The sequence below is a fragment of the Agrobacterium sp. 22-209-1 genome (assembly GCF_053522485.1).
Genome location: NZ_JBNWCH010000001.1, coordinates 285,530 through 343,041, shown reverse-complemented (window position 1 = coordinate 343,041; position 57,512 = coordinate 285,530). Strand labels below are relative to the sequence as shown.

At 60.0% G+C, this 57,512-nt stretch carries 51 protein-coding genes and 2 pseudogenes (1 of these 53 cut by a window edge); 32 read left to right on the top strand and 21 right to left on the bottom strand.

Translation table 11 applies throughout. From position 1 onward, the window contains the following. Positions 1-230: 230 nt before the first annotated feature. The 9 genes and pseudogenes from ACQZ48_RS01520 to ACQZ48_RS01480 all read left to right on the top strand — a co-directional run. Positions 231-622: pseudogene (locus ACQZ48_RS01520) on the top strand (transposase); the annotation flags it as partial. A gap of 157 nt (positions 623-779) precedes the next feature. After that, positions 780-1,733 carry a sugar-binding transcriptional regulator gene (locus ACQZ48_RS01515; RefSeq protein ID WP_448728414.1) on the top strand — a complete coding sequence of 318 codons (954 nt, stop codon included), beginning with the start codon at positions 780-782 and terminating at the stop codon, positions 1,731-1,733. Positions 1,734-1,877: 144 nt separating this feature from the next. After that, positions 1,878-3,191 (top strand): ABC transporter substrate-binding protein, encoded by a 1,314-nt coding sequence (locus ACQZ48_RS01510; protein ID WP_077985039.1) that lies wholly within the window; start codon positions 1,878-1,880, stop codon positions 3,189-3,191. A gap of 173 nt (positions 3,192-3,364) precedes the next feature. Further along, positions 3,365-4,237, top strand: coding sequence for a carbohydrate ABC transporter permease (locus ACQZ48_RS01505; RefSeq protein ID WP_077985038.1), 873 nt, complete (start codon positions 3,365-3,367; stop codon positions 4,235-4,237). 12 nt (positions 4,238-4,249) lie between these two features. Beyond that, a complete protein-coding gene (locus ACQZ48_RS01500) occupies positions 4,250-5,074 on the top strand; it encodes a carbohydrate ABC transporter permease (RefSeq protein WP_003525171.1) in 825 nt (274 codons plus the stop codon). Between the two features lie 12 nt (positions 5,075-5,086). Further along, a complete protein-coding gene (locus ACQZ48_RS01495) occupies positions 5,087-6,085 on the top strand; it encodes an ABC transporter ATP-binding protein (protein ID WP_077985037.1) in 999 nt (332 codons plus the stop codon). Between the two features lie 125 nt (positions 6,086-6,210). Continuing rightward, on the top strand, positions 6,211-7,695 hold the full coding sequence (locus ACQZ48_RS01490; protein ID WP_448728413.1) for a mannitol dehydrogenase family protein: 1,485 nt from the start codon (positions 6,211-6,213) through the stop codon (positions 7,693-7,695). A gap of 7 nt (positions 7,696-7,702) precedes the next feature. After that, a complete protein-coding gene (locus ACQZ48_RS01485; RefSeq protein ID WP_448728583.1) occupies positions 7,703-8,422 on the top strand; it encodes an HAD family hydrolase in 720 nt (239 codons plus the stop codon). 60 nt (positions 8,423-8,482) lie between these two features. Continuing rightward, the gene (locus ACQZ48_RS01480; protein ID WP_173990784.1) at positions 8,483-10,057 is read left to right on the top strand and encodes an FGGY-family carbohydrate kinase; all 1,575 of its coding nucleotides are present in this window, start codon (positions 8,483-8,485) and stop codon (positions 10,055-10,057) included. 212 nt (positions 10,058-10,269) lie between these two features. Here ACQZ48_RS01480 and ACQZ48_RS01475 read toward each other — a convergent pair whose 3' ends face one another. After that, complete coding sequence (locus tag ACQZ48_RS01475; protein ID WP_077985034.1) at positions 10,270-11,103, bottom strand: MurR/RpiR family transcriptional regulator; 834 nt, start codon at positions 11,101-11,103, stop codon at positions 10,270-10,272. A gap of 300 nt (positions 11,104-11,403) precedes the next feature. On the opposite strand from ACQZ48_RS01475, the gene ACQZ48_RS01470 reads away from it, so the two are divergent. Beyond that, complete coding sequence (locus tag ACQZ48_RS01470) at positions 11,404-12,141, top strand: sulfate transporter family protein (protein WP_448728412.1); 738 nt, start codon at positions 11,404-11,406, stop codon at positions 12,139-12,141. Here ACQZ48_RS01470 and nth read toward each other — a convergent pair. Further along, complete coding sequence (gene nth, locus ACQZ48_RS01465; RefSeq protein ID WP_443388642.1) at positions 12,103-12,885, bottom strand: endonuclease III; 783 nt, start codon at positions 12,883-12,885, stop codon at positions 12,103-12,105. The genes ACQZ48_RS01470 and nth overlap by 39 nt on opposite strands. A 37-nt stretch (positions 12,886-12,922) precedes the next feature. Between nth and ACQZ48_RS01460 the strand changes: the two genes are divergently transcribed. Both ACQZ48_RS01460 and ACQZ48_RS01455 read left to right on the top strand, forming a co-directional pair. Then, positions 12,923-13,405, top strand: coding sequence for a DUF2244 domain-containing protein (locus ACQZ48_RS01460; RefSeq protein ID WP_077985032.1), 483 nt, complete (start codon positions 12,923-12,925; stop codon positions 13,403-13,405). A 132-nt stretch (positions 13,406-13,537) separates the two neighbouring features. Further along, complete coding sequence (locus ACQZ48_RS01455) at positions 13,538-14,410, top strand: methylated-DNA--[protein]-cysteine S-methyltransferase (RefSeq protein ID WP_077985031.1); 873 nt, start codon at positions 13,538-13,540, stop codon at positions 14,408-14,410. Between the two features lie 188 nt (positions 14,411-14,598). On the opposite strand, the gene ACQZ48_RS01450 is transcribed toward ACQZ48_RS01455, so the two are convergent. Next, on the bottom strand, positions 14,599-15,603 hold the full coding sequence (locus ACQZ48_RS01450) for a sugar-binding transcriptional regulator (protein ID WP_448728411.1): 1,005 nt from the start codon (positions 15,601-15,603) through the stop codon (positions 14,599-14,601). Between the two features lie 205 nt (positions 15,604-15,808). Here ACQZ48_RS01450 and tal point away from each other — a divergent pair, with 205 nt between their 5' ends. Continuing rightward, positions 15,809-16,774 (top strand): transaldolase, encoded by a 966-nt coding sequence (tal, locus tag ACQZ48_RS01445; protein WP_173990776.1) that lies wholly within the window; start codon positions 15,809-15,811, stop codon positions 16,772-16,774. 106 nt (positions 16,775-16,880) lie between these two features. Here tal and ACQZ48_RS01440 read toward each other — a convergent pair whose 3' ends face one another. Beyond that, positions 16,881-17,654: an IclR family transcriptional regulator gene (locus tag ACQZ48_RS01440; protein ID WP_077985028.1), complete on the bottom strand. Its 774-nt coding sequence runs from the start codon at positions 17,652-17,654 to the stop codon at positions 16,881-16,883. Positions 17,655-17,853: 199 nt separating this feature from the next. Between ACQZ48_RS01440 and ACQZ48_RS01435 the strand changes: the two genes are divergently transcribed. Further along, the gene (locus tag ACQZ48_RS01435; RefSeq protein ID WP_003499083.1) at positions 17,854-18,585 is read left to right on the top strand and encodes an SDR family oxidoreductase; all 732 of its coding nucleotides are present in this window, start codon (positions 17,854-17,856) and stop codon (positions 18,583-18,585) included. A gap of 58 nt (positions 18,586-18,643) precedes the next feature. On the opposite strand, the gene ACQZ48_RS01430 is transcribed toward ACQZ48_RS01435, so the two are convergent. The 5 genes from ACQZ48_RS01430 to ACQZ48_RS01410 all read right to left on the bottom strand — a co-directional run bounded on the left by ACQZ48_RS01430 (position 18,644) and on the right by ACQZ48_RS01410 (position 22,514). Next, positions 18,644-18,817 (bottom strand): DUF1328 domain-containing protein, encoded by a 174-nt coding sequence (locus ACQZ48_RS01430; protein ID WP_003499086.1) that lies wholly within the window; start codon positions 18,815-18,817, stop codon positions 18,644-18,646. Positions 18,818-19,029: 212 nt separating this feature from the next. Next, on the bottom strand, positions 19,030-19,884 hold the full coding sequence (locus tag ACQZ48_RS01425; RefSeq protein ID WP_448728410.1) for a metal ABC transporter permease: 855 nt from the start codon (positions 19,882-19,884) through the stop codon (positions 19,030-19,032). Next, positions 19,881-20,741: a metal ABC transporter permease gene (locus tag ACQZ48_RS01420; protein WP_137411597.1), complete on the bottom strand. Its 861-nt coding sequence runs from the start codon at positions 20,739-20,741 to the stop codon at positions 19,881-19,883. Before ACQZ48_RS01420 ends, ACQZ48_RS01425 begins: the two co-directional genes overlap by 4 nt. Then, positions 20,722-21,627 (bottom strand): manganese/iron ABC transporter ATP-binding protein, encoded by a 906-nt coding sequence (locus tag ACQZ48_RS01415; protein ID WP_165691338.1) that lies wholly within the window; start codon positions 21,625-21,627, stop codon positions 20,722-20,724. The genes ACQZ48_RS01420 and ACQZ48_RS01415 overlap by 20 nt, the downstream gene beginning before the upstream one ends. Further along, entirely contained in the window at positions 21,624-22,514 is an 891-nt protein-coding gene (locus tag ACQZ48_RS01410; protein WP_165691337.1) for a metal ABC transporter substrate-binding protein, read from the bottom strand. Before ACQZ48_RS01410 ends, ACQZ48_RS01415 begins: the two co-directional genes overlap by 4 nt. A gap of 284 nt (positions 22,515-22,798) precedes the next feature. On the opposite strand from ACQZ48_RS01410, the gene ACQZ48_RS01405 reads away from it, so the two are divergent. Next, positions 22,799-23,728 (top strand): hypothetical protein, encoded by a 930-nt coding sequence (locus ACQZ48_RS01405; protein WP_448728409.1) that lies wholly within the window; start codon positions 22,799-22,801, stop codon positions 23,726-23,728. Positions 23,729-23,902: 174 nt separating this feature from the next. On the opposite strand, the gene lysS is transcribed toward ACQZ48_RS01405, so the two are convergent. From lysS to ACQZ48_RS01380, 5 genes are all read right to left on the bottom strand, one after another. After that, a complete protein-coding gene (gene lysS, locus ACQZ48_RS01400) occupies positions 23,903-25,402 on the bottom strand; it encodes a lysine--tRNA ligase (RefSeq protein WP_004445220.1) in 1,500 nt (499 codons plus the stop codon). Between the two features lie 251 nt (positions 25,403-25,653). Further along, entirely contained in the window at positions 25,654-27,111 is a 1,458-nt protein-coding gene (gene gltX, locus ACQZ48_RS01395) for a glutamate--tRNA ligase (RefSeq protein ID WP_269823563.1), read from the bottom strand. Between the two features lie 236 nt (positions 27,112-27,347). Then, positions 27,348-29,120, bottom strand: a complete 1,773-nt coding sequence (locus ACQZ48_RS01390; RefSeq protein ID WP_077985021.1) for an SLC13 family permease — start codon at positions 29,118-29,120, stop codon at positions 27,348-27,350. A 240-nt stretch (positions 29,121-29,360) separates the two neighbouring features. Further along, complete coding sequence (locus tag ACQZ48_RS01385) at positions 29,361-30,119, bottom strand: TerC family protein (RefSeq protein ID WP_077985298.1); 759 nt, start codon at positions 30,117-30,119, stop codon at positions 29,361-29,363. A 163-nt stretch (positions 30,120-30,282) separates the two neighbouring features. After that, positions 30,283-30,969, bottom strand: coding sequence for a TetR/AcrR family transcriptional regulator (locus ACQZ48_RS01380; protein ID WP_137411602.1), 687 nt, complete (start codon positions 30,967-30,969; stop codon positions 30,283-30,285). Between the two features lie 160 nt (positions 30,970-31,129). On the opposite strand from ACQZ48_RS01380, the gene ACQZ48_RS01375 reads away from it, so the two are divergent. The 7 genes and pseudogenes from ACQZ48_RS01375 to ACQZ48_RS01345 all read left to right on the top strand — a co-directional run. Continuing rightward, complete coding sequence (locus ACQZ48_RS01375) at positions 31,130-32,344, top strand: HlyD family secretion protein (protein ID WP_448728408.1); 1,215 nt, start codon at positions 31,130-31,132, stop codon at positions 32,342-32,344. Positions 32,345-32,378: 34 nt separating this feature from the next. Beyond that, complete coding sequence (locus tag ACQZ48_RS01370) at positions 32,379-33,962, top strand: DHA2 family efflux MFS transporter permease subunit (protein ID WP_142911934.1); 1,584 nt, start codon at positions 32,379-32,381, stop codon at positions 33,960-33,962. Positions 33,963-34,206: 244 nt separating this feature from the next. Next, positions 34,207-34,875 carry a pyridoxamine 5'-phosphate oxidase family protein gene (locus ACQZ48_RS01365; protein ID WP_448728407.1) on the top strand — a complete coding sequence of 223 codons (669 nt, stop codon included), beginning with the start codon at positions 34,207-34,209 and terminating at the stop codon, positions 34,873-34,875. 117 nt (positions 34,876-34,992) lie between these two features. Further along, entirely contained in the window at positions 34,993-36,015 is a 1,023-nt protein-coding gene (locus ACQZ48_RS01360) for a LacI family DNA-binding transcriptional regulator (protein WP_448728406.1), read from the top strand. Between the two features lie 47 nt (positions 36,016-36,062). After that, the gene (gene xylB / locus ACQZ48_RS01355) at positions 36,063-37,517 is read left to right on the top strand and encodes a xylulokinase (RefSeq protein ID WP_448728582.1); all 1,455 of its coding nucleotides are present in this window, start codon (positions 36,063-36,065) and stop codon (positions 37,515-37,517) included. Between the two features lie 241 nt (positions 37,518-37,758). Beyond that, entirely contained in the window at positions 37,759-39,069 is a 1,311-nt protein-coding gene (gene xylA, locus ACQZ48_RS01350; RefSeq protein ID WP_448728405.1) for a xylose isomerase, read from the top strand. 38 nt (positions 39,070-39,107) lie between these two features. Then, a pseudogene (locus ACQZ48_RS01345) lies at positions 39,108-39,356 on the top strand (IS5/IS1182 family transposase); the annotation flags it as partial. A gap of 160 nt (positions 39,357-39,516) precedes the next feature. On the opposite strand, the gene ACQZ48_RS01340 reads toward ACQZ48_RS01345, so the two are convergent. Beyond that, entirely contained in the window at positions 39,517-41,805 is a 2,289-nt protein-coding gene (locus ACQZ48_RS01340; protein WP_077985012.1) for an NADP-dependent malic enzyme, read from the bottom strand. Positions 41,806-42,279: 474 nt separating this feature from the next. Between ACQZ48_RS01340 and ACQZ48_RS01335 the strand changes: the two genes are divergently transcribed. The 10 genes from ACQZ48_RS01335 (at position 42,280) to queE (ending at position 52,260) form a co-directional block, all read left to right on the top strand. Beyond that, the gene (locus ACQZ48_RS01335; protein ID WP_142911930.1) at positions 42,280-43,710 is read left to right on the top strand and encodes a mannose-1-phosphate guanylyltransferase/mannose-6-phosphate isomerase; all 1,431 of its coding nucleotides are present in this window, start codon (positions 42,280-42,282) and stop codon (positions 43,708-43,710) included. A 303-nt stretch (positions 43,711-44,013) separates the two neighbouring features. After that, complete coding sequence (locus ACQZ48_RS01330; RefSeq protein ID WP_137411609.1) at positions 44,014-45,246, top strand: ABC transporter substrate-binding protein; 1,233 nt, start codon at positions 44,014-44,016, stop codon at positions 45,244-45,246. A 142-nt stretch (positions 45,247-45,388) separates the two neighbouring features. Further along, positions 45,389-46,291 carry a carbohydrate ABC transporter permease gene (locus tag ACQZ48_RS01325; RefSeq protein ID WP_149147669.1) on the top strand — a complete coding sequence of 301 codons (903 nt, stop codon included), beginning with the start codon at positions 45,389-45,391 and terminating at the stop codon, positions 46,289-46,291. Continuing rightward, positions 46,284-47,225, top strand: a complete 942-nt coding sequence (locus ACQZ48_RS01320) for a carbohydrate ABC transporter permease (RefSeq protein WP_448728404.1) — start codon at positions 46,284-46,286, stop codon at positions 47,223-47,225. The genes ACQZ48_RS01325 and ACQZ48_RS01320 overlap by 8 nt, the downstream gene beginning before the upstream one ends. Before the next feature lie 5 nt (positions 47,226-47,230). Then, on the top strand, positions 47,231-48,319 hold the full coding sequence (locus tag ACQZ48_RS01315; protein WP_077985297.1) for an ABC transporter ATP-binding protein: 1,089 nt from the start codon (positions 47,231-47,233) through the stop codon (positions 48,317-48,319). Positions 48,320-48,375: 56 nt separating this feature from the next. Next, a complete protein-coding gene (locus ACQZ48_RS01310; RefSeq protein ID WP_077985296.1) occupies positions 48,376-49,140 on the top strand; it encodes a sugar phosphate isomerase/epimerase family protein in 765 nt (254 codons plus the stop codon). A gap of 24 nt (positions 49,141-49,164) precedes the next feature. Then, positions 49,165-50,298: a Gfo/Idh/MocA family protein gene (locus tag ACQZ48_RS01305; protein ID WP_077985007.1), complete on the top strand. Its 1,134-nt coding sequence runs from the start codon at positions 49,165-49,167 to the stop codon at positions 50,296-50,298. A gap of 143 nt (positions 50,299-50,441) precedes the next feature. Further along, a complete protein-coding gene (gene queC, locus ACQZ48_RS01300) occupies positions 50,442-51,152 on the top strand; it encodes a 7-cyano-7-deazaguanine synthase QueC (protein ID WP_448728403.1) in 711 nt (236 codons plus the stop codon). Beyond that, entirely contained in the window at positions 51,152-51,508 is a 357-nt protein-coding gene (gene queD, locus ACQZ48_RS01295) for a 6-carboxytetrahydropterin synthase QueD (RefSeq protein WP_077985005.1), read from the top strand. Before queC ends, queD begins: the two co-directional genes overlap by 1 nt. Then, positions 51,505-52,260, top strand: a complete 756-nt coding sequence (gene queE, locus ACQZ48_RS01290) for a 7-carboxy-7-deazaguanine synthase QueE (protein ID WP_137411613.1) — start codon at positions 51,505-51,507, stop codon at positions 52,258-52,260. Before queD ends, queE begins: the two co-directional genes overlap by 4 nt. Positions 52,261-52,408: 148 nt before the next feature. Here queE and ACQZ48_RS01285 read toward each other — a convergent pair whose 3' ends face one another. The 6 genes from ACQZ48_RS01285 to ACQZ48_RS01260 form a co-directional block, all read right to left on the bottom strand. After that, on the bottom strand, positions 52,409-53,458 hold the full coding sequence (locus tag ACQZ48_RS01285; protein ID WP_080795870.1) for a Gfo/Idh/MocA family protein: 1,050 nt from the start codon (positions 53,456-53,458) through the stop codon (positions 52,409-52,411). A 5-nt stretch (positions 53,459-53,463) separates the two neighbouring features. Next, the gene (locus tag ACQZ48_RS01280; protein ID WP_448728402.1) at positions 53,464-54,249 is read right to left on the bottom strand and encodes a ThuA domain-containing protein; all 786 of its coding nucleotides are present in this window, start codon (positions 54,247-54,249) and stop codon (positions 53,464-53,466) included. A gap of 57 nt (positions 54,250-54,306) precedes the next feature. Then, positions 54,307-55,335, bottom strand: a complete 1,029-nt coding sequence (locus ACQZ48_RS01275) for an ABC transporter ATP-binding protein (RefSeq protein WP_142911925.1) — start codon at positions 55,333-55,335, stop codon at positions 54,307-54,309. 10 nt (positions 55,336-55,345) lie between these two features. Beyond that, positions 55,346-56,179, bottom strand: a complete 834-nt coding sequence (locus ACQZ48_RS01270) for a carbohydrate ABC transporter permease (RefSeq protein ID WP_045018509.1) — start codon at positions 56,177-56,179, stop codon at positions 55,346-55,348. Next, positions 56,176-57,150 carry a carbohydrate ABC transporter permease gene (locus ACQZ48_RS01265; protein WP_077985000.1) on the bottom strand — a complete coding sequence of 325 codons (975 nt, stop codon included), beginning with the start codon at positions 57,148-57,150 and terminating at the stop codon, positions 56,176-56,178. The genes ACQZ48_RS01270 and ACQZ48_RS01265 overlap by 4 nt, the downstream gene beginning before the upstream one ends. 64 nt (positions 57,151-57,214) lie before the next feature. Next, a protein-coding gene (locus ACQZ48_RS01260) for an ABC transporter substrate-binding protein (RefSeq protein WP_077984999.1) crosses the window boundary here: on the bottom strand, positions 57,215-57,512 show its final stretch. Its footprint extends 968 nt past the window's final position; the window shows 298 of its 1,266 coding nt (coding positions 969-1,266); its start codon lies beyond the right edge, outside the window; the stop codon is at positions 57,215-57,217.

Below are 57,512 nucleotides of genomic sequence, written 5' to 3'. Positions count from 1 at the left end.
ACTACAGGAGGCGCCCGCCGAGAGCGAGAATTGGCATTGCGTGAAAAATAGTATGAATAAAATCCGGTTCCAATAAATCTTTTAGAGGGAAAAAATATCCTAATAGTTTGGAATTGTAGAACCCTGTTCTTCGTTCGCCTCCCCAGAGGGGCGGGACAGTAAATCCGGCGCAGCATACGGACCGTATCGCCCTTGGAAGCGAGCGATTGCAGCTTTCGCCTTCGCCGCGGCAGTTCGAGAAGCTTCTGTCGCGTCTTCGTGATGAGAAAAGCGCCGGGCGTCGGGCCTATGAGCCGCTGGTGAAGTTCAAGGCGCCGCTTTGCGGTCGCTTTATGGGTTTCCCGAGATGGAACTTGAGGAGGCGTTGGGCGACCGGCTGTCGTTCAAGCATTTCATCGGACTTGCACTGCAAGAGGTCGTTCCCGAGCATTCCAGGCCTTGCCGTTTCCGCAGCCTGCCGATCGTCGAAGGTCTTCTGGAGAAACTGTTTGGTGAACTCGACCGGCAGCTTGACGCTGCCGGCCCGATCCCGCGGCGCGGCGCGATGCTGGATGCGACGATCATCGAGACGACGGCGGCGCAGCCGCCCAGAGGCCGCAACGGCAGCCTCGATGCCGCCGCTGGATATTGCAACGCGCCCGCCGGGGAGAGGAAACGCGCCATACCGGCGTGCAAATCATTTTCAGCTAACTGCACGCTCTCTTCCTCATCTCACGTTTGACAGCCGATGCAAAAAAATGCCAGCAAATGCGCAAGAATAATTCTCAAAGGGCGGCGGCATGGCCAGACGAAACGACGCACATGGACGGCTGGACGATGCGGCCCGCGCCGGCTGGCTTTATTATGTCGCCGGCCGTACGCAGGATGAGATCGCCGCTGCCATGGGCATTTCCCGGCAATCGGCGCAGCGGCTGGTGTCGCTTGCGGTCGCCGAGCGGTTGATCAAGGTCCGGCTCGATCACCCCATCGCCGCCTGTCTCGAAAAAGCCGAACGGCTGAAGGAGAAATTCGACCTCAAATATATTGAGGTGGTGCCAAGCGATCCGGCCGGGGTCTCCTCCACTGTCGGCATTGCCGAGGCCGGGGCGGCGGAAATCGAGCGCTGGCTGAAAAATGCCCATCCCATCGTGCTCGCCATCGGCACCGGCCGTACCTTGAAGGCCGCTGTCGACCAACTGCCGCCGATGGAATGCCCGCAGCACCGTATCGTGTCGCTGACGGGTAATATCGGGCCGGATGGCTCGGCCGCCTATTATAATGTCATCTTCAGCATGGCGGACGCCATCAAGGCCCGGCATTTTCCGATGCCGCTGCCGGTTCTATGTTCTTCTGCGGAAGAGCGCGAATTGCTGCACGACCAGTCCATGGTGCGCTCCACGCTGGCGCTGGGTTCTGCCGCCAATGTCACCTTCGTCGGCGTCGGCGAACTTGGCGAAAACGCACCGCTCTGCGTCGACGGTTTCCTCGGCGTGGATGAGATGAAGGCGCTGATGGCGAGCGGTGCCGTCGGCGAGATTTGCGGCTGGATGTATGATGCCAATGGCCGCATTCTCGAGCACGCCGTCAACGAGCGCGTCGCCTCTGTTCCCATCCCTTCAAGAGAGACCTGCACCGTCATCGGCATGGCGCAGGGCGCACGCAAGAACGCTTCGATTCTGGCGGCGCTGAGGGGCGGTCTGCTGAACGGCCTCATCACCGATGAGACTACCAGCGAATATTTGCTCACTCATTGAGCAAAAATTAAACACATAAAATCAATGGCTTGGTTTTTCCCTGTGCGTCGCAGCATAGGATGTCGCTTGACATTTTTGATTGTGAAGTGAGTAAATGCCCTAGAGCAAAGCGAATGCTCATCATTTTTCTTCTGGGAGGAAGATATGACATTGAAGACCATTTTGCTGGGCGCATGCTCGGCACTCGCCTTTTCGACCCTTGCTTCCGCCGAGACGCTGACCATCGCGACCGTGAACAACGGCGACATGATCCGCATGCAGGGTCTGACCTCGGACTTCACCACCAAGAACCCTGACATTAAGGTCGAATGGGTGACGCTTGAAGAAAACGTCCTGCGCGAGCGTGTGACGACCGATATCGCCACAAACGGCGGTCAATATGACATCATGACTATCGGTAACTACGAAGTGCCGATCTGGGCCAAGCAGGGCTGGCTGCTGCCGCTTGAAAAGCTCGGCGACAAATATGACGTCGACGATCTGCTTCCGGCGATCCGGGGCGGCCTTTCCATGGACGGCAAACTTTACGCCGCGCCCTTCTATGGCGAATCCGCCATGATCATGTATCGCAAGGACCTGTTCGAAAAAGCAGGCCTCAAGATGCCTGAAAATCCGACCTGGGAATTCATCGGCGACGCCGCCCGCAAGATCACCGACCGCAAGGCCGATATCAACGGCATCTGCCTGCGCGGCAAGGCCGGCTGGGGCGAAAACATGGCCTTCATCAGCGCGCTCAACAACTCCTTCGGCGGCCGCTGGTTCGATGAAAACTGGAAACCGCAATTCGACCAGCCGGAATGGAAGAGCTCCCTGCAGTTCTACGTCGACCTGATGAAGGATGCTGGTCCTTCGGGTGCTTCCTCCAACGGCTTCAACGAAAACCTGACGCTGTTCCAGCAGGGCAAATGCGGCATGTGGATCGACGCCACGGTTGCTGCCTCCTTCGTGTCCAACCCGAAGGATTCGACCGTTGCCGACAAGGTCGGTTATGCGTTGTTCCCGACGCATGGCGAACTGAAGAACCACGGCAACTGGCTGTGGTCGTGGAACCTCGCGATCCCGAAGAGCTCGCAGAAGGCGGAAGCGGCCGAGAAGTTCATTTCCTGGGCGACCAGCAAGGAATACACGGAGCTTGTCGCTTCGAAGGAAGGCTGGGCAAACGTGCCTCCGGGTACCCGCACCTCGCTTTACAAGAACGCCGAGTATGAAAAGGCCGCCGCCTTCGCCAAGCCGACGCTTGCCGCGATGGACGCCGCCGACATTACCAAGCCGACTGTAAAGCCCGTGCCTTATACCGGCGGTCAGTTCGTGGCGATCCCTGAATTCCAGGCGCTTGGCACCACGGTCGGCCAGCTGTTCTCGGCGGTTGTTGCCGGCCAGTCTAGCGTCGATGATGCGCTTGCGGGCGCCCAGTCGACTGCGACGCGTGAAATGACCCGCGCCGGCTACATCAAGTAATCCTCCTGAAGATCGCTGTCCGGCGTCAACGCCGGGCAGCGAACCTTGGGGGACGGAAGCCGCGGTCCGTACGGCGGCATTTAAGCCTTTCACATCAAAACAAGAATGAGCCGGTTCTTCCGGATATGCCGGGCGCATGTCGTGACGCCCAGGCCCAAGGGGAGGTGAGTGCAATGGCAACCCGAAACACGAGCGGATTAGCGCGGGTAATGCTTGCGCCGTCGGTGCTGTTGTTGCTGGTGTGGATGATCGTGCCTTTGGCGATGACCCTGTGGTTTTCGTTCCAGAACTACAATCTCCTCAACCCGGCCAATGTCAGCTTCGCCGGTCTTTTCAATTACCAGTATTTCTATACCGACCCGGCCTTCTTCCAGTCGATCTGGAACACGCTGCTGATCGTCGGCGGGGTGCTTTTGATCACGGTGGTTGGCGGCATCGCCATTGCGCTTCTGCTCGACAATGACATTTTCGGTCAGGGCATCGTGCGCATCATGATCATCTCGCCCTTCTTTGTCATGCCGCCGGTGGCAGCATTGGTGTGGAAGAACATGATCATGCATCCCGGCTACGGCGTGCTGGCCGACCTTGCCCGCTTCCTCGGTTTCCAGCCGGTGGACTGGTTCGCGCAGTTTCCGCTGCTTTCCATCGTCATCATCGTCGCCTGGCAATGGCTGCCGTTCGCGACGCTCATTCTCTTGACCGCCCTGCAGTCGCTTGATGGCGAGCAGAAGGAAGCGGCCGAGATGGATGGCGCCAATTTCGTCAACCGTTTCATCTATCTGACCCTACCGCACCTGTCGCGCGCCATCACCGTCGTCATCCTGATCCAGACGATCTTCCTGCTTGGCGTTTACGCGGAAATCCTCGTCACCACCAATGGCGGCCCGGGTTACGCCTCCACCAACCTTGCCTTCCTGATCTATCGCACGGCGCTTCTGGGCTACGACGTCGGCGGCGCTTCGGCCGGCGGCATCATCGCCGTCATCCTCGCCAATATCGTCGCCATCTTCCTGATGCGCGCCGTCGGCAAGAACCTCGACCGGTAAAGGGGAAACATCATGGCCCGCAAGACAACCACTCGCGCAAAGATCGGCTTTTCCATCGCGGCATGGGCCGTGGCGCTTTTGCTGTTCTTCCCGATCCTCTATGCCTTCCTCACATCCATCAAGACTGAGCCGGAGGCGATCGCAGGCTTCAGCCTCATTCCCTCGGGCACGCTTGAGAATTACGTGACGGTGCAAACCCAGCGCGATTACTTCAAGCCGTTCATGAACTCGGTGGTGCTGTCGCTCGGCTCGACGATCATCGCGCTCATCATCGCCATTCCCGCCGCCTGGGCCATGGCGTTCTCGCCGACCAAACGCACCAAGGACATCCTGATGTGGATGCTCTCCACCAAGATGATGCCGGCGGTTGCCGTCTTGGTGCCGATCTACCTCATCTTCCGCAATGCCGGCCTGCTCGATACCCGCATCGGGCTCACCATCATGCTCACCTTCATCAACCTGCCGATCGTCATCTGGATGCTCTATACTTACTTCCGGGAAATCCCCGGCGAAATCCTGGAAGCAGCGCGCATGGATGGCGCTTCGCTCTGGAACGAGATCGTGCATGTGCTGACCCCGATGGCGGTTCCGGGCATTGCCTCGACGCTGCTTCTCAACGTCATCCTTGCCTGGAACGAATCCTTTTGGACGATCCGGCTGACGACCACAAATGCGGCGCCGCTGACGGCCTTCATCGCCTCCTTCTCTTCGCCGCAGGGGCTGTTCTGGGCAAAACTCTCGGCCGCCTCGATGATGGCGATCGCCCCCATTCTCGTCATCGGCTGGTTCTCGCAGAAACAACTCGTGCGTGGCCTGACCTTCGGCGCTGTGAAATAAGGAACGACAAACATGGGCAGCATTTCCCTTCAGACCGTGTCCAAGCTCTTCGGTGAGGCGAAAGTCATCCCGTCGATCGATCTCGATATCCACGACGGTGAATTCGTCGTCTTCGTCGGTCCCTCGGGCTGCGGCAAATCCACGCTTTTGCGCCTCATCGCCGGGCTGGAGGACGTCTCCGGCGGCAAGATCGTCATCGACGGCAAGGACGCCACCGAAAAGGCGCCGGCCGAGCGCGGCCTTGCCATGGTGTTCCAGTCCTATGCGCTTTACCCGCATATGAGTGTGCGCAACAACATCGCCTTCCCGCTGAAGATGGCCAAGCTCGACAAGGCCGTCATCGACAAGAAGGTTGAGGATGCCGCCCGCATCCTCAACCTTACCGACTATCTCGAGCGCCGGCCATCGCAGCTGTCCGGCGGCCAGCGCCAGCGCGTCGCCATCGGCCGCGCCATCGTGCGCGAACCGAAGGCCTTCCTGTTCGACGAGCCGCTCTCCAACCTCGATGCGGCGCTGCGCGGCACCATGCGGCTGGAAATCTCCGAGCTGCACAACACGCTGAAAACGACGATGATCTACGTCACCCACGACCAGGTCGAGGCCATGACCATGGCCGACAAGATCGTTGTCCTCAACCGCGGCAATATCGAACAGGTCGGCTCACCGATGGAGCTTTACCGCTCGCCCGCCAACCTCTTCGTCGCCGGCTTCATCGGCTCGCCGCGCATGAACCTCATTACCGGCGACTATGCCCGCAGCAAGAATGCCACCACCGCCGGGGTGCGGCCGGAACATCTGGCGCTGTCGAAAGAGGCCGGTCTGTGGCAGGGCAAGGTAACCGTCGCCGAACATCTCGGCTCCGATACCTTCCTGCATCTCGACGTCCAAGGCATCGGCCCGATTACCGCCAGAACCGATGGCGAGTTCGAATGCAAACACGGCGATACCGTCTTCATTACCCCCGATGAGACCAAGATTCACAGGTTCGATGACAAGGGCAAGGCGATCTAGGGGAAAGCGACCCTAAAAAGCTTTGCCGCCTGACTGCCTCTTGCAGCTGGCGGTGTTCCGACAGGCCGATTGCCCGGCAAGAGGGCGATCGGCAAGACCAACGTTTCCCCTTCGAGGATCGTGACATGACATGCAAACTCTCCCTCGCAACGCTTGACGAAGCCAGAAAGACGGCGGCGGTTCCGGCCTATTCCCGGGCCGATCTTTCCGCCGGCATCGTGCATTTCGGCGTTGGCAATTTCCATCGCGCCCATCAGGCAGTTTATCTGGATGACCTGTTCAACACGGGTGCGGATCACGACTTCGCCATCATCGGCGCGGGGGTTCTGCCATCTGATGCGGTGATGCGCGAGAAACTCGCCGCGCAGGATTTTCTGACCACGGTGGTGGAGCAGGACAATAACCGCACCGGCGCGCGCGTCACCGGACCGATGATCGACATTCTGACGGTCGGCGACACGAAGGCCATCATCGACACGCTCGCCGACCCGAAAATCCGTATTGTCTCGATGACGATTACCGAGGGTGGTTATTTCATCGATGCTTCCGGTTCCTTCAATCCGCAGCACCCGGCCATTGCCGAGGATGGCCGGCACCCATCTTCACCGAAAACCGTGTTCGGCCTCATCGTCGCCGGGTTGAAGGCGCGGCGGGACAAGGGGCTGCAACCCTTCACCGTCATGTCCTGCGACAACATTCCGCATAATGGTAAGGTCACCAAAAATGCGGTGGTCGGGCTGGCAGCGCTCTCCGACCCGGCCTTTGCCAACTGGATCGGCGAAAACGTCGCTTTCCCCAATTCCATGGTCGACCGCATCACACCAGCCACCGGGGAGCGCGAACGCAATATCGCCCGCGACGATTTCGGCATCGAGGACAATTGGCCTGTCTTCTGCGAGGAGTTCAAGCAATGGGTGATGGAAGACAATTTCCCCGCCGGTCGCCCGGCGCTTGAAAAGGCCGGCGTGCAGTTCGTCAAAGATGTCGCGCCCTATGAGCATATGAAAATCCGCATCCTCAATGGCGGCCACGCGGCAATCGCCTATCCGGCGGCGCTGCTCGACATTCATTTCGTGCATGAGGCGATGGAACATCCGCTAATCCGGGCATTTCTGGCAAAGCTTGAAAATGAAGAGATCATTCCGGTCATTCCACCGGTTCCCGATACGAATCTCGCCGATTATTTCGCGCTGATCGAGCGCCGTTTCCTCAACCCGAAGATCGGCGACACCATTCCGCGTCTGGCGCAGGACGGCTCCAACCGCCAGCCGAAATTCATTCTGCCATCCACCGCCGACCGGCTGGCGTGCGGCGAGGATATTGTCGGCCTTTCGCTGGTTTCGGCGCTGTGGTGCCGTTATTTCCAGGGCACCTCCGACAGCGGCAAGGAAATCGCCTTCAACGATGCCAGCGCCGAGCGCCTTCATGCGGCGGCGATCAAGGCCAAGGACGATCCGATGGCCTTTCTCGTGTTAGACGATATTTTCGGTGAGGTTGCCGAATCGGAGCTTTTCCGTAAACGCTTTGCCCATGCACTGAAGACGCTGTGGCAAGACGGCACGGTGAAGACCTTGAAGCTTTATCTGGATGACAAGCTGGCTGAAGAGTGACCGCGAAATGGAAGACGAGACCGGGCCCCTTTTGATTTTCGACTGCGACGGCGTTCTCGTCGACAGCGAGCCGGTCTCCATTTCGGTCCTTCTCGACATGCTCTCCCATCTCGGCGTGGCGATGGGGGAGGAAGAGGCCTATGAGCGCTTTCTCGGCCGCAGCGTCGCCAGCATGACGGCGACGCTGTTTGAGGATTACGGTGTCGAGACGGACATCGATTTTCTCGACCATATGCGGGCGACGCTATTCGAGCGTTTCCGCACCGAGCTTCGGCCGATTGGCGGCATTGGCGAGACGCTGGACATGCTCCTGCCGCTGCGGCGTTGTGTGGCCTCCTCAAGCCAGCCGGAGCGCATCCGTTATTCGCTGGGGCTGACCGGGCTGATCGACAAATTCGAACCCCATGTCTTCAGCGCCACGATGGTGAAGAATGGCAAGCCGGCGCCCGACCTCTTCCTGCATGCGGCGCGTGAAATGGGCGTAGAGCCGCGTCACTGCATCGTGATTGAGGACAGCCCGGCCGGCATTGCCGCCGCAAAGGCGGCGGGCATGGGCGTTTTTGCCTTTACCGGCGGTTCGCATGCGCGCTTTCCCGCATTCCGTGAAAAGATCACCGGGCTTGGGGCGAATGTGGTGTTTGACGCGATGCCGGATTTGGTTCAACTTGTCGCAAGCTATGTGGGGAAGGGCGGTTTTGACGGCCAAATGGAACGTGATGCGGGCTGAAGCAGATTTTGCCTGCCGCCGTCGCCGGGTCGTTGCGCAAGGGATGGAACTGCAGTCTTGATGCGTCAAAATCTCGTCGCTGTCGATGTCGGCACCGCCAGCGCCCGGGCCGGCATTTTTGATCCGGCGGGCCGGCTGCTTGCCCGATCCACCCATCCGATCCTGATGCAGAGGCCGCAGGAAAACCACGCCGAGCACGATTCCACCGACATATGGAAAGCGGTCTGCATCGTGGTGAGGGCGGCGCTTGCCGAGGCCGGGGTTTCATCGCAAAGCATTGCCGCAATCGGTTTCGACGCCACCTGTTCGCTGGTCATCCGCGATGGGCGGGGCGCGCCGGTCTCGGTTTCTACTACCGGCGAAGACTGCTTCGACACTATCGTCTGGCTCGATCACCGGGCGATTGGCGAAGCCGACCGGCTGACAGCATCCGGCCACCGGGTGCTGGATTTCGCCGGCAATAGCGTCTCGCCGGAAATGCAGATGCCGAAGCTGATGTGGCTGAAGACGCATATGCCGGCAAGCTGGTCGCGCATGTGCTTCGCTTTCGATCTGGCGGATTTTCTGACCTGGAAGGCGACCGGTTCAGCGCAGCGCTCAAATTGCACGCAGACGGCGAAGTGGAATTTCCTGGCGCAGGAAAATCCCGGCTGGCAGGCGGATTATCTTGAACTGGCGGGCCTTGCCGATTTGAGAGAGCGGGCAGGGCTGCCGGAGACCACGGTAATGCCGGGTGATAGCATTGGCCCGCTTTCGCCCGAAGCTGCCGCCGAACTGGGTCTCGATACCGGCTGCCAGGTGGCGGCGGGCATGATCGACGCCTATGCCGGCGCGCTTGGTGCGCTAGGCGGCTGCCTGTCTGCGGATGTGGGACGGCATGTGGCGCTGATCGCCGGTACATCGAGCTGCCTTGTGGCTATGTCGGAGCGGCAGATGCCCGGCCACAGCCTCTGGGGCCCCTATTGGCAGGCGATCCTGCCCGGGCACTGGCTGGTGGAGGGCGGGCAATCGGCCACCGGCGCGCTGCTCGACCATATCGTGCGCATGCATGCGGCAGGCGGTGAGCCGGATACGGCGCTGCATGCCCGCATCGTTGCGCGGGTAAAGGAATTGCGCGCGCTTGAGGGCGAGGCTTTCGCCGAGCGGCTGCACGTCCTGCCGGATTTCCACGGCAACCGCTCGCCGCTTGCCGATCCCCATGCCGTCGGCGTCATCAGCGGACTGACTTTGGATACCTCTTTCGAAAGTCTCTGCCGTCTCTACTGGCGCACGGCCGTCGCCATCGCGCTCGGCGCCCGCCATGTGCTCGACGCCATGGAGCGTTTCGGTTATGCGGTGGAAAGTCTGCACGTTACCGGCGGGCATGTGAAGAACCCGCTGCTGATGGAGCTTTATGCCGATGTGACGGGCAAGCGTATCGTGGTTCCCGCCACCGCCGATGCGGTACTTCTCGGCACGGCGATGACGGCGGCGACGGCTGGCGGGGTGCATGCAAGCCTTGCGGCGGCAGGGGCCGCCATGTATCCGGGCAATGCTGAAATATCAGGTAATCCGGCGCGTGGCCCCCGTTATGAGCGGGATTATCGTCGTTTTCTCGCCATGTACCGGCATCGTCAGGAACTGGAAAGCCTTTGATTTTCTGAAGGCAAATGACAGGCGTTGACGGGTGCCGCGCGTTTCTTCTCCCCGCCAGGGAGATGGTGGCCCGAAGGGTCGGATGAGAGGGAACGCCAGCGATGGAACGCACTCTCGCCCCCTAATCCCGCTGCCGCGGACGTCTCCCCGGCGGGGAAAGGAAACGCGCGGCAACCGCTCGATCCATATGCCGCCGCTGCTGCTAGCCGCAATCAACCACGCAGCGAGCGTTTCAGGACGGTGAGGTTTTTTGCCCTTGCCCTGTTGCTGTCATCGGCGCTGGCGCTGAGCGCACAAAGGGTGAATTCCAGCAGGGAGACCAGTTGCAGCAGGCCCTGGCCGCCATTTTGCGCCTGCGGCATGGCAAGACAGAGATCGGCGCTTTCCGGTCCCCATTCATAAAAGCGTGTGGTGATCAGCAATGTCCTGTAGCCGCTCTTGCGCGCCATTGCCGACAAGCGTTGCAGCGGCGACGGGGCGCCGCCGCAATCCATGATGACGAGCAGCGATCGCGCGGGGTCGAAATCCCACAGGGCGACATAGGCCGCGCTGTCGCTGCCGAGATAATGGATATGGCCCCGGCTCTCCAGAAGCCGCCCGTAGAAATGACGTCCGGCATCGAGACCTTCCGGAGAGGTTGCCAGAAAAACATCGCCGGCCGTGGCGATCTCGTTCATGGCGATCCGCCAGATCGATTGGGTGGTCATGTCGAAGGCCGTCTGGATGGCCTGGATCTGCTGCGACAGAAGCTGTGAAAACGGGCTGGAATGGCGTTCGCCGCTCTCGCCCATGGCCGGCAGCTCCGTGCTGGCCGTTTCTTCGGCATGGCGCAGATCGGCGCGGATATCGCTGAATTGCCGGTATCCCAGCGAGCGCAGGAAACGGCCGACCGTCATCGGACTGAGGCTGAGCTTGGCGGCCAGCGTCTGCGCCGTCTCGAACGGCAATTCGTCCAGATGTTCGATCAGATATTTGGCGATCTTGCGCTCCGAAGGGGTGCCTGCCTTCATGGCACGCGTAAGGTTCAACAGCAGCTTTTCCACCAACGCCTCATTCTTTTATCTTTATTGAACGATGATGCATGCGCGCGCGCAAACGAGCGTGCGAACCGCGACTTGACGGTGGGGGATAGGTCTTCCCGGCCTTGTCCTCCACCGGACCGGAATGCGAAATGTAATAGGTGTATTATTATATTTTAGAGATACCTTTTATTCAAGAGAAATTCCATCTGCGGTTTAGATCCGGGCATTTGGCATCTTTCCGTCCGTCTTGCAGAGCGGATGGGCAGCGCCTATCTCTCGTTTTGGTAAGTGTGTTTCAGCGCCAAAGGCGTCGAGGAGTTCCAGATGATTTTTGATGCGGCGAGGCTTGCCTTCCACAATCTCTTTGCCGCCGAAACCCGGTCGGTATTCTGGAAGGTTCTGGGGCTCACGCTTCTCGTGCTTGCGGCGCTGTGGTTCGCCATCCGCTCGATCTTCATTTATTTCGCCTTGCCGTGGGTGGATGCGTTGATCCCCGGCGTGCCGGACTGGGCGGGCTGGCTGACCTTCGTTTTCGCCATTTTCGCGGGTATCGGGCTGGCGCTGGCGCTCGCGCTGCTCATTTCGCCGGTCACCGCCGTCATTGCCGGCCTGTTTCTCGACGATGTCGCCGAAGTGGTTGAGAAAAAGAACTATCCGAACGATCCGCCGGGCAACGCGATGCCGGTCGGCGAGGCCGTTCTGTCGTCCATCAAGTTCTTCGGTGTCGTTATTGTCGGCAACCTTGTCGCGCTGTTGCTGCTTCTGGTGCCGGGTATCAATCTCATCGCGTTTTTCCTGGTGAACGGCTACCTGCTCGGCCGGGAATTCTTCGAGTTCGCGGCGATGCGTTTCCGCTCGCCCGCCGACGCGAGGTTGTTTCGCTCAAAACACCGCGCCACCGTCTTCATGGCCGGGCTGGTGATAGCGGCCTTTCTGGCGGTACCGTTCCTCAATCTGCTGACGCCGCTTTTTGCCGCCTCGATGATGGTACATCTGCACAAGGCCGTCAGCCGACGCGATCCCTCATTCGCCGCCGGCCGCACCGAACAACTGCGCGGGTAACTCCACCAGCGGTGCTGGAATATCGAAGGTCTTTTCCGGCGACTTGCAGATATCGGCGATCACGCAGCGCTCGCATTCCGGCTTGCGCGCCTTGCAGCAATAACGCCCGTGCAGGATCAGCCAGTGATGGGCATGGAACAGATATTGCTCAGGAATGATGCGGATCAGCCGGTCTTCAACCTCGTCAGGAGTTTTGCCCGGCGCAAGACAGAGCCGGTTGGCGATGCGGAAGACGTGGGTATCCACCGCAAGCGTGGGCACGCCGAAGGCCATCGACATCACCACATTGGCCGTCTTGCGGCCAACGCCCGGCAGGGTCACCAGCTCCTCGCGGGTTTTCGGCACCTCGCCGCCGAAATTGTCGATCAGCATGTGCGACAGGGCGATAACGTTTTTCGCCTTGTTGCGGTAAAGCCCGATGGTCTTGATATGGCTGATCAGTTCTTCCTCGCCGAGCGCCAGCATCTTTTCCGGCGTATCGGCCACCTTGAACAGCGCGCGTGTGGCCCGGTTCACGCCCACATCGGTCGCCTGTGCGGAAAGCGCCACGGCCACCAGCAGGGTGAAGGGATTGGTATGTTCCAGCTCGCCTTTCGGCTCCGGCCGCTGAATGGAAAAACGGCGGAAGATTTCGGTCAGCTCATCCTTTGAATAGACCGTTTTCACTCGCGCCGGCTTGCGGACGGATGCCGGATTTGACTTTTTCGATGTTTGGGTGCTGGATCGTTTTTTGGCGATTGTCATGGACTATCTATAGCCAGCCCGCCCAAAGGAAAGCAACGTGGATACGCTCAACGACCAGCCGATTTTCGCGGCGGAACTCGTTCCGCACCGTTCGCTTGGCAGAAGGGGTTTCCGGCTGCTCCTGCTTTTCTCCGGTCTGGCCTGCCTTGTCTATGGCGGCTTTTTCCTCGCCACCGGGGCATGGCCCGTCGGCCTGTTCTTCGGACTGGATTTTCTGCTGCTTTATGCCGCCTTCCGCGCCAATTACCGGGCCGCGAAGGCGCGGGAAGAGGTCAGCGTTTCGCGTACCAGCCTGTCGATCCGCAAATTTTCGCCGGCTGGGCGTATAGTGGAGCATCGCTTCAATCCCTTCTGGGCGCGCTTCAGGGTCAGGCGGCATGACGAGATCGGCATCGTCTCCATGCATGTGACGGGTGAAGGCCGGGCGACTGATATTGGTTCGTTTCTCAATCCCGATGACCGTGAAAGCTTCGCCAAGGCTTTCGGCGGTGCGTTGGCGACTGTGCGGCGGCGGATGTGAGCGGATAATTCCGCTTACAACTCTTCCTATCGGCTCGAGGCTGGTATCTCGATAGAAACTGAGTACGGCGCAAGAAACGGGTGGAGGCCGACACGCTTTGATGGTTTCCTGTCAAGCGTTAGGAGATTTGCGATGAACGCCAATATTACGTTGAACGAAGACATTACCCCCATCGGATCCGACTACGACACGGTGCGCGGGGTTATCGAGCTTTTGACGCTGGATTATCGCGAGCAGCCCTCCCTCGAAGCCATTGCCGCAGAGCTCGGCCAGTCGCCGACGCAATTGCAGAAGACCTTCACTCGCTGGGCCGGCCTTTCGCCCAAGGCCTTCCTGCAGGCCGTAACGCTCGATCATGCCAAGCGGCTGTTGCGCGAGGAGGATTTGCCGCTCTTGGAAACCTCGATCGAGGTCGGCATGTCGGGGCCGGGACGGCTGCACGATCTGTTCGTCACCCATGAGGCCATGTCGCCCGGCGAATGGAAGGCGAAGGGCGGCGGGCTGACGATCCGTTACGGTTTCCACACCTCGCCCTTCGGCCTTGCGCTGGTCATGGTGACAGATCGTGGCCTTGCCGGTTGCGCCTTTGCCGATCCGGGTGAGGAAAGGGCCTGTTTTGAGGACATGGCCGGCCGCTGGCCGAATGCGGGCTATGTCGAGGATCGCGAAGCGACCGCGCCCTACGCCGCCCGCATCTTCGATCCGTCCATGTGGTCGGCGGACAGGCCGCTGCGCGTCGTGCTGCTCGGCACGGATTTTCAGGTGCGTGTCTGGGAAAGCCTCCTGAAAATCCCGATGGGCCGCGCGGTTACCTATTCGCACATCGCCTGCGATATCGGCCAGCCCACCGCGTCGCGTGCCGTGGGTGCGGCGGTCGGCGCCAACCCGGTGTCCTTCGTCGTTCCCTGCCATCGCGCCGTCGGTAAAAGCGGGGCGCTGACGGGGTATCACTGGGGCCTGACCCGCAAGCGGGCGATGCTCGGCTGGGAAACGGGGAAGGTGTGATTGGGTTGATTATCTTTGCCGATCTGACTTAGATCCCTTTAATCTGGGCGCATATTGCACGGACCCTTCATACGCGACGTCATCCTCGGGCTTGACCCGAGGATCCACGACCAAGCCGCTTGTGGATCCTCGCCTCAAGGGGGAGGATGACGCGGGGTGAATATTGTCCGTGAATGGCCCGACAACACCTAAACCAGCTCCATCAACGCTCGTGCCGCCGCCTCGTCTGTTATCAGCGTATTGCACCCGATACGCTTGATGGTGGCGCGGATCGCGATGGCGCGGTGGGCACCGCCGGAGGCGAGTACGATATGTTTGGCCTTGCGCAGCGTGTCGAGATCGATTGCCATGGCGCGCTGGTTGATCGGGTGATCGACCGAGCGGCCCTCGGCGTCGATGAAATTGAACATGGTGTCGCAGACGCAGCCGGCGTCGATGAGTTCTTGAAGCGTCGCCTTGGAAATGAAACCTTCCGACAAAGAGGTCGAATGCGGACCGATATCGCCGCAGGAGACGATGGCGAGATCGAGCGTTTCGGCGAGATCGTAAAGGGTGGCGAGCCCGCATTTTTCGATCAGCGCCCGTTTGGTCTCGACGGAATCCACCAAAAGCGGCGCGAGGAACATGTAACATTCCGCCCCGAGCGCGCTTGCCAGCCGCCAGGTGTAATCGAGCGGATTGGTCTGGTGCACGGCGACGATACCGCCCAGCAGGGAGACGACCTTGCAGTTTTCCCGCCGCGGCGGGCGAAAGCTGGAGAGCGAGGCGGTCATGGTGCGGCCCCAGCCGACGCCGATGGTGGCGCCGTTCGGCACCGCTTCGGAGAGGAATTGCCCGAGTGCGAGGCCGACGGCCTTGGCGGTGCCTTCCGCGCTTGTCTTGCTGGTGGCAGATGGGCCGGCGGGAGACGGGTCGGGCGAAGGGATGATGACGGCCTCGTCCAGCCCGTAGGCTGCCTCCAGCTGGCCGGCCAGCGCGACGAAATCCTCGATCCCTTCATTGATCCATATCTGCACTTCGGAGCGCTTCATCGCTTCATCGAGCAGGCGGATGACGGTGGAGCGGCTGATACCCAGTTTTTCGGCGACATCCTTTTGCGTCATGCCCTGATTATAATAGAGCCATGCGGCGCGCAGCCGCAGAGACGCCGCTTCCGAATAGGCCGTATGGGTTTCTCTTCTCAGTTTTGCCACGGTTTCCGCCATTCTTTATGTTTGCGGAGTATCGCAGGCGTGAAACTTATGTCAATTGCGATGCGCAAATGTCTTGACTTTCGACCGCGCCGCTTGCGATAGTCGGAGCCGGACAAACCGCGATTTCGGCCTTGGGCGCACCCATGGTGCGGGAACGAAATGACGGCTGAGCAAGTTTACCAGAGATCATGAAGGATCATTCGCCATGACGTCCAAACTCGAACAACTGCGCGCCATCACCACTGTTGTTGCCGATACTGGTGACATCGAGGCTGTAGCGCGCCTGAAGCCGGTGGATTGCACCACCAACCCGACCATCGTTCTCAAAGCGCTTGGCACGCCAGCCTTCGCCGACGCGGTGAAGGAAGCCGTGGCATGGGGCAAGAAGCAGGGCGGCCAGTCCGACGCCGTGGTTGCCGCCGTTGCCGACCGCCTTGCCATTTCGGTGGGCGCGGCCCTTGCCGGCCTCGTTCCGGGCCGCGTTTCGACCGAAGTCGATGCCGACCTTTCCTTTGATACGGAAGCCTCCATCACCAAGGCGCGCCACATCATCGCGGCCTATAAGGAGCGCGGCATCGAGCGTGAACGCATCCTCATCAAGCTCGCCTCCACCTGGGAAGGCATCAAGGCTGCCGAGGTTCTCCAGTCCGAAGGCATCGACTGCAACCTTACCCTGCTGTTCTCGCAGGCACAGGCGATTGCCTGCGCCGAAGCCAAGGTGTTCCTCATCTCGCCCTTCGTCGGCCGTATTCTCGACTGGTACAAGAAGTCCACCGGTGAGACCTACACCGCCGAAACCGATCCGGGCGTCGTTTCGGTGCGCAGCATCTACAATTATTACAAGGCCAATGGCATCAGCACGGTCGTCATGGGCGCATCCTTCCGCAATGTCGGCGAAATCGAGGCGCTGGCCGGTTGCGACCGCCTGACGATCAGCCCGGCGCTGCTGGAAGAGTTGGACAAGGACAGCGGCAAGCTGGAGCGCAAGCTTTCGGCCGACAACATCAAGGCAGAGCCGCTACAGTCGCTTGACGAAAAGGCATTCCGCTGGGCGCTCAACGAAGACGCGATGGCCACCGAGAAGCTCTCGGAAGGCATCCGCCTGTTCGCCAAGGATCTGGTGACGCTGCGCGAAATGGTCCGCAAGGAACTGACGCTGGCTGCGGCCTGATACAAAAAGGGGGAACCATCCACGTTCCCCTGACGTTTAAGAGATATAAATCTCCAGTCACTCAAAGCGCGATCGGGTCCCTGCCGGTCGCGTTTTTTTGTGGGTTTCAGGAGTTTCCATTTCCGGTAGCCACTTCGGAAATCCGTTTTGCCGCCTCGCAGATCAGCGCTTCACAGGCCTCGCGTGTCGGGGCCTTGCCGCCGAGCGGCGTGATATAGGGGCAGGTGATGACGGCGAGCGCCGTCCCGTCCAGCGTCAGCACCGGTGCGGATATATTGCGCACGCCGGCGGTCTGAAGGCTGTCCATGGATTCGAAACCGTTTTTGCGCACCTCCGCCAGCCGCCCGGCGAGATCCGGCGGCACGGTTTCGCCGCTGCCGCGCACCTGTTCGGTTATCATGATCTGGCGCTGCGCCTCGGTCTGGAAGGCCAGAAGCACATGGCCGGAGCCGGTGTGGAACAGGCTCATCTGCGCGCCGACCCGCATGGACATGGCCCAGTAGGTGGCGGATTCCTGCTGGGCGATGACGACGACGCTGCCGCGGTCATAAACGGCCAGATGACAGGCCTGCTCGGCGCTCGCCGAAAAATCACGCATGACGGGTGCGGCGAAAGAGACCAGCCGGCGTATCGGTGCATGGAAATGGGCGAGCCCGAACATCTTCAGCGTAAGCGAGAACCGGTCGCCGTCAAGCCGCTGTACGTAGCCGCGGCGCACCAGCCGGTCCAGCATGCGATAAAGCTCGTTCGGGCTTTTACCGATAGACTTGGCGATCTCGATCTGTGTCAGCCCGCCATCGGTGCGGGCCAGAAGTTCGAGAATGTCTAGACCCTTGTCGAGGGCGGGAGCGCGATATCTTTCGCTGTCTTCGTCGGTCATCTGGCCTCGATGATGGTTCGTGTGTGCGCCCCGCGGGGTACGTTAAAATATGGTTGCCCGATACCCCGCATCCGCGCAAGTTTGCTTGACGCCATATGAATACCGCGTTTACATATGAATTGTCGATCCATATTTGAGATCATTCAAATTCAGCGTTCCAGTCCACGGCGGATGGGCGCGCCTTAGCGGGAGGCTATTCATGGTGCAGGATTTTAACGGCCGGACAGTGGTGATCACCGCCGCCGGTCAGGGTATCGGCCGGGCGACGGCGGAGCGCTTCATATCGCTCGGCGCGCGCGTCATCGCCACCGATATCAACGAGCAGGCGCTTTCCACCCTTAAAGGTGCGGAAACCCGGGTTCTGAACGTGCTTGATGGTGATGGCGTCAAGGATTTCGCCGCGGATATCGGCCATGCGGATGTGCTGTTCAACTGCGCCGGCTTCGTGCATTCCGGCACCATTCTCGATTGTGAAGAAAAAGACTGGGATTTCTCCTTCGATCTCAATGCCAAGGCCATGTACCGCACTTGCCGCGCCTTCCTGCCCGGCATGCTGGAAAAGGGCAAGGGCGCGATCGTCAACATGTCGTCGGTTGCTTCAAGCGTGAAGGGCGTGCCCAACCGTTTCGCCTATACCGCTTCCAAAGCGGCCGTCGTGGGTCTCACCAAGGCCATCGCCGCCGATTTCGTCACCAAGGGCATTCGCTGCAACGCCATTTGCCCCGGCACAGTCGACAGCCCGTCCCTGCATGATCGCCTGCGCGCCACTGGCAATTACGAACAGGCACTGGCCGATTTCATCGCCCGCCAGCCGATGGGCCGCATCGCCACGCCGGAAGAAATCGCCGCACTTGTTACCTATCTCGCTTCCGACGAGGCAGGTTTCACCACCGGCCAGATTCACGTCATCGACGGTGGCTGGACAGGCTGAATCTTTTTAAAGGAGAGAGGAGAGGCGACCGGCGTAAAACCGGGTCGCCTTTTTTCATTCAGACGACCGCGCTTCCGGCCATCAGTGCAAGCACGAGGAAGACCAGGAAGATCACCACGGCGATGAAGAACAGAATGCGGGCCACGCCCGCTGCGGCCGCCGAAATTCCGGTAAAGCCGAATACGCCTGCGATCAAAGAAATCACGAAGAAAATAAGAGCCCACTTCAGCATGGTGCTTCCCCTTTTGCATAATTTTCCCGAGCCTGACGCCCCGCGACTGGCTCAGTAAAATGACGCGCAAAAGGCGAAAATGTTCCACACGCCCGCAAAAATCGTTGTTCTCGAGCATGTCCAGCAAAAGTGCGTTAGCGGTTTTGCGTTCGGACTGCGCAAAAGCAAAGAGAAAGAGCATTTCAGGTGAACCGGCTTTCACCGGAGATGCTCTAGAAGCCTGTCTCTCCCGCAGCATCGATCCGCCGGGCCTTCCAGGTGGTGCGGATGAAGGTGGCAACGAAAGCAAGGCTCATGAACATGACGATGGTGGGAGCTGGCGCACTGTCGATCAGGAAACTTAGCCATATGCCCGAAAGCGATGAGGCGACCGCTACCGTAATCGCCACCAGCAGCATGGCGGAAAAACGCCGGGTCAGCAGGAAGGCGATTGCGCCCGGCGCCACCAGCATGGCGACCGAAAGGATGATGCCCACAGCCTTCAACGCGCCGACCACGGTGAGCGACAGAACCATCAACAGACCATAATGCAGGATACGCACCGGCAGGCCGATGGCTTTGGCGTGCTGCGCATCGAAGGCGTTGACCAACAGGTCCTTGCGCAGGATGCCGAGGAACAGCGTGGCGAAAAGTGCGATCAACCCTGTTTCCAACATGTCTGATGGCGCAATGCCGAGCATGTCGCCGAAGAGGATATGATCGAGATGGACATCGCTCTGCACCTTCACATAAAGCACCAGCCCCAGACCGAACATTCCCGAGAAGACGATGCCGAGCACCGTATCTTCCTTGATGCGGCTGTTTTCCTTGATGAAACCCGTGCCGAGCGCGCAGATCATGCCGGCGATGAAAGCACCGATGGAGAGCGGTATGCCAACGATATAGGCCACCACCACGCCGGGAAGGACGGCATGCGAGACCGCGTCCCCCATCAGCGACCAGCCCTTCAGCACCAGAAAACAGGAGAGCATCGCCATTGGCACGGCGATCATCAATGTGATGATGAAGGCATATTGCATGAAGGGCAGCTGAAACGGCAGGATGGCGAGTTCGAGAGTGTCGCTCATGGCGTTTCCTCCAGTGCCTTGCGGGCCTTGGCGCGGGATGCGAGAAGCCCGTGCTTGGGCGCAAAAACGAAGGCGGCAAGGAAGATCGCCGTCTGCAGCACGACGATGACGCCGCCCGTCGCGCCATCGAGGAAATAGCTGAGATAGGCGCCGACGAAGCTGGTGGCCGCGCCGATGATGAGGCTCATCAGGATCAGCCGCTCGAAACGGTCGGTCAAGAGATAGGCGGTGGCGCCCGGCGTCACCACCATGGCAACGACGAGGAAAGCCCCGACCGTCTGCAGGGCGGCAACCGTCGATGCGGCCAGCAGGGTGAAGAAGATCACCTTCAGCACTTCCGGTTTCAGCCCCACGGTGCGGGCATGGTTCTCATCGAAGAACACCACCATGAAGTCACGCCATTTCAGCGCCAGCACAATGAGGCTGATGCCGCCGATCAGCGCCAGCTGAATGGTGTCTTCCGCCGTGATAGCGAGAATATTGCCGAGCACGATGGTCTGTATATTCACCGAAGTGGGCGAGAGCGAGACCATGAACAGGCCAAGCCCGAAAAACGAGGTGAAGATCAGCCCGATGATCGCGTCTTCCTTCAGTCGCGTCTTCTGGTTCAGGAACAGCATGGAACCGGCTGCAAGCCCGCCGGAAAGAAAGGCGCCGAGCGAAAAGGGCAGGCCGAGCATATAGGCCCCGGCCACACCGGGGACGATGGCATGGGAAAGCGCATCGCCGATCAGCGACCAGCCCTTCAGCATCAGATAGGCGGAGAGAAAGCCGCAGACTCCGCCCACCAGTGCGCTGACCCAGATTGCGTTCAACATATAACCATAAGTGAAAGGCTCAAGAAGGCTGCTTATCATCGACTTTTTCTTTCGGAGCCTCAGGATCGCGCCCGTTCTGGCCGTTCTTGCCATAGATCACGAAGGGCCGCTCGTCATCGGTGATGACCTTCACCCGGCGAGGATCGGCGTCGTCATGCAGGTCGGCCCCGCCAAGCACGAAGTGGCGCAGGCTGCCGCCGAAGGCCTTTTGCAGGTTCTCCTCGTTGAAGGTGTCCGCCGTCTTGCCCGATGCCAGCACCGTGCCCTTGACGAAGACCGCGCGGTCACAGAATTCCGGCACGCTGCCAAGATTATGGGTGGAAACCAGCATGACCCGACCCTCGTCGCGCAGTGCTTTCAGAAGCGCGACGATCTGCTCTTCCGTCGTCACATCGACACCGGTGAACGGCTCATCCAGCAGGATCACCTGACCCTCCTGCGCAAGCGCGCGGGCGAGAAACACCCGCTTCTTCTGCCCGCCGGATAGTTCACCGATCTGGCGCTTGCGATAATCGAGCATGTTGACGCGTTTCAGCGCCTCTTCCACCATCTGGTGGTCTCGTTTCGAGGGGATGCGCAGGAAATTCATGTGGCCATAACGGCCCATCATCACCACGTCCTCCACCAGCACCGGAAAGCTCCAGTCCACCTCCTCGGCCTGTGGCACATAAGCGACAAGGTTTTTTCTGAGCGCTTCCTTCACCGGCAGGTCGAAGATCGAGACGGAACCGGCGGCCAAAGGCACGAAACCCATGATCGCCTTGAAAATCGTGGACTTGCCGGCGCCATTGACGCCGACAAGTGCAGTGATCGTTCCGCGGGGGATGGAAAAGCTGGCATTTCTTAATGCGGTGTGGCCGTTTCGATAGGTCACTGTCGCATTTTGAACCGTCAGGCCGCCGGCTTTTTTACTGCCCATTCTCATGAAGACAGTCCCTTGGCGATGGTTTCGCTGGTGACGCGCAGAAGGTCCAGATAGGTCGGAACCGGGCCGTCCGCCTCGCTCAGCGAGTCCACATAGAGGATGCCGCCATAGGCTGCGCCGGTTTCCTTCGCCACCTGCTGGGCGGGATCGGCGGAAACCGTGCTTTCGCTGAAGATAACGTGGATATTGTGCTCGCGCATGGCGTCGATCACGCCGCGCACCTGCTGCGGTGTGCCCTGGCTGTCGGCATTGACCGGCCACAGGAACAGTTCCTTCAGGCCGAAATCACGGGCGAGATAAGAAAAGGCGCCTTCGCTCGTCACCAGCCAGCGCTTGTTTTCAGGCAGAACGGAAAGCGTGTCGCGAATCGGCTGCACGGTGGCTCTGATCTTGTCCGAATAGGCCTTGGCATTGGCGGCATAGACATCCGCATGGGCAGGGTCGATATCCGTCAGGCCCTTGCGGATATTTTCCACGTAGATCAAGGCGTTATCGGGGGACATCCAGGCGTGCGGATTGGGTTTTCCCTGGTACGCCCCGCCGCTGATGGCCATGGGCTCCACGCCTTCGCTCACCGTCACGCTCGGCACGCCGGAGAGGTTGGCCAGGAACTTTTCGAACCACAATTCCAGATTGAGGCCGTTGCGAAGCACCAGATCAGCCTTGCGGGCTTTGAGAATATCGCGCGGCGTCGGCTGGTAGTTGTGAATTTCAGCGCCCGGCTTGGTGATGCTTTCCACCTCGGCCGCATCGCCCGCCACATTGCGCGCCATGTCGGCGATGATGGTGAAGGTCGTGACGACGGTCGGTTTTTCCTGAGCGAGGGCAGCACCGGGAAGGAAAAGCGAAAAAGCGAAAATGGCGTGGCGGATTTTATGGAAGTTCACGGGGCTCACCAGATTTTGTTGCGATTAATTCGCAATACCATCTGTTATAAAATCACGCTTGTCAACGCTATTGCAAATCATTCGCAAAATAGTGCATTTCGCAAATGTCCGAAATTGGCGCGTTTTTGCCGGTCTTGTGCCTATGGGATTAAACTTTTTTCAATGAGAAAGCGGCACTATCGCAAGGCTCGGACAGCGTGGTCCGGAGCTTGTCCCGCGTGTGTTCCTCATTCTTCGAGCCACGTTTCGGGGTGAGGGCATAAGACGGGGTACTTGATGTCAGGATGTTGCGGGTGAAAGCTGTATTCGGACGAATGCGGTTTTCGCGCAAGCTCGTTATGATTGGAGGCGGGATCCTGCTTTTGGCGGGTGCGACCGGCTCTGCTGCCGTTTTTATCGGCAGCGAGCGGCTGCTCGGCCCATCCTACGTTTCTACCAACGGGCTTTCCTGCGACGCGGTCCAGACGGTCAATATCCGCAAGAACGGTTCCCTATGGGTCCGCAAATTCATTCGCACCCAGGGCGGTGACGGCGCAGAGCGGCTGAAGACGGCGCTTCGTGTCGCAAGGGCGGTTTACGACAAGCAGAAACCCGATCTGGTGCAGGTTTCCGTGCTGGACCAGAACGGTCCGCAACTGCGTTCGGAAATGCGCGGCCGCGCCATTGCCGCGCAGGTGGTCTTCATTCCCGATCCGGCAAAGATTCCCGAAGGCGCGGATGCCCATCGTTATTCCGCCTTTTATTACGATGGCGCGGCGAATGGCAGCGGCCAGTTTTACGGCCTGCGCATCGATCTGCCGCTCGAAGATACCGAGGCGCTGGCGGCAAGCCTCAGCGATTTGGCTGATTGCGCGACGCCCGCCACGGAGCCGGAAGCGGGCGGCCACGAAACCAAGTCCGCCACAGGTCACGGCGAAGACAAGGGTGAGGCCGGCGGGGAACATGGTGCTGCGCCGAAAGAGCCTGGTCATGACGAAACGGCACCCGAACCCCACGGTGAAACTACGTCTCCCGAAGCGCATGGCGAACCGGCTGCCGACGAACTTCTGACCTCGACGCCGGAAGCCAGCGGCGGCAGCGTCTTCAGCCTGTCCTATCTGAAATCACTGATCTTCGGAAAAGGCTCGACGACCGCGCAGGCGGCGGAGGAGAAGGCAGCAGCGAGTGAGAATGTCGCTGCGGAAGAGCCGGGTGTGGGGACCCCGGGGCATTAAAGATAGCGGCCGCGATGGGATGTTGTTTGACATCCAGGCTGTCTCGCTCTCTTGGTCCGTTATACTCGACCGTCATTGTCGGGCCTGTCCCATCGCTGTCCGGTTTAAATTGATCGAAACGGCATAGACTCTCATTTGAAGCAGGCGGCTTTTCGGCCGCCTGGCTTGATCCCCTCAATCCGCCTTGTTGCGGCGGGCAGGGAATAGGATGACGTCGCGGATCGACGGGGCGTTGGTGAGCAGCATGATCAGGCGATCGACACCGATGCCGAGGCCGCCGGCGGGGGGCATGCCCTGGTCGATGGCGTCGAGGAACTCGTCGTCCAGCTGCTTGTCCTTTTCGCCGCGGGCATGGGCCTGCTCCAGCTGTTCCACCATGCGGCGGCGCTGCTCTTCCGGGTCGTTGAGTTCGGAGAAGGCATTGCCCACTTCCCAGGCGTTGCAATAGCTCTCAAAACGCTCGACGAGGCGCGGCTCGCCCGGCACTTCCTTGGCGAAGGGCGAGATGTCCTTCGGGAAATGGGTGACGTGGCTCGGCTGGATCAGCGTGCCTTCCACCTTTTCTTCAAAGATGAAGGCAAGGCATTCGCCCCAGGTCCAGTCCTTCTCGACGGCGAAACCGGCAGCCTTGGCGGCAGCGCGGGCTTCTTCGTCGGTCTTGATGGCGAGGAAGTCGATACCGGTTGCTTCCTTTACCGCATCAGGCATCGGCACGCGCTTGAACGGGCCCTTGAAGGAGATCGTCTGGCCCTGGAATTCCACCTCGGTGGTGCCATGCAGCGAGATCGCGAGCGTCTCGAACAGCCGCTCAACGAGACCCATGATGTCCTCGTAATCAGCGTAAGCCCAGTAGCATTCCATCATGGTGAATTCAGGATTGTGCCGGGTGGAGACGCCTTCATTGCGGAAGTTGCGGTTGATTTCGAACACCTTGTCGGAAAGGCCCGATACCAGCGTGCGCTTCAGGAACAGTTCCGGCGCAATGCGCAGGTACATGTCCATCTTCAGCGTGTTGTGGAAGGTCTTGAACGGATCAGCCGTCGCACCGCCATAAACGGTCTGCAACATCGGCGTCTCGACTTCGAGGAAACCTTCGGCTTCCATGAAACGGCGGATGCCGGAGAGAATCTTCGACCGCTGAAGGAAGCGCAGCTTGGATTCCTCGTTAGAGAGGATGTCGAGGTGGCGCTTGCGGTAACGCAGCTCGATGTCGGAGACGCCGTGCCACTTCTCCGGCATCGGTAGCAGCGACTTGGTCAGCATGGTGATTTCTTCGGCGTTGATTGTCAGTTCGCCGCGCTTGGTGCGGCGCACCTTGCCGGTTACGCCGATGATGTCGCCGATATCGATCATCGGCAGCAGGTTGCGAGCCGCTTCCGGCGTCGTATCCTTGTGAGAGAAGATCTGCACCTTGCCGGAGGCGTCATGGATATCCATGAACATGCCGGAATTGCGCGAGGAATAAACGCGTCCCGCCACCGTCACCGTATCGCCGGTTTCGACGTCGGCTTCGATATCAGCATATTTTTCCGCCAGCTCGGCATTGCTCATCGTGCGGTGGAAATGCGCCGGATAGACGTCGCCGATCTGCTCGCGCAGCAGCGCAAGTTTCTGGCGGCGCACTTCTGTCGCGTCGGAGGAAAGGGCGGTGGTTTCGGTCTTGGTGTCGGTCATGTTTTTTGCCTTAAGCGGGCTTGTTCGTTGCGGTTACCCTTTGCGCTCGGGGCTTACCCCCCTCTGTCCTGCCGGACATCTCCCCCTCAAGGGGGGAGATCAGATGCCGCGCCCGCCCGTTCCATGGGCAAGGTGTCAGCCGCTTGTCGATCTCCCCCCTTGAGGGGGAGATGCCCGGCAGGGCAGAGGGGGGGTACCCCAAGCAGAGGGGTATATTTCAGGATGCCGGCGTGAACGCCAACACCAAATTATCAGCTTCCGCTGCCAACCATCGTGGCCACAACGGTAATCGCAGCCTTCAGGCGCTGGCGCACCACAGAGCGGCCAAGCAGCGCCATCGAGTCAAACAGCGGCAGCGAGCGCGACGATCCGGACATGGCGACGAACAGCGGCGGGGTGACGACGCGCAGCTTCTTGCCGGTGCGTTCGGCCACATCGCGCAGCTCGGCCTCGATGGCTTCCACGTTCCAATCAGGCATCTTTTCGAGGTCTGCTGCAACGGTGGTGAGGATTTCGTGGATTTCCTCCGGCTTGCTCTTCAGCCCGGCAAAGGAAGCGGGCGTCAGGCCAGCATCGCTTGCGAGCAGAAAGCCGGCAAGGTTCGGCAGCTCACCGAGCTTGGAAACGCGGCTCTGGGCAAGCTTCAGGCCCTCGGTCAGGCGGGAATTCTCCATCGCCCATTCCAGTGTGCGGGCAATGAACTCTTCCGGTGAGAGCTTTTCGCGCAGCCAGCGGCCGTTCAGCCAGTCCAGTTTCTGGATGTCGAAAATGGCGCCGGCTTTGGAAAGCGCCTCCGGGTCGAACTTTGCGGCGAGCTCTTCCATGGTGAGAAGCTCTTCGCCCTCGGCGATCTGGATGAAAAACAGGCCAAGGAAGTTCATCAGCGCTTCCGGCAGGTAACCGAGCGCAGAATAATAGGAGATCGAGGTCGGGTTCTTCCGCTTGGAAAGCTTCGACTTGTCGGCGTTGCGCATCAGCGAAAGATGCATGAACACCGGCTCCTGCCAGCCGAAATAACGGTAAAGCAGAATGTGCTTGGGCACAGATGCCAGCCATTCTTCGCCGCGCGCCACATGGCTGATCTTCATCAGGTGGTCGTCGATGACATTGGCCATGTGATAGGTCGGCATGCCGTCGGCCTTGATCAGCACCTGCATGTCGACGGAATCCCACGGGATCGACACGTCGCCATAAACGCCGTCATGGAAATCGCACGACCCTTCGGTCGGAATTTTCATGCGCACGACGTTCGCTTCACCGGCGGCAACGCGGGCGGTCACCTCCTCGGCCTTCAGGTTGAGGCAGTGGCCGTCATATTTCGGCGGCTTGCCGGCCGCGCGCTGGGCTTCGCGCATCTGCTCCAGCCGCTCGGGCGTGCAGAAACAGCGGAAGGCATGGCCTTTTTCGAGAAGTTCTTCGGCATATGGCCAATACATGGCCTTGCGCTCGGACTGGCGGTAGGGGCCGTGAGGGCCGCCGACATCGGGGCCTTCCGACCAGGTGAGGCCGGTCCAGCGCAGGGCTTCCAGCACCTTCTGCTCATATTCGAGGGTCGAGCGGGTGGCGTCGGTATCCTCAATGCGCAGGATGAACTCGCCGCCGTGTTTCTTGGCGAAGAGATAGTTGAACAGGGCGATATAGGCGGTGCCGACATGCGGCTCGCCGGTGGGGGAAGGTGCAATGCGGACGCGAACGCCGGAAGTGGTCATGAAATTCACTCGTCGTGACGTGGCAGTGAAATCGGGGCGGCTTCACCCGTCTGTCACGTTGTTTTCGTTTGGATGCGGCAGGAAATCATGTCGGAAGGCACAATGAAAGCGTCTTTTACACATTCCCGTTCGGCTTCGGCTTAGGCCATATTCTACCGCAGGCGTCAAGGAAATACGAAGGCGACGCGGCTTCGCACGGCGGCGGTCCGCCCTGGTTCAGCATGCCGGTTCGCGTCCTAGTTCACGGGCCAGACGTAAAGTAGCATGGGAATGCTGGCGATGACGATCATGATCGACAGCGGCAGGCCAAGCCGCGGATAGTCGCTGAAGCGGTAACCGCCGGGGCCCATGACCAGAGTGTTGCACTGGTGGCCGATGGGGGTGAGGAAATCGCAACCCGCGCCAATTGCCACCGCCATCAGGAAGGCCTCTGGCTTGAAACCGAGTGTGGTGGCGAAACCGGCGGCGATGGGGGCCATGACCAGCACGGTGGCGGCATTGTTGAGAAAGGGCGTGACCGCCATGGCTGTGAGCAGGATCATGCCGAGCGCCGCAAAGGGCGGCAATCCCTGCGCGGCCTGGCCAAGCCAGGCGGCCATGAGTTCGCTTGCGCCGGTGGTGCGGAGCGAGTCGCTGACGGGAATGAGGGTGGCGAGCATGACGAGGATCGGTCCGTCAATGGATTTATAGACCTCGGTCAGCGGGATCGCACCGACGACGATCATTAGGAAGGCGGCTGCGAAAAAGGCGACGGAGACCGGCACCACCCCGCTGCCGGCAGCGATCATGGCGGCGGCAAGCACGATGACAGGCAAAAGCGCGCGGCGCTGCACGCCCAGCAGGATTTCCCGTTGCGCCAGCGGTAAGAGCGAAAATTCCTGCAGCACCTGCGGCAGGTTCTTGCGGCTTCCCTGTAGAAGAACGACATCGCCCGCCTGCAATGTCAGTTCGGAGAGCCGCTGGCTGACACGCTGGCCGCGCCGGCTGACGGCGATCAGGTTGACGCCGCGCGTATAAGAGAGTGAAAGCTCGCGCGCGGAAATGCCGCTCAGCACCGATTCATTGCTGATGACGGCCTCCATGGAAATGAGATCGGCGGTCTTCTGGCCGTTCTCCATCAGCGGCTTGCCGGAGAGCTGCAACTTTGCCTGGGAGACGATGCGGTCCAGCCCCTCTGGGCTGCCTTCGAGCAGAATAGTGTCGCCAGCTTTGAGCTTCACGTCGGGGAAGGGGGAGATGCGCCGCGGCCCGCGCAGGATCGTGCTGGCAATCACGTCGCCATCGGCCTGTTTCAGCAGCGTGCGCAGCGGCTTTTCCGCAAAGTTGCTGTCCGCCGGCAGCGTCGCTTCCGCCGTATAGGAGGCTTGGTCGAGAATATCCTCTACAGAGGCCTTTTCGCGGTTGCGCACCGGCAGAAGCCGGTAACCGAAGGTCAGGAAGATGATGCCGATGACGGTGAGGCCGGCTCCGACGGGGGTGAAGTCGAACATCGAAAAACTCTGCCCGGTCATTTCTTCGCGCAGTCGTGAGACGACGATATTGGGCGAGGTGCCGATCTGCGTCATCAGCCCGCCCAGGAGTGCGGCGAAGGCCATGGGCATCAGATAATAAGAGACCGGACTGCCGGACTTGCGGGCGAACTGGAAAGCGACCGGCATCATGATGGCGAGCGCGCCGATATTCTTGATGAAGGCTGACATGACCGCGACGACGATCATCAGGAAGGCAAGTTGCAGGCTCTTCGAATGCATTTCGGGAAAATATTTCTTGATCGTCATGTCGACGACGCCTGATCGCGCCACCGCCGAACTGACCACCAGAGCGCTGCCGACGATAATCACGATATCATCCGAAAACCCGGAGAAAGCCTTGTCGAAAGGCACGACGCCAAGAACCACCGCCACGAGCAGCGCACTGCAGGCGACGACATCGTAACGCAGCCTGTCCCAGATGAACGCAACCATCATGCCGGCGATGACGGTGAAGGCGAGGATCTGGTCTGTCGTCATGCTGGTTCATGCTTTCGAAGGAGAAGCGGAGAATGACTCTATCGACGAGGATATCAAAGAACGCAAGCCGGAGTGAAGCGGTTCCGGAGTGGAGACGGCCATTCCTGCCTTTCCGTCATGCCGGCCCTGCACCGGTATCCGGCCGCCGGGGCTCTCACGCGGCGGGAAGAGTTTTCTCAGCCCAAGGGCCTGGGCTGAAAATATGCGGGATCTGGTCCGGCATGACAAAAGGAAGTGCCGTCAATGCGCCTCTTCCGCGCTGGCCTTCTTCCTGCGCCTCGCATTGCGGGCGAGCATGTTGAGCAGTTCCACCAGCGCCGAGAACGCCATGGCGGCATAGACGTAGCCTTTCGGAACATGGAAGCCCATGCCTTCGGCGATCAGCGTTGTGCCGATCATCATCAGGAAGGCGAGCGCCAGCATGACGATGGTGGGGTTGCGCTCGATGAAGTTGGCGAGCGGCGTTGCGGCCAGCAGCATGACGGTGACGGCCACGATGACCGCGACGATCATGATCGGCAGATGCGGTGTCATGCCGACGGCGGTGATGATGCTGTCTACCGAGAAGACGAGGTCGAGCAGTAGGATCTGGCCGATGGCGGCGCCGAAATTCATCGCCGCCGGGCCGCCCACCATGTCTTCCTTGTGATCTTCCGGGTCGACATTGTGGTGAATTTCCTTCGTGGCCTTCCACATCAGGAAAAGACCGCCGGCGATGAGAATCATGTCCTTCCACGAGAAAGCATGGCCAAAGACTTCGAAGACCGGCGTGGTGAGCTGCACGATCCATGCGACGGTGCCGAGCAGGCCGAGGCGCATGATGAGCGCAAGGCCTATACCGATCTTGCGGGCTTTTTCGCGCTGTTCGGGCGGCAGCTTGTTGGTGAGGATGGAGATGAAGATCAGGTTGTCGATGCCGAGCACGACCTCCATGACGATCAGCGTGACGAGCGCCACCCAGGCGGCGGGGTCAGATAAAAGAGGGAGAATGGACTCCATCAGGTCGTTTTTCCTTTCAGCAACAAGGCCAGCCGAAACATTCGGTGGGTGGAACTTATAGCGCAATACGCGAGAAACAAGGAAATGATGGCTCCACAGCGCAGGATTTTATCGAAATTTCGCGCAGTCCGCGTATTGGCATATTTTCCGTTGCTGAATGATTTCAGGCCTTGTCGGTTCCGTAGGCGGCCATGAATACCATAATGGCGCTGGCGATCACCCGGTCCAGCTCTTCTTCCGGAACCGGGCCGTCGATCTCGCCGAACAGGCGCAGCTTGAAGAAGGTGCCGGTGGAAAGCTCGATATATTGCCGGGCGGCCAGTTCCACGTCATCGACCTGCAGATGGCCGAGCGCGACATGATGTTCGATAAAATCCTGGAGCACGGTGCGGACATTGTTGGGCGCGGCGATGAAGAAGCGCTGCGCCAATTTCGGCATGCGGTCGATAACGCCGATGACCGACCGCATGGCCGGGATCATCTCGGAACAGATCATCTTGTTGGCGAAGGCCTTGCCGAATTGTCTCAGCCCGTCGCGTACCTCTTCGGTGCCGGCGAGAATATCGCGCATCGAGTTGGCGAATTCCTGCCGATGGTGATCGACCAGCGCGGCGAACAGGTCCTCCTTGTTGGAGAAATAGACATAGATCGTGCCCTTGGAAACGCCCGCCTCGCGCGTGATGTCGTTCATGCTGGCGGCATCGAAACCCTTGCGCTTGAACACGCGCCAGGCACCTGCCAGAATCTGCTCGCGTTTGGCCGGGTCTTCGCCCGCCGCAAAACGCCCGGCGGCATTGCCCGGACAGCCCGTTTCCGTTTCCGTCTCCATATCCCTGTCTTCACCTGCCATCGCTACCGCCTCTTAGCATTGCAATGGCGTAAAAAAAATTAACCGAACGTCGAACCAATCGGTTCGATAACACTTGATATGTGTCAGGAAAGAGATTATGTCAATCGAACCGAACGGTTCAGTTCGAAAAACTTTCTTCAATCTATCACGGTAAGCTCTCATGTCGGCCCAGAAGAATAGCGCGGTTCGCGCCGTCAACGATGCGGAAGAGGCGGATATCTCCGCCAAGGCCGAGACCTCTCCCGCAAAGCCGGCCGAGGCTCCGGCCGCGCCGCCTGCTCAGACGACGGCTGCGCCGAAGCAGAAAAAGCGTTCCAAACTTCTCACCGTCATCGCCGTCGCCCTGCTGGCCGGTGCCGGCTGGTATGGTTATAACTGGTGGACCGACGGGCGCTTCCTTGTGTCGACGGACGACGCCTATATCGAAGGCGACATCGCCGTCATCGCACCGAAGGTTTCCGGCTACGTCGCCAAGGTGAACGTCGTCGAGAACCAGGAAGTGAAGGCAGGCGATCCGCTGGTGACGCTGGACGACGGCGATTACCGCATCGCCCTTGAGCAGGCCGAAGCGCAGATCCGCACCGAAGAACTGTCGCTGAAGCGCATCGATGCGCAGATCATCGGCGGCGAAGCTGCACTGGAACAGGCGGTTGCCCAGAAGGGCGCGCTGGATGCCGCCCTTCGCGGCGCTGAAATCACCCAGAAGCGCGCGAGCGAGCTACAGGCGAAGGATGTCGGCACGGTCGCCGCCTCCGACAATGCGCAGGTCGCGCTTGATCAGGCCAAGGCGAATGTCGTGGCCGGCGATGCCGCCATCGCTTCGGCCAAGGCCAATGTGGAACTTCTGCGTGCCCAGCGCGAGGAGGCCGAAAGCACCATCCGTTCGCTGCAGCTCTCGCGTGACAAGGCCGCCCGTGACCTGTCCTTCACGGTTCTGAAGGCGCCCTATGACGGCGTCATCGGTAATCTGGCGGTGCAGAATGGCGATCTGGTGTCTGTCGGCAAGCGCCTGGCGTCGCTGGTGCCGATGAACGAGCTTTATATCGACGCCAATTTCAAGGAAACGCAGCTCGCCCGCGTTGTGCCGGGTTCGAAGGTTCGCGTCCATGTCGATGCTTTTGACGATGCGACCATCGAAGGCACGGTGCAGTCGATCTCGCCCGGCTCAGGCTCGGTTTTCTCCATGCTGCCGCCGGAAAACGCGACGGGCAACTTCACCAAGGTCATCCAGCGCGTGCCGGTTCGTATCGTCTTCTCCAAGGAAGACCTTGAAAAGCACAATCTGCGCGCCGGCCTCAGCGTCGTTGTCGATGTCGATACCCGCACGGCGCCGGAAACCACGAAAACGGCGCAAGCCAACCCGGAAGCCAAGTAAGGCGCATCGCTGATGCGCCGTTGAGGTCAAGATCATGGCGGCTACGGTTGTCGGTACGGGCGGGGCGTCCATCCCCGCCGATCCCCCGATGGACAGGCGCAGGCTCATCGCGTTTTTCGCGATGGTCTTCGGCATGTTCATGTCCATTCTCGACATTCAGATCGTCTCCGCCTCGCTTGCGGAAATCCAGGCCGGCCTCGGTGCCGGCTCGGATGAGATCGCCTGGGTGCAGACGTCCTATCTGATCGCGGAAGTGATCATGATCCCGCTGTCGGGCACGCTGGCGCGCATCCTCTCCACGCGGGTGCTCTTCGCCACCTGTGCTGCGGGCTTCACCATATCGAGCGCGCTCTGCGCCACCGCCACCAATATCGACCAGATGATCGTCTATCGCGCGATCCAGGGCTTTATCGGCGGCGGTATGATCCCGTCGGTCTTTGCGGCGGCCTTCACCATCTTCCCGCCGTCGAAGCGTTCTGTCGTCTCGCCGATCATCGGTCTTGTCGCCACGCTCGCACCCACCATCGGCCCGACGGTCGGCGGTTATCTTTCCAATGCCTTTTCCTGGCACTGGCTGTTCCTCGTCAACATTATCCCCGGCATCATCGTCACCATCCTGACCTGGAGCCTGATCGATTTCGACAAGCCGGAAAAGTCGCTCTGGAAGAAGTTCGACTGGTGGGGTCTGCTTTCGATGGCGGTTTTCCTCGGCTCGCTGGAATATGTGCTGGAAGAGGGCAACAACAAGGACTGGTTCAACGACGAACACATTGTGCTGGGCTCGATTGCGATGGTCGTCGGCGCCGTCGTGTTCTTCTGGCGCGCCTTCAAAGTGGAATTCCCTGTCGTGGATATCCGCGCCTTTGCCGACCGCAACTTCTCCATCGGCTCGCTCTTCTCCTTCGTCATGGGCATCGGGCTTTATGGCCTTACATATCTCTACCCGCTCTATCTCGGCCGGGTGAGGGGATATGACGCGCTGATGATCGGCGAGACCATGTTCGTATCCGGTCTTGCCATGTTCTTCACCGCGCCGATTGCCGGCAAGGTCTCCACCAAGCTCGATCCGCGCATCATGATGGCCATCGGCTTCATCAGCTTCGGCTGCGGCACATGGATCATGACGCATGTGACGACGGACTGGGATTTCTACGAGCTGTTGATCCCGCAAATCCTGCGCGGTTTCGGCCTGATGATGTGTATGGTGCCGATCAACAATATCGCGCTCGGCACGCTGCCGCCCGCCCGTATCCGCAATGCATCCGGCCTCTTCAACCTCACCCGTAACCTCGGCGGCGCGGTTGGTCTTGCAATCATCAACACCATGCTGTCGCAGCGCACGGACGACCATTATGTGCGGCTGGCTGAACATATCAGCTACTCCAACCCGCAGGCGCTGGAATGGCTGAACAATGTCGGCGCCAACTACGATTCCTACGGCCTGGACGGCGCATCCGTCGCGGTCAAGAAAATGGTTGGCATGGTCTCGCAGCAGGCATGGATTTTGGCCTTCGCGGATGTGTTCTTCGCGCTGACGATCCTGTTCTCCAGCCTGATCTTTATGACCGTGCTGATTCAGAAACCCAAGGCAGCGCCGCCGCCAGACGCGGCGCACTGATAACAATCCTCTCCCATCCACCGCAGAGCTGGGGCCGTCGGAATGACGGCCCCTTTTTTGCGTGCGTCCAAAATTCCAATGCGGCTGTTGGCCGATTTCAGCTGTTGATCGCAACGGGCAATCCATGTATACCAATCATTGAGGTACGTACCTCAAAAAATGCACAGAGGGAGCGAAATCGGGGCCGGGAGGACGGTTGACCTGGATTTTTGCCGCTGGGCAGAGCTGTTCAGAGGGGGAGATCATGGCGGACTTGGAACTCACTCCAAACTTTGCAATCAGGCCAGACTTTGCCATAACGGATGAGCAGTCGCTTCGCGGGCTGTTCGAGCCGACACATGCCCTGGCGCTGCAGAAGTGTCAGGACAGGCTCGGCGAACATGCGCAGGAATTCATAAAGCGTTCGCCCTTTCTCTGCATAGGCACCCAGAACCTTGAGGGAAAAGCCGATGTCAGCCCCCGCGGCGATCCGCCGGGCTTTGTAAAGGTTCTCGACGCGCACACGCTGGCGATCCCGGATCGGCCGGGCAATAACCGCCTTGATACGCTCAGCAATATCATCGTCAACCCCATTGTCGGTCTCTTGTTTATCGCGCCCGGTTTCGACGACACCCTGCGGGTGAACGGGCGCGCGACACTGAGCAACGATCCCGAACTGCTGAAGCTCATGAGCGTTGCGGATCGTATCCCCAAACTTGCCATCGTCGTGAAGGTTGATGAGGTCTTCATGCATTGCGCCAAGGCATTCCGGCGCTCCCACCTATGGGATCCCGCGCATTTGCAGGTCCGGTCGGAAATGCCCTCGCTTATCAAGATCATTCTCGATGAGACAACGGGGGCGCCGAGGGACGGGCGCGAGATGCAGAAGATGGACGAGCAGCTGGAGCAGGACTACCGGCGGACGCTTTATTAACCTCAGCCCATGCGGGCATTGATATTCCGCAGCCGGTTGATGAAATATGAGGTACGTACATCATTTTTCGATTTACGGCGGCGGCAAAGCTGGATATGCAAGGGGGAGGGAGGAGCCATGAAGCCGACAGTTCATGATATTGCAGAGCGGGCAGGCGTCAGCCTTGCCACCATCGACCGGGTGTTGAACATGCGCCCTGGCGTGCATGCGGCGACGCGGGCGCGGGTGGAAGCCGCCATTGCCGAGCTTGGTTATGTGCGCGATATCGCGGCGGCCAATTTGGCCAAGGGCCGCAACTACTCCATGGTCTTCATCCTGCCCGGCAATGATAATTCCTTTATGGCGACGCTGCGCGCCGAGGTGCGGGCGGCGGCCAGCCGCTCCCATCTGGAGCGCACGGCCATCCGTGTCATCGAGGTGCCGCCGTTTAATGCCGCGGCACTGACCGAGGCACTGGAAGTTGCACGCCGGGAAAAGCCCTCGGGCGTTGCCTTCGTGGCCACCGATTCCGAAGACGTGGCCGAGGCCGCCGACCGGCTGGCGGAAGATGGCATCGCCACTGTCACATTGGTGTCCGACCTTTCCGGCTCGAGGCGCGATCATTATGCCGGTGTGGACAACGTTGCGGCCGGACGCACGGCGGCAAGCTTGATGGGGCGTTTCCTCTCCGGGCGCGGCGGCGATGTCGCGGTTGTTGCCGGCTCCATGCTGGTGCGTGACCATCGCGAACGTCTGGAAGGGTTTCGCGTCGTCCTCGAAGCGGAATTCCCGCACTTGCGGCTGTTGCCCGTGCTGGAGGGCAGGGACGATCCTCTCACCGTCGAAGCGCTGGTGTCCAAGGCTCTGGGCAATGATGCCCTTTCCGGTATCTACAGTCTCGGTGCCGGCAATCGCGGTCTCATCCGCGCGCTTTGTGCCGCAGATGGCGAAAAAACGCTTTCGGTCATCGCCCATGAACTGACGGAAAACACCGCCAATGCGCTGCGGCAAGGGCTGCTCGATGCCGTGCTCAACCAGGATGCGGGACATGAGGTGCGCAGCGCCATCCGCGTGTTGAAGGCGCGCGCCGATGGCCTGCCCGTCATCGCCGCGCAGGAACGTATTCGTATCGACATCTTCCTCAGGGACAATCTTCCCTGAGAAAACAGGCTGGAAGTGGCGCAAGGCGCGCCGGAATGGAGAAATACATGTATCTCGGTCTCGATCTTGGCACGTCAGGCGTCAAAGCCCTGCTGATGGACGGCGATCAGAAAATCATCGGCTCGGCCAACGGCTCGCTGGACGTTTCGCGCCCGCATCACGGCTGGTCCGAACAGAACCCGGCAGACTGGATCGACGCGACAAAAACCGCCGTTGCCGGCCTGAAGCAGAAGTTTGCGAAAGAGCTTGCCGCCGTCAAGGGCATCGGCCTTTCCGGTCAGATGCATGGCGCGACGCTTGTGGATGCCGAAGGCAAGGTGCTGCGCCCCTGCATCCTGTGGAACGACACGCGCTCCCATGCCGAGGCTGCCGCTCTCGATGCCGATCCACGTTTCCGCAAGATAACCGGCAATATCGTTTTCCCCGGTTTCACCGCGCCGAAGCTTGCCTGGGTGGCGAAGAACGAACCCGACATCTTCGCGAAAGTGGCCAAGGTATTGCTGCCGAAGGATTATCTGCGGCTATGGCTGACCGGCGAGTATACCTCGGAAATGTCCGATTCCGCCGGCACCGCCTGGCTGGATACCGGCGCGCGCAAATGGTCTTCCGATCTGCTTGCGGCGACGGGGCTCGATGAAAAACACATGCCGTCGCTGGTGGAAGGCACGGATGAGGCGGGCGTTCTGCGCAGTGAGCTGGCTTCCGAATGGGGCATTTCCGGCCGTGCCGTGGTCGCCGGCGGCGCGGGCGACAATGCCGCTTCCGCCTGCGGCATGGGCACGGTGAAGGAAGGCCATGCCTTCGTATCGCTAGGCACATCGGGCGTGCTCTTTGCCGCCAACGCTTCTTACCTGCCGAAGCCGGAAAGCGCCGTGCATGCCTTCTGCCATGCGCTGCCCGACACTTGGCACCAGATGGGCGTCATCCTCTCCGCGACGGATGCGTTGAACTGGTATTCGCGCCTCACCGGCCAATCCGCTGCCGATCTGACCAGTGAACTCGGCGAGACGCTTCTGGCCCCCTCCGGCGTCACTTTCGCGCCCTATCTTTCCGGCGAACGCACGCCGCATAATGATGCTGCCATCCGTGGTTCCTTCATCGGCCTGTCGCATGAAAGCGACCGCAAAGCGCTGACCCAGGCCGTGCTGGAAGGCGTGACCTTCGCCATCCGCGATAATCTCGAAGCGCTGAAATCGGCCGGCACCTCAATCTCCCGCGTCACCGCCATCGGCGGCGGCTCGCGCTCGACTTACTGGCTGGCCTCGATCGCCACCTCGCTTGGTGTTCCCGTGGATATTCCGGCCGAGGGCGATTTCGGCGCGGCCTTTGGTGCCGCCCGCCTTGGCCTGATTGCCGCGACCGGGGCCGATCCGGTGGCGGTTTGCTCGCAGCCGGAGACGGCGCGGACGATTGAGCCGGTGGCTGATCTGGCCGCGGCTTATGAGGAGGCTTACAGGCGTTATCATGCGCTTTATCCGGCGATAAGGGCGCTTTCGCAGTGAGACGCGGCGTGTGCGGCGTCACCCCCCTCTGCCCTGCCGGGCATCTCCCCCTCAAGGGGGGAGATCGGCAAGTGGCGGACACCTCACTTCATACTCCGCCTCGCGAGAGGTGAGGACGTAACTACGAGTCGATCTCCCCCCTTGAGGGGGAGATGTCCGGCAGGACAGAGGGGGGTGAGCCACACCCTCCAACCTTGAAATTGTCAAACACCACCCAAGCCCACCATGGAGGAACCACCCAATGACGACAGGCTTCTTCGGCGATATCGCCAAGATCAAATATGAAGGCCCCGACAGCACCAATCCGCTGGCCTTCCGCCACTACAATCCCGACGAGATCGTCGCCGGCAAGCGCATGGAAGACCACCTTCGTTTCGCGGTAGCCTATTGGCACACCTTCACATGGCCGGGCGGTGACCCCTTCGGCGGCCAGACCTTTCAGCGTCCGTGGTTCGAAGACACCATGCAGGCCGCGAAACTGAAGGCGGACGTGGCGTTCGAATTCTTCTCGCTGCTCGGTTCACCGTTCTACTGCTTCCACGATGCCGATGTGCGCCCGGAAGGCAAGAACTTTGCCGAAAACACCAAAAATCTCGATGAGATCGTCGATTATTTCGCGCAGAAGCAGGCCGATACCGGCGTGAAGCTGCTGTGGGGTACGGCCAACCTCTTCTCCAACCGCCGCTTCATGTCGGGTGCCGCGACCAATCCCGATCCTGACGTCTTCGCCTTCTCCGCCGCGACGGTGAAGACCTGCATGGATGCCACCAAGAAGCTTGGCGGCGCCAACTATGTTCTGTGGGGCGGTCGTGAAGGTTATGAAACGCTGCTCAACACCGATCTGTCGCGTGAACTCGACCAGCTCGGCCGTTTCCTCAATCTGGTGGTGGAATACAAATACAAGATCGGCTTCGAAGGCACGATCCTGATCGAGCCGAAGCCGCAGGAGCCGACCAAGCACCAGTACGATTACGATGTCGCCACCGTTTATGCCTTCCTGCAGAAGAACGGTCTCGAAAAGGAAGTGAAGGTCAATATCGAGCAGGGCCATGCCATCCTTGCCGGCCATTCCTTCGAACATGAGCTGGCCATGGCCAATGCCTTCGGCATTTTCGGCTCCATCGACATGAACCGCAACGACTACCAGTCCGGCTGGGATACCGACCAGTTCCCCAACAACGTGCCGGAAATGGCGCTTGCCTATTACCATGTTCTTGCCGGCGGCGGTTTCAAGAACGGTGGCACCAACTTCGATTCCAAGCTGCGCCGCCAGTCGCTCGATCCGCAGGATCTGCTGATCGGCCATATCGGCGGCATGGACTGCTGCGCCCGTGGCCTCAAGGCAGCGGCGAAGATGATCGAGGACGGCGCATTGTCGAAACCGCTTGCCGAGCGTTACGCCAAGTGGGATTCGGCTGAAGCCCAGAAGATGCTGCGTGGCGAGCTGAAGCTGGAAGAGATTGCAGCGCTGGTCGAGCGTGAGGATATCAATCCTGAGCCGAAGTCCGGGCGTCAGGAGTATCTGGAAAACGTGGTCAATCGTTACGTTTGACGGGAATGTCGGGGGTGACGGTAGCGTTGCCCCCATCGCCGACGCGCCGGCCGAATCGGCGTCACCGTATCCTGACGCTGCGTCTTGTCCGCCTTAACCTGATGATATTGAAGGGTCGGGCGGCCGTGGAAACGACATTTGCCACACTGAAGAACCGTATTGGCCCCGGCGTGATCCGCTACCGTGGGATCGTCGAGACAAAGGCGCAGATCCTGGTAGCAGCGGTGGCTTTCAACACGCCCCTCTGGGTGACATTGCCGACGCCGACAACGCCTCATCGGGCCTGAAATCCACCCAAACCACCCTCAAGACCACGAAAAACCCGCCTCAGACAGAGGCGGGCGAGTGATACGTTTCCAAAATCTCCAGACCAGAAAGGGGCCAGGCGATGGATATTGCAACGCGCCTCGCCGGTGCGACGAAACGTGCTGCAACCTCCAGCCCGTCTCAACGACCGGCGTTGTAGGCCGCGATTGCCGCCATGTTAACGATGTCGCTGTCCTTCGCGCCCATCGAAGTGATCTGCACCGACTTGTCGAGGCCGACGAGAAGCGGGCCGATGACGGTCGCGCCGCCCAGTTCCTGCAGCATCTTGGTGGAGATGGAGGCGGAATGGATGGCGGGCATGACCAGTACATTGGCCGGGCCGGAAAGACGCGCGAAGGGATACTGGCTCTGCATGCGGTGATGGTTGAGTGCTATATCGGCCGACATTTCGCCATCGACCTCGAAATTGACGTTTCGCTTGTCGAGGATTTTCACGGCCTCACGTACTTTGTCGGAGCGTTCGCCGACCGGCTGGCCGAAAGTGGAATAGGCGAGCATGGCAACGCGCGGTTCGTAACCGAAACGGCGTGCAAGGTGGGCGGCCTCTTCGGCGATATCCGCCAGGTCCTCGGCATTCGGCATATCATGCACGGCCGTATCGGCAACGAAGACGGTTCGGTTGCGCGAGACCACCAGCGAAACGCCGATGACGCGATGGCCGGGCTTTGTGTTGATGCAACGGCGAATATCTTCCAGCGCCGTGGAGTAATTGCGGGTGACGCCGGTGACCACGGCGTCCGCATCGCCCATCGCCACCATGCAGGCGGCGAAATGGTTGCGGTCGTTATGGATCAGGCGCTGTACGTCGCGCAGCAGGAAACCGCCGCGCTGCAGGCGCGCATAGAGGTAATCGACATAGGCATCGACACGGCTGGAAAGGCGCGCATTGGTGATCTCGATATTGGCGCGGTCGAGATCGATGCCGGCGCGTTCCGCATTGGCCCGGATGATGTCGTCACGGCCGAGCAGGATGGCGGTGCCGAGGCCCTGCGCGGTGAAGGAAATCGCCGCGCGCATGACCTGTTCTTCTTCGGCTTCCGCAAACACGACCCGCTTGGGCGAGCGGCGCACCCGTTCGTAAAGGCGCTGCGTGGTGGAAGCCATCGGGTCGCGACGGGCGGAAAGCTCGCGGGCATAGGCATCGAGATCGGGCAGCTCCCGGCGGGCGACGCCGGTTTCAATCGCCGCTTTCGCCACGGCCACAGGAATTGCCGAAATCAGGCGCGGATCGAAGGGAACCGGAATGATGTATTGCGACCCGAAGCGCGGACGGTTGCCCTGATAGGCGGCGGCCACATCGTCAGGCACATCCTCGCGGGCAAGATCGGCCAGCGCCTGTGCCGCCGCGATCTTCATCGCATCGTTGATCTGGCTGGCGCGAACATCGAGCGCGCCACGGAAGATATAGGGAAAGCCGAGGACGTTATTGACCTGGTTCGGGTAGTCCGAACGCCCGGTCGCCATGATGGCGTCGTCGCGGATGCGCGACACTTCTTCCGGCGTAATTTCCGGGTCCGGATTGGCCATGGCGAAGATGATCGGCTTCGGCGCCATGGAGCGGATCATCTCTTCGCTGAAAGCGCCCTTTTGGGAGAGGCCGAACACCACATCCGCACCCTTCATGGCTTCCGCCAGCGTGCGGTTGTTGGTTTTCACCGCATGGGCGGATTTCCACTGGTTCATGCCTTCGGCACGGCCCTGATAGATCACGCCCTTGGTATCGCAGAGCGTGATGTTTTCAGGGTTGAACCCCATGGCCTTGATGAGGTCCATGCAGGCGATTGCCGCAGCGCCCGCGCCGTTGCAGACCAGCTTGGTGGTCTTGAAGTCGCGGCCCGTCAACTCGATGGCGTTGATGAGGCCGGCGGCGGCGATGATGGCGGTGCCGTGCTGGTCGTCATGGAAAACGGGAATGTCCATCAGCTCGCGCAGGCGGCTTTCGATGATGAAACATTCCGGCGCCTTGATGTCTTCCAGATTGATACCGCCGAAGGAGGGTCCGAGGTAACGCACACAATTGATGAACTCATCGGCGTCTTCGGTATCGACCTCGAGGTCAATGGAATCGACATCGGCGAAGCGCTTGAAAAGGACCGACTTGCCTTCCATCACCGGCTTGGAGGCCAGAGCGCCGAGATTGCCGAGACCCAGGATGGCGGTGCCGTTGGAGATGACCGCAACCATGTTGCCGCGCGTTGTATAATCGTAAGCGGTCGCCGGATTTTCGGCGATGGCTTTCACTGGTACGGCCACGCCAGGCGAATAGGCAAGCGACAGATCCCGCTGCGTCGCCATCGGCTTGGTCGGGGTGATTTCCAGTTTCCCCGGCCTGCCTTGAGCGTGAAAATCCAGGGCTTCCTGGTCCGTAACCGATGTTCTTGTGCTGGCGGGCTTCGTCGTGTCGGACATGGGCTGAACGTGCTTTCGTGTCGATAACATTGTAAAAATATCCGCCGTTGTTATTGTATTTTTCGCGCGTCTGCCAAGTCTTGAATGTTGTTCAGTGCAGCAAATTTAAGCGTGATGAAATTTGCGGCCGGATTTAATCGATTAAGTCGACGTTCTTGACCCGTTGCTGGATTATCGGGCCCGTGCGCCACCGCCCGACCGCAGATGCGGATCCGCGGGTGGTGCATTGCCGCGATCCTCGTGGGCGTTTCCGTGGCGAGTTCTGTGGAACCTCACAAGCCATGTCGCGTTAGCGAAACGGGTCCCCGGGCAATCGACATGTCCTCCAAATGCCCTGTTGCTCATTCACCAAGCTTTCACAAGGCGAATTTATGAGCTTGCGCTTGCCCGCTCGCAAACCGATGATGGCGGCATTGGGAAATATGTATATTGTCCGGCGCGCCGGAAAATTTTTGATATTGGAAAGGTTTTGCCGTGAAGGAACATACTCGAAAGATCACGCCGGTTCTTCTGGCCGGCGGTGCTGGCTCCAGGCTTTGGCCGGTATCGCGCGATCAGTTGCCCAAGCAGTTCCAGCCGCTGGTCGGCAATCTTTCGACCTATCAGCAAACGTTGCAGCGGGTGGGCGATAAGAGCCTCTATGCCGAGCCGCTTGTCATCACCAACGAGGATTTCCGTTTCTTCGCCCGCCGTCAAGCCGAAGAAATCGATTTGCCGGCGACGGTGGTGCTGGAGCCCGCCCGCCGCGACAGCGCCGCCGCCATGGCCGCCGCCGCTGTGCTGGCCGAGCGCCGCGAGCCAGGATGCCTGGTGCTGGCGCTTGCCGCCGATCATGTGGTGCTCGATGCCGACAAGTTCTCCGACGCCGTGAAACTCGGCGCAAAAGCCGCCGATCAGGGCAATATCGTCGTCTTCGGCCTGGTGCCGACCGAACCGCGCACCTCCTACGGTTATATCAAGCCGGGCGAGGCGATCGACGGCGAGGAAGACCTCAGCACCGTTGATGCCTTTGTGGAGAAGCCGGATATGAAGACGGCGATCTCCTATCTGGAAAAAGGTTATCTCTGGAATTCCGGCAATTTCCTGTTCCGTTCCGATGTGATGATTGCCGAGCTGAAGGCCTTTGCCCCGGAGATTCTGGCGGCGGTGACGCAAGCGGTCGAGCAATATGAAAGCGACCTGGGTTTCGTGCGCCTGCATCAGGAAAGCTTCGAGGCTTCGCCGAAAAATTCCATCGACTATGCGGTGATCGAGAAGACCAAACGCATGGCGGTGGTGCACGGACATTTCCGCTGGTCGGATATCGGCAGCTGGGATGCGATCTGGGAGATTGCCGACAAGCGCGGCAACGACAATGCGCTGGAAGGCCACGGCGTTTTCATCGATTCCGAAGGCTGCCTCATCCATTCGACGCAATTGCTGACGACGGTGGTGGGCGCCAGGGACATGGTTGTCGTGGCCACCAAGGATGCGGTTCTGGTGGTGCCGAAAAACCGGGTGCAGGACGTGAAGGGTCTGGTGGAGACGCTGAAGAATGGCGAACACGCACCGCAGACGCAGACCCACAAGCGGGTCTATCGCCCTTGGGGTTATATCGAACACATGTATGTGGACGAGCGCTACCGGGTCGGCCACATCACGGTCGATCCCGGCCACCGCATCTCATTCCAGAAACATTATCACCGCTCGGAACACTGGATCGTCGTCAAGGGCACGGCGACGGTGACGATTGGCGAGGAAACCCGGCTGCTGACGGAGAACCAGTCGGTTTACATCCCGATCGGCGAGTCACATCGGCTTGCCAATGAGGGGCAGATTCCGCTCGAACTGGTCGAAATCCAGACCGGAGCCTATATCGGCGAGGATGATGTCATCCGCATCGAGGATGACTATAAGAGGCAATAATGGATAGTGTTGTGAGGCAGCACGACAGAGGCGAGGCGGAAGGCGTTCCGGCTCGTTTGTATGTTTAAAGGGTGAGCCCCCTTATTCAAATACGGATGCGGCAGCCGCGTCCCTTGCAGAAATTGTAGGAATGGAAGGGGCAGGCCGGCAGGACCTGGCATGCCGCCGGTCGTCGATTTGCGAGGTTTCCAGTCGCAAGGCATGTCCGAAATTGCCACATCGAGATTCGTATTTTAGGCGGTTGCCTAATCAAAAATCTTCGCATACGTTCCAACTGTAACGTTTCAGTGAGGGAGGAGACTCATGCGAATGCGTGTTATTTCTGCGGCCTTTTTGGCCAGCGTCATGATTCCGGCGGGTATCGCCGGGGCCACCGATCTTGAGGTGACCCATTGGTGGACATCGGGCGGCGAAGCCGCCGCGGTCGCCGAATTGGCCAAGGCTTTCGACGCCACCGGTAACAAATGGGTGGACGGCGCGATTGCCGGTTCGGGCGGCACGGCCCGGCCGATCATGATCAGCCGCATCACCGGCGGTGACCCGATGGGTGCGACCCAGTTCAACCACGGCCGGCAGGCGGAAGAGCTTGTTCAAGCAGGCCTGATGCGCGACCTGTCCGATGTTGCTGCAAAGGGCAACTGGAAAGACGTCATCAAGCCCGCGAGCCTGCTTGACAGCTGCACCATCGACGGCAAGATTTATTGCGCGCCGGTCAACATCCACTCCTGGCAATGGCTGTGGCTTTCCAATGAAGCCTTCAAGAAGGCGGGCGTCGAAGTTCCGAAAAACTGGACGGAGTTTGTCGCCGCCGCGCCGGCGCTCAAAAAGGCCGGTATCCAGCCGCTCGCGCTCGGTGGGCAGGCCTGGCAGGCCAACGGCCTGTTCGACACGCTGACGCTTTCGCTCGGCGGCAAGGACCTTTATCAGAAAGTCTATGGCGACAAGGATGCCGAGACCGCAGCCGGGCCTGAGATGGCGAAGATTTTCGCGGCTGCCGTCGAGGCGCGCGACATGGCCAAGGGCACCAATGTTCAGGACTGGAACCAGGCCACCAACATGGTTATCACCGGCAAGGCCGGCGGCCAGATCATGGGGGACTGGGCGCAGGGTGAATTCCAGCTTGCCAACCAGAAAGCCGGCACGGACTATTCCTGCCTTCCCGGACTTGGTCTTAGTGAATACCTCACCACGGGTGGCGACGCCTTTTATTTCCCTGTTTTGAAGGACGAGGCGAAAACCAAGGCGCAGGACGTTCTTGCCGCAACCATCGTCGATCCGAAAACGCAGGTTGCCTTTAACCTGAAGAAAGGCTCGCTGCCGATCCGCGGTGACGTCGACCTCAATGCAGCCAATGACTGCATGAAAAAGGGTCTGGCAATTCTGGCCAAGGGCAATGCGCTCACCAGCACCGACCAGCTGATTTCTGCCGATACGCAGAAACAGAAGGAAGACCTGATGGCGGAGTTCTTCGCGGGCTCGATGTCGGCGGAAGACGGGCAGAAGCGCTTCGCAGACATTATCGGTTCGGCGGACTGATTGTGATCTCTCCGGGTGGGAAAGCGCTTCGACGCTTTCCCTTCCAGCGTCCTGCCTGTGCAAAATCACCAGCATGGGCAGGGGTTTCATGCGGCGAGGCTTTTGCCTGACCGCTAACTGTAACGTTACAGGAGGAGGTAACATGGCAGGTCAAGCGCGCTCAGGGCGCCCCAACCAGCTTTTCCGCAATCTCAATTCCAAGATTGCCTCCATTCCGATGATCCTGACCGCGATGGTGATTTTCCTCGGCGGCACGATCTGGACAGTGGTTTATTCCTTCACCAATTCCAAGCTTCTGCCGCGGGCAAGCTTTATCGGCTTCGATCAATATGAGCGTTTGTGGGCAGCACCACGCTGGATCGTCTCCATCCAGAACCTGGCGATCTACGGTATTCTGTCGCTGATTTTCAGCCTCGTTATCGGCTTTGTGCTGGCGGCGCTGATGGATCAGAAGATCCGCTTTGAAAACACCTTCCGCACGATCTTCCTTTATCCCTTCGCCCTGTCCTTCATCGTCACCGGCCTCGTCTGGCAATGGCTGCTGAACCCGGAATTCGGCGTCCAGTCCGTGGTCCGCTCGATGGGCTGGGAAAGCTTTACTTTCGATCCGCTCTATAATTCCCAGATCGTCATCTACGGCATTCTGATTGCCGCGCTCTGGCAGGGCACGGGGCTCGTCATGTGCCTGATGCTCGCCGGTCTTCGCGGCATTGACGAGGATATCTGGAAGGCGGCGCGCGTCGACGGCATTCCGATGTGGAAGACTTATATTCTCATCATCATTCCCATGATGCGGCCGGTCTTCATCACCACGCTGGTCATCATCGCCAGCGGCATCGTCAAGGTTTACGATCTGGTCGTGGCGCAGACGAGCGGCGGGCCGGGCATCGCGTCCGAAGTGCCGGCGAAATATGTCTATGACTACATGTTTCAGGCGCAGAATCTGGGGCAGGGCTTTGCCGCCTCCACAATGATGCTCCTGACGGTCGCGATCATCGTCATTCCATGGGCCTACCTCGAATTCGGAGGCAAGAAGCGTGGCTAATATCAGCACATTGAACACGGTTGTCGCCGCCAGCGATGCGGTTGCCCCGGACTTTTCCGGCCCTCGCGGCAGGAAACCGAGGAAGACCTTCTCACGCCGCAACATCATTCTTTACGGCACGCTGTTTGTGGCTGCCGCCTATTACCTGCTGCCGCTATACGTGATGGTCGTGACCTCGCTGAAAGGCATGCCGGAAATCCGGCTCGGCAACATCTTCGCGCCGCCGGTGGAAATCACTTTCGAACCCTGGGTGAAAGCCTGGGCGAATGCCTGCACCGGGCTTAACTGCGACGGGCTTTCGCGTGGGTTCTGGAACTCCGTGCGCATTCTCGTACCATCGGTGGTCATTTCCATCATCGTCGCTTCCGTCAGCGGCTACGCTATGGCGAATTGGAAGTTCAAGGGATCGGAGCTGTTCTTCTCGATCCTTATCATTGGCGCCTTCATCCCCTATCAGGTAATGATCTATCCGATCGTCATCGTGCTGCGGGAAATGGGTGTCTATGGCACGCTGACCGGCCTCGTCATCGTGCACACCATCTTCGGCATGCCCATCCTGACGTTGCTGTTTCGCAACTATTTCGCTTCGCTGCCGGAAGAATTGTTCAAGGCAGCGCGCATCGACGGCGCGAACTTCTGGCAAATCTATTTCCGCATCATGCTGCCCATGTCGCTGCCGATCTTCGTCGTGGCGATGATCCTGCAGGTGACCGGCATCTGGAACGACTTCCTGTTCGGTGTCGTCTTCACCCGGCCGGAATATTACCCGATGACGGTGCAGCTCAATAACATCGTCAACTCCGTGCAGGGCGTGAAGGAATACAACGTCAACATGGCCGCCACGCTTCTGACCGGGGCCGTGCCGCTGATCGTTTATTTCGTCTCCGGCAGGCTTTTCGTCCGCGGCATTGCCGCCGGCGCAGTAAAAGGTTGAGCTATATGAACAAAAGCGTTTCCATCCGCGATCTTTCACTGTCTTTCGGCGCCGTTGCCGTGCTGAAAGATCTCAATCTCGATATTTATGACGGCGAATTCCTCGTGCTGCTCGGCTCGTCCGGCTGCGGCAAGTCGACCCTTCTCAACTGCATTGCCGGGCTTCTGGAACCGACCGACGGACAGATATACATCAAGGACCGCAACGTCACCTGGGAAGAGCCGAAGGATCGCGGCATTGGCATGGTGTTCCAGTCCTACGCGCTTTATCCGCAGATGACGGTGGAAAAGAACCTGTCCTTCGGCCTTCAGGTCGCCAAGGTGCCGAAGGAGGAGATCGACCGCCGCGTCAAAAGGGCGGCGGGCATTTTGCAGATCGAGCCTTTGCTGAAGCGCAAGCCGGCCGAGCTTTCCGGCGGCCAGCGCCAGCGCGTGGCGATCGGTCGGGCGCTGGTGCGCGATGTGGATGTGTTCCTGTTCGACGAGCCGCTCTCGAACCTCGACGCCAAGCTGCGCTCGGAACTGCGTGTCGAAATCAAGCGGCTGCACCAGTCGCTGAAGAACACCATGATCTATGTGACGCACGACCAGATCGAGGCGCTGACGCTGGCGGATCGCATCGCCATCATGAAGAGCGGCGTCATCCAGCAGTTGGCGGACCCCGTCACCATCTACAACAAACCGCGGAACCTCTTCGTCGCCGGTTTCATCGGTTCCCCCTCGATGAATTTTCTGCGCGGCGAGTTGATCGAAAAGGACGGCAAGGTGGTTTTCACCACCAACGGCGTCACCTTCGCGCTGGACGGTTATCATGCGGAAACGCCGCTGGCCGGCGGCCGCGCCGTCGTTCTCGGGGTGCGCCCGGAACATGTGCGGGTCGATGCCGATATCGTCGGTGGCGAAGTGCATGAGGCAATCGTCGATATCGAGGAGCCGATGGGGGCCGACAATCTGATCTGGCTGAAACATGCCGGGCACACCATGTCGGTCCGCGTCGGCGGCCACAGGCGGTTCTCTCCGGGCACGAAGGTGCGCCTCGGCCTCGACATGACGATGGCCTCACTGTTCGACGCGCAAAGCGAGGAGCGGCTCTAGAACGCCTCCGATTTCCCCCACACAATCCCAAGACCCAGATCTCTATGGAGGAGACAATGACAGAACTCGGTTTTCAGCTTTACAGCGCCCGCAATTTCCAGCCTTTTTCCGATATTCTGAAAAAGCTTTCGGCTGCGGGTTATAAACATGTCGAGGGTTATGGCGCGATGTATGCTTCGCTGGATGAACCAGGCCTAAAAGGCCTGCGCTCCGAACTCGAAGCCAACGGCCTTTCGATGCCGACCGGTCATTTCGGCCTCGATCTTCTCGAGGGTGACCCGAAAAAGGCGCTCAATATTGCCACGGTTCTGGGTGTAGAGGCAATCTATTGCCCTTATCTGATGCCTGATCAGCGCCCGACAGACGCCGCTGGCTGGTTTGCCTTCGGCAAGCGTCTGCAGGAGGCCGGAAAGCCCTTCGTGGATGCCGGTCTGACTTTCGGCTGGCATAACCATGACTTTGAATTCAAGCAGCTCGCCGACGGCTCCACCCCGCAGGAGCAGATTTTTGCCGGCGGCCCGGACCTGAAATGGGAGGCGGATATCGCCTGGATTATCAGAGGCAATGCCGATCCGCTCGCCTGGATCGAAAGCTACGGCAAGCGCATCTCCGCCGTGCATGTCAAGGATATCGCGCCGGCTGGCGAGAATGCGGATGAGGACGGCTGGGCCGATGTCGGCCATGGCACGGTGGACTGGAAAGGCCTCGTCGCGGCGCTGAAGGCGAAATCCGCCACGAAACATTTCGTGGTCGAGCACGACAATCCGAAGGATATCGACCGGCTGATCACCCGCTCGATCGCGTCCTTCAAAACCTACTAAGTTTCAATTTTCGGAGTCTAAATCATGGCCAGAGATCTTGGCGTCGGCATCATCGGATGCGGCAATATCTCGTCTGCTTATTTTTCGCTGGCACCGCTCTTCAAGGGCATCAAGGTGCTGGCCTGCGCTGATCTCAACCGCAATGCGGCGGAGCTGAGGGCGGAAGAATTCGGTGTTGTCGCGCAGTCCATCGAGGAACTGCTCGCCAATCCCGAAATCGATGTGGTGGTGAACCTCACCATCCCCGCCGCACATTTCCCGGTGTCGAAAGCAGCCCTTGAGGCGGGAAAACACGTCTATTCGGAAAAGCCATTGGTGCTTTCGCTGGAAGAGGGTGAGGAGCTGCGGCGCATTGCCCGCGAGAAAAATCTCTCCGTCGGCTGCGCCCCGGATACTTTCCTCGGCGGTGCGCATCAGCTTGCCCGACAATATATCGATGACGGCAAGGTCGGCCGCATCACGTCCGGAACCTGCCACGTTATGAGCCCCGGCATGGAGATGTGGCACCCCAATCCGGGCTTCTTCTTCCTCAAGGGCGGCGGGCCGATCCTCGATCTCGGTCCCTATTACGTTGCCAACCTCATCAACCTCATCGGCCCGATAAAGCGCGTCGGCGCGTTGACAAGCATGGCCAATCCGACCCGTACGGTGACCAGTCAGCCGCTGAACGGCGAGGTCATTCCTGTCGAAACGCCGACCAATATCCACGCGCTGCTGGAATTTGTGAACGGTGCGACGATCACACTTTCCGCCAGCTGGGATGTCTGGTCACACCGCCACGCCAATATGGAACTCTACGGCACGGAAGGCTCGATCTATGTGCCGGACCCCAATTTCTTCGGCGGGGTTGTCGAAGCCAGCGGCCGAGACAAGAATATCCAGCCGCTGGAAGACTGGGCGCATCCTTTCGGCATTTCCAACCAGGAAAGTCCCCACGGCCCGCGCGCCAATTACCGCACGGCCGGCCTTGCCGATATGGCGATTGCCATTCTGGAGGGCCGTGATGCACGTTGCTCGCTGGATCGCTCCCTGCACGGTATCGACGTGATGACCTCGATCCTGAAGTCCGGTGAGGAAGGCCGCTTCATCGAGATGACAACGACCTGCACACAGCCGGCAGCCCTCGGCATCGAGGAGGCGCAGGCGCTGCTGCGCTAATGCGTTTATGATCCGGAAAGCGGCGAAGGCGACTTCGCCGCTTTCCTGTTTTCGCGGCAGCCCTTCACAATCCCTTCGCTTTGCTTTAAAGCCGCGCCGTATCCGGTCGCAGCCCACCCGGTCAAAACAAGGGATCCTAAATTATGAAAACTATCGTCATCTGCTCCGGCGGATTGGACTCCGTTTCGCTCGCGCATAAAATCGCCGCGGAACATGAGCTTCTCGCTCTCGTCTCCTTCGATTATGGCCAGCGCCACAGGAAGGAACTGGATTTTGCCGCCGATTGCGCCAGACGGCTCGGCGTGCCGCATCATATTATCGATATCAGAACCATCGGCACGCATCTCACCGGTTCCGCACTGACCGACGATGTGGAGGTGCCTGATGGCCACTATGCGGAGGAGACCATGCGCTCCACCGTGGTGCCGAACCGCAATGCCATCATGCTCACCATTGCTTTTGGGCTGGCTGCCGCGCAGCAGGCGGATGCGGTGGCGATTGCCGTGCACGGCGGCGATCATTTCATCTACCCCGACTGCCGGCCGGGCTTCATCGACAGCTTCAACTCCATGCAGGCGCACGCGCTTGAAGGTTATGCCGATGTGAAACTCTTCGCGCCCTACGTCACCGTTTCCAAGGCGGCCATCGTGACCGATGGTGCAAAATATGGAACGCCCTTCGGTGAAACATGGTCCTGTTACAAGGGCGGCTTGCGCCACTGCGGCCGCTGTGGCACCTGCGTGGAACGCCGCGAGGCCTTTCATCTGGCAGGCGTCACCGATCCGACAGATTATGAGGACCCGGACTTCTGGGTGGCGGCCACGCACGCCTTTGCGGCGCAGGAGGTGCGTTGATGTTCCGCATCACCAAGGAGTTTCACTTTTCCGCCTCTCACCAGTTGAAAAGCCTGCCGTCGGATCACCAGTGCAATCGCCTGCATGGGCATAATTACATTGTCGAGATCGAGCTGGCAGGCGAAGCGCTGAACGAGCACGGTTTCGTGCGCGATTATCATGAGCTTGCGCCGCTGAAGCACTACATCGACGACAAGTTCGACCATCGCCACCTGAATGACGTTCTCGGCCATGACCGGGTGACGGCGGAATGCCTGGCGAAGCATTTTTATGACTGGTGCAAAGAGCGTCTGCCGGAAACCAGCGCCGTGCGCGTCAGCGAAACCGCCAAGACCTGGGCGGAATACCGGCCATGACGATGGCTGCACACAAGATTGCAGCGAAGGACGCAACGATCCGCATCAGCGAAATCTTCGGGCCCACCATTCAGGGCGAAGGTCTGCTGATCGGTCTGCCGACCGTCTTCGTGCGCACCGGCGGCTGCGATTATCGCTGTTCCTGGTGCGACACGCTGCACGCGGTCGATAGCGATTATCGCGAAACGTGGAAACCCATGTCGGTCGACGCAATCTGGCAGGAGGTGCGGCGGCTGTCCGGCGGCGTGCCGCTGACGGTCTCGCTGTCTGGCGGCAATCCGGCCATCCAGCCGCTCGGATCTTTGATATCGAAGGGGCAGGGCGAGGGGTATCGCTTTGCGCTGGAAACGCAGGGCAGTATCGCCAAAGACTGGTTTGCCGATCTCGACCATCTGGTGCTGAGCCCCAAGCCGCCATCGAGCGAAATGGAAACCGACTGGCAAGCCTTCGAAGGCTGTCTTGCCGCCGCCGGTGACGGACCGCAGGTGGCGCTGAAGATCGTGGTGTTCGACGATGCGGACTATGCCTATGCCAAGGCGGCATCCGCACGTTTCCCGCATCTGCCTGTCTATCTCCAGCCCGGCAACCACACCCCGCCACCGCCGGATGACGACGATGCGCGTGTCGATATCGATGGGGTGATGGACCGGATGTTGTGGCTGGTGGACAAGGTCAGCGTGGATCGCTGGTTTTCCGCCCGCGTGCTGCCGCAGCTGCATGTGCTGTTGTGGGGGAATAAGCGGGGGGTATAGGTTTCGCGGAAGGATTAAAATTCCACGTCGTAGTCCACGTCTTTGAGAAAGCGAATAGCGGATTGAGCGAGCGGGTGCCACTTGCTTCTTCTCCCCGGCGGGGAGAAGAAGCATGCGGCAACGTTTTGCCGCATGTTGTTCTTTCACATCAAGCCGAAACGGCCAGCTCGCGCCTTTCCCGATCCGCAATGATCGACAGATCGAGCACCTTCTGCAGATTGGCGGCGTGGCGGAAGTCCGGGTCGGCGACGCCACCTTCCATCACCGCCTTGGCGAATTTTTCGTAATTCGTCGGCACCGGGTCGACATCGATTGTCTTCCAGATCGCCTTTTCCACATCGTCACCGATGCAGGCGCGCAGGCTGGAGTAATCGGGCGTGTGGATGACTTCGAGTGCGCCCTTGTCGCCGTGGATGCGCAAACGAAGTTCGTTGAGATGGCCCGTTGCCCATCGGCTGGCATGGATGACGCCCATGGCGCCGTTTTCAAGCTCGGCGGTCATGGTGAAGCTGTCATTAGCGTCGAGATCGTAGACGCCGATCTTGTTGCCTTCATATTTGTCGAAGGTCTTCAGCCGCGTGAAGATGCGCTCCACATCGCTGCCCGCGCCATAGGAGGCGAAGTCGAGAATGTGGATGCCGACATCACCCAGAACACCGTTTGAGCCGTGCTTGGTGGAAAGTCGCCACAGCCACTTGCTCTCCGTCATCCAGTCGCCCCAGGCCTTGGAAACGAGCCAGCTCTGGAGATAGGAGGCTTCCAGATGCCGCACCTTGCCGATTTCGCCGGCCAACACCATTTCACGCGCCGCCTGCAAGGGTGCGACGTTGCGATAGGTGAGGTTGACCATGGCGACGAGGCCAGCCTTCTCGGCGGCATCGGCCATTTCGGCGGCCTTGGCGTAGTTTTCCGCCAGCGGCTTTTCGCAGAAGACATGCTTGCCAGCCGCCAGCAGTTTAAGGCTGGTGGGGTGATGGATCGCATCCGGCGTCACATTCGCCGCCGCATCGAATTCACCCCAGGCAATGGCGTCATCCAGCGAGGTGAAGGAGAGCGGGATGTTGTGGCGCAGGGCAAAGCCGCGCACCACCACGTCATCCACATCCACCGCCGCGACCAGTTCGACGCCGGGAATTTGTGAGAAATAGGTGGCATGATTGTTGGCCATGCCGCCGGTTCCGAGAATGAGAAGTCTCATGGTGTTTACCTGTAACCTGCTTCGCCTGCCTTGTGCAGCTTGGGACCGCGTTCTTCGATGGGCTCCAGCGCCTTGTCGATGGGGACATTAGGGGCGTCGTGAATGCTCTTCAGTGCGCCAATCGGATTATAGGCCCATTTCACCGAATTGCTGATGACCTTCTGGACATTGGCATCGTGATAGGTCGGATAGGTTTCGTGCCCGGGGCGGAAATAGAAGATGTTGCCGGCGCCGCGACGCCAGGTGAGGCCGGATCTGAAGACTTCGCCGCCCTGGAACCAGGAGATGAACACGGTTTCCAGCGGCTCCGGCACGGAGAACTGTTCGCCATACATTTCCTCGTTTTCGAGCTCGAAATGTTCCGGCAGGCCGGCGGCAATCGGGTGGCGCGGATTGATCGTCCACAGACGCTCGCGTTCGCCTGCCTCACGCCATTTCAGCGCGCATGGCGTGCCCATCAAACGCTTGAACGGCTTGGAGAAGTGGCCGGAATGCAGGACGATCAGGCCCATGCCTTCCCAGACGCGCTTGGCGACACGCTCGACGATTTCATCCTGAACCGCGCCATGGTCCTTGTGGCCCCACCAGACGAGAACGTCGGTCTTGTCGAGGCGCTCCTGCGAAAGCCCGTGTTCCGGCTCCTGCAGCGTAGCTGTCGTGGCATTGATCTCAGGGCTCTGGTTCAGCGCGTCGGCGATGGTGTTGTGCATGCCGTTTGGATAGATCGAACGCACCGTCTCGTTGATGTGTTCGTGGATATTTTCGCCCCATACAACGGTGTTGATGGTCATTGTCATGCTCCTCGGTGAAAGCCGGGACTTTGGGTGAGCCCGGCGAAAGTTGAATGTTCAGGCGGCACCCCTGGCAGGGTTGCGGGTAAGCGCCCGGCCCTCGGCGTCGAAACGGTGGATTTGAGCCTCATCCGGCACAACGGCGATGCGTTCGCCCGCCGTGCGGCCGGTCACGCCCTCTTCGCGAACGACGACGGGTTCATCCGCGCCAATCTCGACATAGATATAGCTGTCCGATCCCAGCATTTCCGAATGCACGATCTCGCCGCTCCAGCCGTCGCCGTTGGGGGCGATGGTGATGTGTTCGGGGCGGATGCCGATGGTTTTTGCGCCTTCGGCTTCGGCATATTTGCCGGTGAGGAAGTTCATCTTCGGCGAGCCGATGAAGCCTGCGACGAAGGTGTTGACAGGGCTTTCATAAAGCTCCAGCGGCGTGCCGATCTGCTCGACGCGGCCGTCACGCAACACGCAGATTCGGTCGGCGAGCGTCATAGCCTCCACCTGATCGTGGGTAACGTAGATCATTGTCGTGTCATGCATTTCGCGATGCAGCTTGGCGATTTCCAGACGGGTGGCGACGCGCAGCGCCGCATCGAGGTTGGAGAGCGGTTCGTCGAACAGGAACACCTTCGGATCTCGCACGATGGCGCGGCCGATAGCAACACGCTGGCGCTGGCCGCCGGAAAGCTGCTTCGGCAGACGTTCCAGGTAGGGTGTGAGCTGCAGCATCTCGGCTGCCGCTTCCACGCGTTTCCTGCGCTGTTCCTTGTTCGCACCTGACAATTTCATGCCGAAGGCCATGTTCTCGAACACGGTCATATGCGGATAAAGCGCATAGGACTGGAAGACCATGGCGACGCCGCGTTTGGCGGGCGGCAGGCGGTTCACCGCCTCGCCGTCGAAGGACAGGGTGCCGCTCGAAATCTCTTCCAGCCCACAGATGAGGCGCAGAAGCGTGGACTTGCCGCAGCCGGAAGGGCCGACAAAGACCATGAATTCGCCGGAGCGGATATCCATGTCGATGCCCTTGATGACATCGAAGGCGCCGAAGGATTTGCGAAGATCGCGCAGTTGAATGGTGGTCATGATGTTTCTCCTAGCCTTTGACGCCGCCGGCGGTGAGGCCGGAGATGATGCGTCGCTGGAAGATCAGAACGAGGACGACGAGGGGTGCTGTGACGATGACGGAGGCCGCCATGATCGTTCCCCAGGGGATTTCGAACTGCGAGCCACCCGACAGGAGCGCGATGGCGACAGGCACCGTGCGCTGCTCGTTCGATGAGGTGAAGGTGAGCGCGAAGAGGAACTCGTTCCACGCCGCGATGAAGGCGAGAAGCCCTGTCGTGACGAGCGCTGGCCACATCAAGGGCATGAACACCTGGGTGATGATGACCCATGGCGTTGCGCCATCGACGATTGCCGCTTCCTCGATTTCGATCGGCAGGTCACGCATGAAGGTTGTCAGCACCCATACCGTGAAGGGCAGGGTGAAGATCATGTAGGAAAAGATCAGCGCGAGCGGCGTGTTGAAGATGCCCGCCCAGCGGATCAGTTCGAACAGGCCGGCAAGAACGGCGATCTGCGGGAACATCGAAACCGACAGGATGGTGAGAAGCAGCAGCGAGCGGCCCCGGAAGCGCACGCGGGCCAAGGCATAGGACGCGGTTACCGCAAGGAACAGCGACAGCACGACGACCGAAGATGCAACGAACAGTGAATTGCCGAGATTGCGCAGGAACGTGCCGTTGCCGATGACAAAGCTGTAATTTGTCAGCGAAAATTCGCGGGGCCAATAATTGACCTGGAACAGCGCCGAGCCGGATTTCAGGCTCGTCAGGATCGCGTAGTAAAACGGGAATACCGAAATCACCATGATGACGGCGACCAGCGCATAAAACGCGGTGGTTTTCAGGATGCTTGGCAGGGTCATCGCGCGGCTCCATCGGTGTTGACGCGCCCCAGCCACATATAGATGACGGTGATCGAGGCGATGATGAGGAACAGCATGGTGGAGGCTGCAGCACCGTAAGCGAACTTGTCGAAATCGAACAGGTTCTCGCGCGCCAGCACCGACATAGTGCGGGTCTGGGCATTATTCGGCGTCAGAATGTAGATGAGGTCGAAGACGCGCATCGCATCCAGCATGCGGAAGATGACAGCGACCATGAGCGCGGGCCTGATCATCGGCAGCGTGACGCGGAAGAACACTTTGACGGGGTGGATGCCGTCCACTTTGGCCGCCTCATACATGTCCTTCGGCACCATCTGCAAGCCGGCGAGGATGAGCAGCGCCATGAACGGCGTCGTCTTCCAGATATCGACGATCAGCACGGCGACCATTGCGGTATCCGGATTGGCTGTCCACGCGATCTTCTGGGAGATCAGCCCAAGATTGAGGAACAGGTCGTTCAGGATGCCGAATTGGTCGTTCAGCATCCACGCCCACATCTGCGCCGAGACGATGGTCGGAATGGCCCATGGCACGAGGATGGCGGCGCGCACAAAGCCGCGTCCTTTGAACTCCGCGTTCAGAACCAGAGCGACGACGAGGCCTAGCACGGTTTCGAAGCTGACAGAGAGGATGGTGAATTTGAGTGTGTTGAGAACCGCGCCCCACCATGCGGGATCGGCAAGAAGGCCGCGATAGATGGTGCGGCCGCTGCTGAGCGTGATCCAGGTGAGATAGTTCTTGAGGCCGACGAATTGCGCACCCTCCAGATTGGTCAGCGAAGCGTCGGTGAGGCTGAACCACACGGTGCGCACCAGCGGCCAGCCGGCCACCAGCGCCAGCACCAGAAATGTGGGGGCAAGGAACAGCCAGGCGGATTTCAGGCGTTCCGATTGCAGGTCGGAGCTGGCGCCGGATGCCGCGACCGGTTTTTGAAGGGCGATGTCGTTCATGGGGATATCTCGCGGTTGGGGCGCGGAAGGCGATCAGGCGAGACCGCCGCCCGCGCGGGCCGGACTACCAGCCGTTGCCTTTGAGATCGGTCAGTTCAACCTCGAGAAGTTCGAGATTCTCAGCCGCCGTGCCGTTGCCGGAGAGCGTGTTGTGCACGGCGCCCCAGAACTTGGCGGAAACTTCGTTATATTTCACCTTCGCCGCGGCGGAGGGACGCGGAACGGCGGTCTGGAAGATTGGTTTCCATGTCGGCATGAAGGGCTGCGCGTCGGCGACATCCTTGTCATCGTAAAGGGATGCGATCGTCGGCATGTTGGAGAGCTGGATCGCGCGCATCTTCTGGGTATCTTTCGACGCCAGG

Excerpts from the sequence above, each read along its gene's own strand:
- ACQZ48_RS01515 (WP_448728414.1), top strand. The coding sequence starts at position 780 with ATGGCCAGACGAAACGACGCACATGGACGGCTGGACGATGCGGCCCGC.
- ACQZ48_RS01510 (WP_077985039.1), top strand. The coding sequence starts at position 1,878 with ATGACATTGAAGACCATTTTGCTGGGCGCATGCTCGGCACTCGCCTTT.
- ACQZ48_RS01505 (WP_077985038.1), top strand. The coding sequence starts at position 3,365 with ATGGCAACCCGAAACACGAGCGGATTAGCGCGGGTAATGCTTGCGCCG.
- ACQZ48_RS01500 (WP_003525171.1), top strand. The coding sequence starts at position 4,250 with ATGGCCCGCAAGACAACCACTCGCGCAAAGATCGGCTTTTCCATCGCG.
- ACQZ48_RS01495 (WP_077985037.1), top strand. The coding sequence starts at position 5,087 with ATGGGCAGCATTTCCCTTCAGACCGTGTCCAAGCTCTTCGGTGAGGCG.
- ACQZ48_RS01490 (WP_448728413.1), top strand. The coding sequence starts at position 6,211 with ATGACATGCAAACTCTCCCTCGCAACGCTTGACGAAGCCAGAAAGACG.
- ACQZ48_RS01485 (WP_448728583.1), top strand. The coding sequence starts at position 7,703 with ATGGAAGACGAGACCGGGCCCCTTTTGATTTTCGACTGCGACGGCGTT.
- ACQZ48_RS01480 (WP_173990784.1), top strand. The coding sequence starts at position 8,483 with ATGCGTCAAAATCTCGTCGCTGTCGATGTCGGCACCGCCAGCGCCCGG.
- ACQZ48_RS01470 (WP_448728412.1), top strand. The coding sequence starts at position 11,404 with ATGATTTTTGATGCGGCGAGGCTTGCCTTCCACAATCTCTTTGCCGCC.
- nth (WP_443388642.1), bottom strand. The coding sequence starts at position 12,885 with ATGACAATCGCCAAAAAACGATCCAGCACCCAAACATCGAAAAAGTCA.
- ACQZ48_RS01455 (WP_077985031.1), top strand. The coding sequence starts at position 13,538 with ATGAACGCCAATATTACGTTGAACGAAGACATTACCCCCATCGGATCC.
- tal (WP_173990776.1), top strand. The coding sequence starts at position 15,809 with ATGACGTCCAAACTCGAACAACTGCGCGCCATCACCACTGTTGTTGCC.
- ACQZ48_RS01440 (WP_077985028.1), bottom strand. The coding sequence starts at position 17,654 with ATGACCGACGAAGACAGCGAAAGATATCGCGCTCCCGCCCTCGACAAG.
- ACQZ48_RS01435 (WP_003499083.1), top strand. The coding sequence starts at position 17,854 with ATGGTGCAGGATTTTAACGGCCGGACAGTGGTGATCACCGCCGCCGGT.
- ACQZ48_RS01430 (WP_003499086.1), bottom strand. The coding sequence starts at position 18,817 with ATGCTGAAGTGGGCTCTTATTTTCTTCGTGATTTCTTTGATCGCAGGC.
- ACQZ48_RS01425 (WP_448728410.1), bottom strand. The coding sequence starts at position 19,884 with ATGAGCGACACTCTCGAACTCGCCATCCTGCCGTTTCAGCTGCCCTTC.
- ACQZ48_RS01420 (WP_137411597.1), bottom strand. The coding sequence starts at position 20,741 with ATGATAAGCAGCCTTCTTGAGCCTTTCACTTATGGTTATATGTTGAAC.
- ACQZ48_RS01415 (WP_165691338.1), bottom strand. The coding sequence starts at position 21,627 with ATGAGAATGGGCAGTAAAAAAGCCGGCGGCCTGACGGTTCAAAATGCG.
- ACQZ48_RS01405 (WP_448728409.1), top strand. The coding sequence starts at position 22,799 with ATGTTGCGGGTGAAAGCTGTATTCGGACGAATGCGGTTTTCGCGCAAG.
- lysS (WP_004445220.1), bottom strand. The coding sequence starts at position 25,402 with ATGACCGACACCAAGACCGAAACCACCGCCCTTTCCTCCGACGCGACA.
- gltX (WP_269823563.1), bottom strand. The coding sequence starts at position 27,111 with ATGACCACTTCCGGCGTTCGCGTCCGCATTGCACCTTCCCCCACCGGC.
- ACQZ48_RS01390 (WP_077985021.1), bottom strand. The coding sequence starts at position 29,120 with ATGACGACAGACCAGATCCTCGCCTTCACCGTCATCGCCGGCATGATG.
- ACQZ48_RS01385 (WP_077985298.1), bottom strand. The coding sequence starts at position 30,119 with ATGGAGTCCATTCTCCCTCTTTTATCTGACCCCGCCGCCTGGGTGGCG.
- ACQZ48_RS01380 (WP_137411602.1), bottom strand. The coding sequence starts at position 30,969 with ATGGCAGGTGAAGACAGGGATATGGAGACGGAAACGGAAACGGGCTGT.
- ACQZ48_RS01375 (WP_448728408.1), top strand. The coding sequence starts at position 31,130 with ATGTCGGCCCAGAAGAATAGCGCGGTTCGCGCCGTCAACGATGCGGAA.
- ACQZ48_RS01370 (WP_142911934.1), top strand. The coding sequence starts at position 32,379 with ATGGCGGCTACGGTTGTCGGTACGGGCGGGGCGTCCATCCCCGCCGAT.
- ACQZ48_RS01365 (WP_448728407.1), top strand. The coding sequence starts at position 34,207 with ATGGCGGACTTGGAACTCACTCCAAACTTTGCAATCAGGCCAGACTTT.
- ACQZ48_RS01360 (WP_448728406.1), top strand. The coding sequence starts at position 34,993 with ATGAAGCCGACAGTTCATGATATTGCAGAGCGGGCAGGCGTCAGCCTT.
- xylB (WP_448728582.1), top strand. The coding sequence starts at position 36,063 with ATGTATCTCGGTCTCGATCTTGGCACGTCAGGCGTCAAAGCCCTGCTG.
- xylA (WP_448728405.1), top strand. The coding sequence starts at position 37,759 with ATGACGACAGGCTTCTTCGGCGATATCGCCAAGATCAAATATGAAGGC.
- ACQZ48_RS01340 (WP_077985012.1), bottom strand. The coding sequence starts at position 41,805 with ATGTCCGACACGACGAAGCCCGCCAGCACAAGAACATCGGTTACGGAC.
- ACQZ48_RS01330 (WP_137411609.1), top strand. The coding sequence starts at position 44,014 with ATGCGAATGCGTGTTATTTCTGCGGCCTTTTTGGCCAGCGTCATGATT.
- ACQZ48_RS01325 (WP_149147669.1), top strand. The coding sequence starts at position 45,389 with ATGGCAGGTCAAGCGCGCTCAGGGCGCCCCAACCAGCTTTTCCGCAAT.
- ACQZ48_RS01315 (WP_077985297.1), top strand. The coding sequence starts at position 47,231 with ATGAACAAAAGCGTTTCCATCCGCGATCTTTCACTGTCTTTCGGCGCC.
- ACQZ48_RS01310 (WP_077985296.1), top strand. The coding sequence starts at position 48,376 with ATGACAGAACTCGGTTTTCAGCTTTACAGCGCCCGCAATTTCCAGCCT.
- ACQZ48_RS01305 (WP_077985007.1), top strand. The coding sequence starts at position 49,165 with ATGGCCAGAGATCTTGGCGTCGGCATCATCGGATGCGGCAATATCTCG.
- queC (WP_448728403.1), top strand. The coding sequence starts at position 50,442 with ATGAAAACTATCGTCATCTGCTCCGGCGGATTGGACTCCGTTTCGCTC.
- queD (WP_077985005.1), top strand. The coding sequence starts at position 51,152 with ATGTTCCGCATCACCAAGGAGTTTCACTTTTCCGCCTCTCACCAGTTG.
- queE (WP_137411613.1), top strand. The coding sequence starts at position 51,505 with ATGACGATGGCTGCACACAAGATTGCAGCGAAGGACGCAACGATCCGC.
- ACQZ48_RS01285 (WP_080795870.1), bottom strand. The coding sequence starts at position 53,458 with ATGAGACTTCTCATTCTCGGAACCGGCGGCATGGCCAACAATCATGCC.
- ACQZ48_RS01280 (WP_448728402.1), bottom strand. The coding sequence starts at position 54,249 with ATGACCATCAACACCGTTGTATGGGGCGAAAATATCCACGAACACATC.
- ACQZ48_RS01275 (WP_142911925.1), bottom strand. The coding sequence starts at position 55,335 with ATGACCACCATTCAACTGCGCGATCTTCGCAAATCCTTCGGCGCCTTC.
- ACQZ48_RS01270 (WP_045018509.1), bottom strand. The coding sequence starts at position 56,179 with ATGACCCTGCCAAGCATCCTGAAAACCACCGCGTTTTATGCGCTGGTC.
- ACQZ48_RS01265 (WP_077985000.1), bottom strand. The coding sequence starts at position 57,150 with ATGAACGACATCGCCCTTCAAAAACCGGTCGCGGCATCCGGCGCCAGC.